Genomic DNA, 56,336 nt, shown 5'->3' on the forward strand with positions numbered 1-56,336 from the left:
GCGTCCACGGGCACCACCGGTAACGCGTCCAACGGCACCACCGGTAACCCCGGCACCTGCACCGTCGACCTCGATGGTGCCGAGTGCGTCGACAACAACCCCGGACCCAACAACGCCGGCTCCCAGCCGGTCGAGCAGGGCAAGGCCAAGGAGGAGCTGGCGGAGACCGGCGCCGCCGAGACCTCGTTCCTGCTCATCGGGGCCGCGACGATGATCGCCGGAGGCATCGGCTTCCGGATGCTGCCGCGCCTCGTCGCCGGTGGCCGTACCGCCGCGTAATCGGGCGGACACAGCGCATGGGAGGGCCCGGGTCGCCGATCGGCGACCCGGGCCCTTGCGTTCGTCCGGATCTACGCGGTCTGGTGGGTCGCCAGCAGTGCCACCGCCGCGACCAGCACCACCAGGAGCATCAGCAGCGCCGCGGGGGACAGGCCGCCCAGCGGGCCCTGCTGCTGAAGGCGCTCACGGTTCGCCCTGCACACACGGCAGCGGCCCTCGGCGACCGGGGCCGCACAGTTGGCGCATACCAGTCGGTCATAGGTCATGCGCTTTCCTCCTCCCGCGTGGCGGTTCCGTCCGCACAACGCTCAGGGCAACGCAACCGTTCCCCCTACCACTGTGCCAGCTCCCACGGTTTTCGGCGCGCCCCGTCGGATTACGCCCGTTCCGTTCCGGGGGGCATAAAGGATAAAGCACGCAAGCGCGGACGGCGACTGCGCGGGTCATCTCCGTTCGCGTATGGTCACGCACACCTACTCCCGGCCGACCGTGGTGCACCCGTGATCCGATTCGACAACGTCTCCAAGTCCTATCCGAAGCAGAACCGCCCCGCGCTCAGGGATGTCTCCCTGGAGATCGAGAAGGGCGAGTTCGTCTTCCTGGTGGGCTCCTCCGGCTCCGGAAAGTCCACCTTTCTCCGGCTGATCCTTCGGGAGGAGCGCGCCAGCCACGGCATGGTGCACGTCCTCGGCAAGGATCTGGCGCGGCTCTCCAACTGGAAGGTGCCGCACATGCGCCGCCAGCTGGGCACCGTCTTCCAGGACTTCCGGCTCCTCCCCAACAAGACCGTCGCGGAGAACGTGGCGTTCGCCCAGGAGGTCATCGGAAAGCCCCGCGGCGAGATCCGCAAGGCCGTACCGCAGGTCCTCGACCTCGTCGGTCTCGGTGGCAAGGAGGACCGCCGGCCGGGCGAGCTGTCCGGTGGTGAGCAGCAGCGCGTCGCCATCGCCCGCGCGTTCGTCAACCGGCCGATGCTGCTGATCGCGGACGAGCCGACCGGCAACCTCGACCCGCAGACGTCCGTCGGCATCATGAAGCTGCTGGACCGGATCAACCGCACCGGCACCACTGTGGTGATGGCGACCCACGACCAGAACATCGTCGACCAGATGCGCAAGCGCGTCATCGAGCTCGAAAAGGGCCGTCTCGTACGCGACCAGGCGCGCGGCGTCTACGGCTACCAGCACTGAGCTGTAGAGGAAAGGCTGAAAGAGTCGCATGCGCGCTCAGTTCGTACTGTCCGAGATCGGCGTCGGTCTCCGCCGCAATCTCACGATGACGTTCGCCGTCATCGTCTCCGTGGCCCTCTCGCTCGCCCTCTTCGGCGGCGCGCTGCTCATGCGCGAGCAGGTCAGCACGATGAAGGACTACTGGTACGACAAGGTCAACGTCTCCATCTTCCTCTGCAACAAGAGTGACGCGGGCACCACGCCCAAGTGCGCCAAGGGCGCGGTCACCGGTCAGCAGAAGGAGCAGATCGAGGCCGACCTGAAGAAGATGACCATCGTCGAGACGGTCACCCACGAGTCCGCCGACGAGGCGTACAAGCACTACCGGGAGCAGTACGGCGACACGCCGATCGCCTCCACCATCACCCCGGACCAGATGCAGGAGTCGTTCCGGGTGAAGTTGAAGGACCCGTCGAAGTACAAGGTGGTCGCCACCGCCTTCGCGGGCCGCGACGGCGTGCAGTCGGTCCAGGACCAGCGCAACATCCTGGAGAACCTCTTCTCCCTGATGAACGGCATGAACGTGGCCGCGCTGGGTGTGATGGCGCTGATGCTGGTGATCGCGCTGATGCTGATCGTCAACACGGTGAGAGTGTCGGCGTTCAGCCGGCGCCGTGAGACCGGCATCATGCGGCTGGTCGGCGCGTCCAGCTTCTACATCCAGATGCCGTTCATCATGGAGGCCGCCTTCGCGGGTCTGCTGGGTGGCGCCGTCGCCTGCGCGATGCTGCTGGTCGGCCGGTACTTCCTGATCGACCACGGTCTGGCGCTCGCCGACAAGATGCAGCTCGTCAACTTCATCGGCTGGGACGCCGTGCTGGCCAAGCTGCCCCTGGTGATCGCGATCGGTCTGCTGATGCCCGCCATGGCCGCGTTCATCGCGTTGCGCAAGTACCTCAAGGTGTGACATGCGCCCCGGGCGCCGTACGGTCAACGACCGTACGGCGCCTTTCGCTTGTCCTACAGTGGGCGACATGCCGGGTCCCGACTCCTGTATGCGGCCCCGCGGTGTCCGCCGCGGGGCTCTTCTCACGCTGGTCTTCGCCGGTGTCCTCGCGACGGCCGCCGTGACCAACTGCCTGCCCCGTCAGGAGCCCGCGGCCGCGCGTCTGGCCCCCGCGCGGGTCACCGGTGCGACGGTCGACCGCGAGGCACTCGCGCGTGCCGCGGCCGACGCCGTCGCGGACGGGAAGTCGGGTACGAAGGCCGCCGAGGAGTTCGTCAGCCGCAGCGGTGACCGCTGGGGCGCGGTGTACGCCCCCAGTGAGTACGAGGAGTTCGAGCAGGCCCTCGGCGGCGCCTACACCGGCGTCGGGCTCTCCGCCCGCAAGGGCGACGGCGGGCGCGTGGAAGTGGCCAGGGTCCAGAGCGGCGGCCCTGCCGCCAGGGCGGGGCTGCGGCCCGGTGACCGCATCCGTACGGTCGACGGCCGCCGTGTGGACGGGCGGCCCGTCTCCGAGGTGGTCGCCCTGCTCCGCGGCGACGCGGGCGGCACGGCCGCCGCGCCGGGCTCGTCCGTGGTCCTCGGCGTCGAGCGCGGCCGGCACGGCTGGACCGAGACGCTGCGCCGGGCCCGGCTCACCACCGAGCCGGTCACCGTCCGGCGCCTCGACGGCGACGCCGTGATGATCAAGGTGGCTGCGTTCACCAAGGGCGCGGGAGAGCGGGTACGGGACGCGGTGCGCGGCGCCCCGCCCGGTGCCGGTGTCCTCCTCGACCTCCGGGGCAACGGCGGCGGACTGGTCGCCGAGGCAGCCCTGGCCGCCTCCGCGTTCCTCGACGGCGGTCTGGTCGCCACGTACGACATCGACGGCGAGCAGCGGGCCCTGTACGCGGACGCGGGCGGGGACACCGGGCGGCCCGTCGTCACGCTCGTCGACGGCGGCACGATGAGCGCAGCCGAGCTGCTCACCGGGGCTCTCCAGGACCGCGGCCGGGCCGTCACGGTCGGGTCCCGCACCTTCGGCAAGGGATCCGTGCAGATGCCGAGCCAGCTTCCCGACGGCTCGGTCGCCGAGCTGACCGTCGGCCACTACCGCACCCCGGCCGGCCACAGCGTCGACGGCCGGGGCATCACCCCCGACCTGGTGGTGAGCGGACGGGCCGAGGCGCGGGCCCGGACAGTATTGAGTGGCCTCGGGGGCCGGTCGTAGTGCGAAAATGACCGCACTATGGCTAAGGAAAAGGACACAGGGCGCAAGATCATCGCGCAGAACAAGAAGGCGCGGCACGACTACCTCATCCTGGACACCTACGAGTGCGGCCTCGTGCTCACGGGTACCGAGGTGAAGTCGCTGCGCCAGGGGCGGGCCTCGCTGGTGGACGGCTTCGTCCAGATCGACGGCAACGAGGCATGGCTGCACAACGTGCACGTGCCGGAGTACGCGCAGGGCACCTGGACCAACCACTCCGCGCGGCGCAAGCGGAAGCTGCTGATGCACCGCGCCGAGATCGACAAGCTGGAGTCGAAGGCGCAGGAGTCGGGTCACACGATCGTGCCCCTGGTGCTGTACTTCAAGGAGGGTCGGGCGAAGATCGAGATCGCGCTCGCCAAGGGCAAGAAGGAGTACGACAAGCGCCAGACGCTGCGCGAGAAGCAGGACCTGCGGGAGACGAACCGGGCGATCGCCGCCGTCAAGCGCAAGCAGCGGAGCGCCTAGCTCGCCGCCCCGGCGGGAATACGCTGGCACCGTCGTCCGTTGGTCACGTACGATGGGTCCTGCACCTCACAGCGGGTGCACTGCTTTGAAAAAACAACATGGGGATGATCGGTTTCGACAGCGGATGTCGATGCAGGGGAAGCGAGCCGAGGAAGCGGCAATGATCTCGTTAACCACGTGTCGCAACCAATAATCGCCAACTCCAAGAGCGATAACTCCCGCTTCGCCCTCGCTGCCTAATTTTAGGTAACGAACAGAAGCCTCTGTGAGGAGCGTCAGCCCGGGCTTGATCCCGTCCCGGTTCCTGGCGTCATTCAGGGATCTAAACCTCTAGCTCCGGTCACGGGGGCTGGAGGGAAATCAAACAGTGACTGAGCCCGTCGGAGACTTGTCCGCGTGATCTCCGGGGCCGAGAAAATCGCAGCGGACTGCGCTCGGAGAAGCCCTGCTTCTGCACCGTTGGACGCGGGTTCGATTCCCGCCATCTCCACTCATCCCATGTTCCAATTGAATAGCGTTGACGAAGGCCCGGCAGCCGTCATGGCAGCCGGGCCTTCGTCGTGTCCGCCGGAGGTCAGACGCTCTGCGGCCGGCCCGTCAGCAGCGTGAGCAGCTCGTCCATCTCGCCGCGCCACTGGCGGTGCACGTTCATCCGGGCCGGCTCCGCCTGCCCGGGCAGCTGGAGACGGAAGGAGCTCCAGACGGCGTTGCGGCGTATGTCGCCGACGGCGCCCGTGACCTCGTCGAAGGTGAGCGCGTAGGCGATCTCCTTGGGGCGGTTGCTCAGCCGGTCCGCCTTGTGGATGACGACGGCCTTCTCGGTCACGGTGATGAAGTAGTACGTGAGGAACGCCTGGCCGATCAGGCCGAGCATGCTCATCAGCCAGACACTGGGGCCGGCGATGGCCTGGATCGTGACGACCGGGCGGTCGGCCGGATTGGCCTGCGCGATCGCGGCGGCGACCTGCTGCTGGATGGTGGCCTTCTTGACGGCCATGGGGCCCTCCAATGAGCGGAGTAAGGGTGGGGACGGGGAAGAGCGGAATGATCGCCCCCGCTTGGGGGCGGTGCAGCGTACCGCCCCCGGGGGGCCCTCATACGCGGCGGGGGAGGGCAAGTGCGGCCAGGGCGAGCGCCAGGGCCGCGGCGGACACCGGGACCAGATAGCCGGGCACCGGGCCGGCGTGCTCGACCGTCCAGCCGCCGGTCGCCGAGCCCACCGCGATGCCGCCGAGGATGGCGGTGACCGCGAGCGTCATGCCCTCGTTCAACTGCCCCTGCGGGGTGAGCCGCTGAACCGTCGTCATGGCCGTGATCATCGTCGGGGCGGTCGCCATCCCGGCGAGCAGCAGACCGCCGGCCACCGCGAGCAGCGAGCCCGTGACGGCGGCGAGCAGCGGCAGGGCCATCAGTACCGTCATCGCGGCGAGGCAGGTCCGCAGCCGCGCGCCGCGCCGGGCCCGGCCGTAGACGAGGCCCGCCGCGCACGAACCGGCCGCCTGCAGGGCCAGCACCGGGCCGGCCGCCGGGCCGTCCGCGAAGGCGATCGTGACGACCTCCATCGATCCGAAGACCGCGCCGGTCGCGAGGAACACCGCGAGCAGCGCGGGCATCCCCGGAACGCGCACCGGTGAGGGCGTGGAGGCCCGGGGTGCGACGGGCGGTTCGGTCGAGCGCTGCGCGGCGAAGACCACGACACCGGTGAGCAGGAGGACCGCGCCGCCCAGCGTGCCCGCCTCAGGGAACAGGGCGGCGCAGAGAAAGGCCGCGAGCACCGGGCCGAGCATGAAGCACAGCTCGTCGACGGCCTGCTCGAAGGCGTTCGCGGTGTGCAGGGCCGCCGGATCGCCCCGATGGAGGTGGGCCCAGCGGGCGCGGGACATGCCGCCGGTGTTCGGAGTCGTCGCGGTCGCGGCGTACGCGGCGAACAGCGTCCACGCGGGTGCTTCGTAGCGCACGCACAGCAGCAGCGCGAGCGATCCGAGGGCCGCGACCGCCGTGGCGGGCACGGCGACGCGGGCCTGCCCGTACCGGTCCACCAGACGCGCGGTCCACGGCGCGACCAGCGCGGTGGCGGCGAGCCCGGTGGCGGTGACCGCCCCGGCCAGCGCGTACGAGCCGTACGCCCCGGCGATCATGATGACGGCGCTGACGCTGAACATTCCCATGGGGATCCGGGCGATGAGATTGCCGAGCGTGAAGGCCCGGGCTCCCGGTACGGAGAACAGCCGACGGTAGGGGCCCGGGAGCCGCGGGGGACGGGCGACGGCCCGCCCGCGGGGCAGGGCGGCCGCCTCGAAGCGGGGGGCGAGGACGAGGGTCCCGCCCGTGATGGTCATGCGTGAGGTGGTCGTCTGCGGCATGGATCAAGAGTCGGCGCTCGGGTACGCGCCGGTCCAACACCTGGTGCCTCGCCATTAACGCACTCGCGTTGTCAAAGCCCACGCTGTTGAATGCGCCAGTGGCCTCCGACACCGATCCGCGTCTTCTGCGCGCCTTCCTGGCCGTCGCCGACGAGTTGCACTTCACCCGCGCCGCCGCGCGCCTCTATGTCGCCCAGCAGGCACTCAGCCGCGACATCCGACGGCTGGAGCGGGAGTTGGGCGCCGAGTTGTTCGTACGGACCACCCGGCAGGTGGCCCTCACGGCGGACGGGGAGCGGCTCGTGCCGTACGCCCGCCGGGTCCTGGACGCGCACGACGAGCTGGGCGCCGCCTTCGCCGACGCCTCGCGGCCGCTGCTCGTCGACCTCAACACCGAGGGCATGATCTCCGGCCGGGTCCTCGCCCGCGCCCGGGAGCTCGCGCCGCAGTGCGAGCTGATGGCCCGCTTCGAAAGCGGGCTCACCGGCGCCGCCGCCGGGATGCTCGCCGGGCGGCTCGACGTCTCCTTCGGATACGCGGGCGGGCTGGCCCCCGCGGTGCGGGCCGGGCTCGGGTGCCGGCTCGTACGGTACGAACCGCTGGCCGTGCTGCTGCCCGAGGACCATCCGCTCGCCGACCGCGCCGAGGTGCCGCTGGACGCGCTCGCCGGGGAGTCGGTCTACGCGGGCGCCGGGAACCCCGGCACGCTGGAATGGACCGGTCTGGCGGCCCGGCTCTTCGAGGGGCGGGGGATCGCCATCGCCCCTCCGGCGCCGGTGGCGATCGGCAAGGAGGAGTTCCGGCGGGTGATGGCCAAGACCCGCAGCCCGGTCCTCGCCACGGTCGACTTCCCCGAGCTCCCCGGGTGCGCACTGCGGCCGCTCACCGACCCCGTACCCCTCTCCCCGGTCTTCCTGGTCTGGCGCAGGGGGCTGCGCCACCCCGGGCTCGACGCCCTGCGCGCGGCGGCCGCGGAGCTCGGGGCCCGCGAGGACTGGCTGCGCCTCCCGCCGGAGGCCTGGCTGCCGGCGGACGACCCCGGTCTCACAGCCACGCCCGGCCCTGCGTGAGAGCAAGGTTGCGCAGGGGTCACTTCCTGCCACCGGGCTGAAACGAGGCATCCCTAGCGTCGGTCCCACGAGGTTCCAGAAGGCCCGGAGCTCTGCACGTTCCGGGCCCGACACCGTGGAGGTACCTGATGGGCGGCCGGTGGATCGAGCGGTGGGAGCCGGAGGACGAGACCTTCTGGCGTGAGAAGGGGGAGCGGATCGCCAAGCGCAATCTGCTGTTCTCCGTGTTGTCCGAGCACATCGGGTTCTCGATCTGGAGCCTGTGGTCCGTGATGGTCCTGTTCATGGGGCCCCAGTACGGCATCGACCCGGCGGGGAAGTTCTTCCTCATCGGCACGGCGACCCTGGTCGGCGCGGTCATCCGGGTCCCGTACACCTTCGCCGTCGCGCGGTTCGGCGGCCGGAACTGGACGATCTTCAGCGCCCTGCTGCTTCTCCTGCCGACCGGTGTCGCGTACGCGGTGATGGAGCCCGGCACGTCGTACACCACCTTCCTCGTGGTGGCCGCGCTCACCGGCGTCGGCGGCGGCAACTTCGCCTCCTCCATGACCAACATCAACGCCTTCTTCCCGCTGCGGAAGAAGGGCTGGGCGCTCGGTCTCAACGCGGGCGGCGGCAACATCGGCGTGCCGGTCGTCCAGCTCGTGGGACTGCTGGTGATCAGCACCGCCGGAGCGACCCACCCCCGGATCGTCCTCGGTGTCTACATCCCGCTGGTCGTCGTCGCCGCGCTCTGCGCCGCGCTCTTCATGGACAACCTCGCGCCGGTGAAGAACGACACCGGCGCCGCCCGGCAGGCCGTCAGGGCCCGGCACACCTGGATCATGGCGTTCCTGTACATCGGCACCTTCGGGTCCTTCATCGGCTACAGCTTCGCCTTCGGGCTCGTGCTGCAGACCCAGTTCGGGCGCACCCCGCTGCAGGCCGCCTCGCTGACCTTCATCGGGCCGCTGCTCGGTTCCTTGATCCGGCCCGTCGGCGGCTCGCTGGCCGACCGGTACGGCGGCGCCCGCATCACCGTCTGGACCTTCGCCGCGATGGCCGCGGCGACCGGTGTGGTGGTCTACGCGTCCGCCATCGAGTCGCTGGGCGTCTTCCTCGTGGGCTTCATCGGACTGTTCGTCCTGAGCGGGCTCGGCAACGGCTCCACGTACAAGATGATCCCGGCCATCTTCCTGGCCCAGGGGCACCGCAAGGGGCTCGCGGGCGAGGAGGCCGAGGCGTACGGCCGCAGGCTCTCGGGGGCCGCCATGGGCCTCATCGGGGCGGTCGGCGCGCTCGGCGGACTGGGGATCAACCTCGCCTTCCGGCAGTCGTTCCAGGCTGCCGGAACGGGAACCTCCGCCTTCGTGGGCTTCCTGGCCTTCTACGCGGCGTGCATCGCCGTCACCTACGCGGTATACCTTCGGCGGCCCGTCGAGGTGCCCGCCACGGCGGCCGCGGCGGAGGAAAAGCCGCAGGTCGGTTACGCCGAGGTGTGATCGGGAGTGGTCCGTAACGGCGGAGAAATACAGACGAACCGAATCTGTCACGTGTCACCGGCAGGCTCAGCTCTCATGTACGAGCAAGAGCAGGGTCCCCTCGCGGGGTTCACCGTCGGAGTCACGGCGGCGCGGCGCGCGGACGAGCTGGGCGCGCTCCTGCGGCGCCGCGGCTCGGCCGTCGTCCACGGTCCGGCGCTGCGGATCGTGCCCCTCGCGGACGACACCGAACTGCTCGCCGCCACGAAGGAACTCATCGACCGGGCCCCCGACGTCGTCGTCGCGACCACCGCGATCGGCTTCCGGGGCTGGGTCGAGGCGGCCGACGGCTGGGGCTACGGCGAGGAGCTCCTCGACTGCCTGCGCGGGGTGGAACTGCTCGCCCGGGGCCCCAAGGTCAAGGGCGCCGTCAGGGCGGCCGGGCTGACGGAGGCGTGGTCGCCGTCCTCGGAGTCCATGGCCGAGGTGCTCGACCGGCTGCTCGGGGAGGGCGTGGCGGGCCGCCGCATCGCCCTCCAGCTGCACGGGGAGCCGCTGCCCGGCTTCGTGGAGGCGCTCCGGGCGGGCGGCGCCGAGGTCGTGGGCGTCCCCGTCTACCGGTGGATGCCTCCCGAGGAGCTCGGCCCGCTGGACCGGCTCCTCGACGCCGCGCTGTCGCGGTCGCTGGACGCGGTCACCTTCACCAGCGCGCCGGCGGCCGCCTCGCTGCTCTCCCGGGCGGAGAGCCGCGGGGTCCTGCCGGAGCTGCTCGACGCGCTGCGCCACGACGTGCTGGCGGTCTGCGTGGGGCCGGTCACGGCCCTGCCGCTCCAGGCCCATGGTGTTGACACGCTCCAGCCGGAGCGCTTCCGGCTGGGGCCCCTGGTGCAGGTGCTGTGCCAGGAACTGCCCGCCAGAGCACGGACCTTTCCCGTGGCGGGGCGGAAGGTGGAGATCCGGGGCCACGCCGTCCTGGTGGACGGGGAGCTGCGACCGGTGCCGCCGGCCGGGATGGCGCTGCTCAACGCGCTGGCCCGGCAGCCCGGTTGGGTGGTCTCCCGGGGGGACCTGCTCAGGGCGCTGCCGGGGGCGGGGCGCGACGAGCACGCGGTGGAGACCGCGATGGCCCGGCTGCGGACGGCGCTGGGGGCGCCGAAGCTGATCCAGACAGTGGTCAAGCGGGGGTACCGACTGGCCCTGGACCAGGCGGCGGAGACGAAGTACGGGGACGTGGACGCCTGAACGGCCCCCAGGGGGAGGGCTGAACGCGGCGGAGGGCCTTCGGCGCCCGGCCCGGCCGGGCCACCCGCCTCCCGGTCGGTCAGGCCCGGCGCGGGGCCGCCCGGCCCGGTCACGCCCGGCGCAGGCCGCCCGCCGCCCGCAGCAGGCACAGCAGGGACGCCGTCGACAGGACGCCCCGAACCGTGTTCCAGGCCGTCCACGGGGCCTCGAAGCGGTCCCGTACGCCCGCCGGGTCGGCGATCGCGCCGGGAGGGCCGGCGGCGGCCAGTGCGTCGTTGAGCGGCACGTTCACGGCCGAGGTGACCACCAGGACCGCGACGGAGAGCAGGAGTGCCGCCAGGGTCCAGCGGGTCACCGGGGTCGCGCGGAGCTGCCAGGCCGCCACCGCCGACAGGACGAGCGCGCCGAAGAAGACGGCGAAGAAGACCGGGTTCTGGATCACGTCGTTGATGTTCTGCATCACCTCGATGAAGACCCGGTCGTCGCTTCGTCCCAGGGCGGGCATCACCGAGCACGCGTAGGCGAACCAAATGCCCGCCGTCAGTCCCGTCGTCACCGTCGCCGCCGTGAGTACCGCGTTCGTGGTCCGTGTCATGGCCGTTTTTGTCATGTGATCATTCAATCGGTGGCGACGGTCCGTGACCATGGGCGAGCGTCGCAGGCGCATACGTCTGCGTCCAGGTCCGCGGGCACGGCTCCGGGCCCATAGCGTGATCGGATGACCGTTCAGATCCGGGGCGCCCGCCCGTCCGACGCACCCGCCCTCGCCGACGCCCTGACCCGCAACCGCGCCCACATGCGCCCCTGGGAGCCGCACCGGCCCGAGGCCTACTTCACCACCGAGGGACAGGCCGGCCGCCTGGCCGACGCCTCCGTGCGCTGGTTCGCCGTCGACGGAGAGGCGATCGTCGGCGCGGCCACCCTCTCCGGCATCGCCCTCGGCCCGTTCCGCAGCGGGAGCCTCGGCTACTGGGTCGACGCCGGGTACACCGGCCGCGGGCTCGCCACCCGGATCGTCGGGGAGGTGTGCCGCGCCGCGCGCGAGGACCTCGGCCTGCACCGCCTGGAAGCCGGGACCGTGCTCCACAACACGGCCTCCCAACGGGTCCTCGCCAAGAGCGGGTTCGAGCGGTACGGAACAGCGCCCCGCTATCTGCACATCGACGGCGAGTGGCGCGATCACCACCTCTTCCAGCGGATCCTGCACGACGACCCGCCGCCGCTCGGGTAGCGGGGGTTCCGGTCGCCGCCCACGGCGGGCACTCTGGTCGGTACACCCGACGGTGACCCCGAGGCGGTGACAGGTACATGGCGCTGACTTTCGATTCCGGGCGGATCTGCCTGGATCTGGCGGCGGAAGAGCTCGACCGTACCGACGCGCTCGACCAGTGGCTCAGGGCGGCCGGACTCGTACCCGCCACCACCCCGCTCCGCGCCCTCGACGCCTGCTGGGTCGCACGCTTCCGGGAACTGCGGGACTGTGTCGGCGAGTTGGTCGGCGCCCAGATCGAGGGCCGGTGCGCCGACGCCGCCCTGGAGCGACTCAACACGCTGGCGGCGGCCGCCGCGCCGCCCGCGCCCCGCGCCGTCCGTACGGAATCGGGCCTGCTCGTGCGGGTGCTGAGCGGCGAACCCGACTGCCTCGCGCTCCTCGCCGCCGTCGCCCGCGACGCCGTCGACCTGCTCACCGATCCCGTCGCGCGGGGGCGTCTGCGGCAGTGCGAAGGGGACAACTGCCGCCGCTGCTACCTCGACATGTCCCGCGGGCTCCGCCGCCGCTGGTGCTCCAGCGAGGTGTGCGGCAACCGCGAGCGCGTCGCCCGCCACCGCCGGCGGCACAGCGCCGTCCCGGCGCGGGCCTGAAGGCCGGCTGCGGCGGCGTCCGCCGGACCCGGCGCCACCCTTCGAAAAAATCCTCGTGCCCGTTGAGTCGATTCCCGTCCGTCTCCGTAGTCATGGGGGACAAGCAGTCAGACAGGGTCTCGACCAGGAGGTTCAGGTGCGCAAGGATGCCGCCGTGGCCGATGACCGTCCGCACAGGGCCCGGCATCGCAGTCAGGCATCACGCTTCGACCCCTCTGTCCCCGACGAGGAGTTGATGCGTGAGCTCTACCGCGAGCACGCCGGCCCTTTGCTCGCCTATGTACTCCGACTCGTCGCCGGCGACCGCCAGCGCGCCGAGGACGTCGTACAGGAGACGCTCATCCGTGCCTGGAAGAACGCCGGTCAGCTCAACCGGGCCACCGGCTCTGTCCGACCTTGGCTGGTGACGGTCGCCCGTCGCATCGTCATCGACGGCCACCGCAGCCGGCAGGCCCGGCCGCAGGAGGTCGATCCGTCGCCGCTCGAGGTCATGCCCGCGGAGGACGAGATCGACAAGGCGTTGTGGCTCATGACGCTCTCAGATGCGCTCGACGATTTGACCCCGGCCCACCGGGAAGTGTTGGTCGAGACGTACTTCAAGGGGCGTACGGTCAATGAGGCAGCCGAGACGCTCGGCATACCCAGCGGGACCGTCCGGTCCCGCGTGTTCTACGCACTGCGTTCCATGAAGCTCGCGCTGGAGGAGAGGGGGGTCTCGGCATGACGACGTACGAACACGAATCGGTCCACGACGCGGCGGGTGCGTATGTACTCGGCATTCTGGACGCCGCCGACGCCGCCGCCTTCGAGGCGCATCTGGCGGGATGCGAGCTCTGCGCGGCACACCTGGACGAATTCGCCGGCATCGAACCGATGCTGGCCATGCTCGCGGACGCCTCCGGTCCGCCGCCCGTCGTACGTCCCGTCGCGCCCGCACCCACCTCGGGTCCGCCGCTCCTCGACCGGCTCGTGGACGAGGTCGCCGTCAAGCGCGCCCAGCGCCGCCGCCGCACCAGGTACCTCGTCGCGGCCGCCGCGGCCCTGATCATCGGCGGCCCCGTCGTCGCCGTGGTCGCCACGTCCGGAGGCGGTACGGAGAACCGGGCCGGCGCCGACCCGCACCCCACCAGCCCCGCCGAGGACGCCTTCTTCAACCACATGGACGAGAAGGTCCGGGCCACGGACGCGACCACCAAGGTCAGTGCCACCGTCGGCATGGAGAAGAAGGGCTGGGGCACCCACGCCGTCCTGGAGCTCAAGAACGTCAAGGGTCCGCTGAAGTGCAATCTCGTCGCCGTCTCCAAGAACGGCGAGGAGGAGATCGTCACCTCCTGGGCGGTCCCGAAGTGGGGCTACGGCATCCCGGGAGCCTCCGAGGAGATGGCCAGGAACCCGCTGTACGTCCACGGCGGCGCGGCGATGGACCGCAACGACATCGACCACTTCGAAGTGCGTACATTCGATGGCAAACGCCTCGTGGAGGTCGACGCCTGAGACGGAGCCTGACAGAGCCGCCCCCTTCGCGTACGCTCGACGGCTGCCCAGTGCACGTCAGAAGGGGGCCTCGGTGGCCACGCAGGAAGCCGACGGTGTGGTCGATACGGTCCGGGACCGCGAGATCGGTGTCGAGCAGGACCATCTCGACCAGGTGTACCGCCGCCTCGAGGAGAAGATCCACGAGGCGGAGTTCCTCATGAACGACGCCGCCAAGCGCGGCCAGGTCGGCACGCCCGGCGCGCTCGCCGAGCGCGACGCGCAGGTGTTCCGGGCCGGTATCCATCTGAACCGGCTCAACAACGAATTCGAGGACTTCCTCTTCGGCAGGATCGATCTGCTGCGCGGCAAGGACGGCAAGAAGGGCCCCGACGGGGCGTACACCTCGATCGAGCCCGCCGAGGACGCCGTGGCCGGGGACAACACCGCCGAGATCGCGGAGACCCTCCACATCGGCCGCATCGGCGTCCTGGACTCCGACTACTCGCCGCTGGTCATCGACTGGCGCGCGCCCGCCGCGGCGCCCTTCTACCGCTCCACCCCGGTCGATCCCGGCCGAGTGGTCCGCCGCCGGGTCATCCGCTCCAAGGGCCGCAAGGTCCTCGGCGTCGAGGACGACCTGATGCGTCCGGAGCTGAAGGCCACCCTCGGCGGCCGGGACCTCCCGGTGATCGGCGACGGCGCCCTGATGGCCGCTCTCGGCCAGGCCCGCGGGCACACCATGCGCGACATCGTGGCCTCCATCCAGGCGGAGCAGGACATGGTCATCCGGGCGCCCGCCGCCTCGGTGACCTACGTCGAGGGCGGGCCCGGCACCGGCAAGACCGCCGTCGCCCTCCACCGGGCCGCCTACCTGCTCTACCAGGACCGGCGGCGGTACGCCGGCGGCATCCTGATCGTCTCGCCGACTCCGCTGCTGGTCTCGTACACCGAGGGCGTCCTGCCGTCCCTCGGCGAGGAGGGGCAGGTCGCGATCCGCGCGGTCGGTTCCCTGGTCGACGGCGTCGAGGCCACCGCGTACGACGATCCGGCCGTCGCCCGCCTCAAGGGCTCCTCCCGAATGCTGAAGGTGCTGCGCAAGGCCGCCCGTGGGGCGCTGGAGACACCGCCCCCCAGACGCACCGGACAGCTCGCCCTCGGCGAGGACGAGGAGCCCCAGGGCGCCCCCGGCACACCCACCCGGCTGCGGGTCGTCGCCTTCGGCCGCCGTCTGGAGCTGGAGAACGACGAACTCCAGCGCATCCGCCACAACGTCCTCGGCGGCTCCGCCCCCGTCAACCTGCTGCGCCCGCGCGCCCGCAGGCTGCTCCTCGACGCGCTGTACGCCAAGTCCGGCGCCGGCACCCGCCACACGGACCCGGAGCTCGCCGCCGAACTCCGCTCCTCCTTCGACGAGGACATCACCTCCGAGGACAGCTTCCTCGCCTTCCTCGACGCCTGGTGGCCCGAGCTCACCCCCCGCCAGGTGCTCGCCGCGATGGCGGACGAGAAGCGGCTCGGCCGCTGGGCCCGCCGGATCCTCAACCCCGGCGAGGTGCGCCGGGTGTCCCGTTCGCTGCGCCGCGACGCCCTGTCGGTCCATGACGTCGCGATCCTGGACGAGCTGGAGCTGCTCCTCGGCGCCCCGGCCCGGCCCCGCAAGCGGCGCGACCTGGACCCGCTGGACCAGCTGACGGGTCTGGAGGAGCTGATGCCCGTACGCGAGGAGACACAGCGCGAGCGGGCCGAGCGGCTGGCGCAGGAGCGCACCGAGTACGCCCATGTCATCGTCGACGAGGCGCAGGACCTGACGCCGATGCAGTGGCGCATGGTCGGCCGGCGCGGCCGGCACGCCACCTGGACCGTGGTCGGCGACGCGGCCCAGTCGTCGTGGTCGACGCCGGACGAGGCCGCCGAGGCCCGTGACGAAGCCCTGGGGACCCGTCCCAGGCGCCGTTTCGAACTCACGGTGAACTACCGCAACCCGGCCGAGATCGCCGAGCTGGCGGCCAAGGTGCTGGCCCTGGCGATGCCCGGCAAGGAGTCGCCGCGCGCGGTCCGCTCCACGGGCGTCGAGCCGCGGTTCGTGGCCACGGGTGGCGGGGACCTCGCCGAGCTGGTCCGCGAGGAGGCACAGCGCCTCCTGGACCGGGTGGACGGCACGGTGGGCGTCGTCGTCGCCATGAACCGCCGCGAGCAGGCGGCGCGCTGGCTCGCCGGTCTGGGCGAACGGGTGGTCGCGCTCGGCAGCCTGGAGGCGAAGGGGCTGGAGTACGACGCCACCGTCGTCGTCTCGCCGGCGGAGATCGCGGACGAGTCACCGGCCGGTCTGCGGGTGCTGTACGTGGCGCTGACCCGCGCCACACAGCAGTTGACGGTGGTCTCGGGGCAGCGCGACGAGCCGGACGCGGCGGGCGTTCCGGACCTGCTCAGGGACTGATCCCGGGGGCCTTCCCGCTGCTCCCGTCCGGGCCTTCGCGTCAGGACGGCGAGTCAACTCGTCAGGAAGGAATCACTTACCGGGGTGGTTTGTTAGCCTGTAGGTGGCACCGGCTCGATCCAAGCCCCCGGGCCCAACCTTCGTCGCTCAGAGCGACCACTTGCCGCGAGGCGAGCATGGCGGGTCGGTGCCACTTGGTACGTACATACAGAAGAGGTCCGCGTCACCGCTCCGGTGGCGCGGACCTCTTCTGTTTCATCATCACTTCTCGTATGGTGGAAAACAGTTTCCGAAAACAAAATGACCGCATTACCTGCTACCCGCAGGTAGGTGCGACCATCGGAGGGCGCCGCCGGGCAACCAGCCGTGGCGGCGTAGCAACGAAGCTAGGGAAAGCAGAGGAACCCGGTCATGGCAACGGCGCCCAGCGTCTCGTACTCGATGACGGTCCGGCTGGAGGTGCCCGCCAGCGGAACGGCGGTCTCCCAGCTCACCACGGCCGTGGAGTCCTCCGGCGGCTCCGTCACCGGCCTCGATGTGACCGCCTCAGGCCACGAGAAGCTGCGGATCGACGTCACCATCGCGGCGACCTCGACCACCCACGCGGACGAAATCGTCGAGAAGCTCAGCGGCATCGAGGGCGTCACCCTCGGCAAGGTCTCCGACCGTACGTTCCTGATGCACCTCGGCGGCAAGATCGAGATGGCGTCGAAGCATCCCATCCGCAACCGTGACGACCTCTCCATGATCTACACCCCGGGTGTCGCCCGGGTCTGCATGGCGATCGCCGAGAACCCCGAGGACGCCCGCCGCCTCACCATCAAGCGCAACTCCGTCGCAGTCGTGACGGACGGCTCCGCCGTCCTCGGTCTCGGCAACATCGGCCCGATGGCCGCGCTGCCCGTGATGGAGGGCAAGGCGGCCCTCTTCAAGCGCTTCGCCGGCATCGACGCCTGGCCGATCTGCCTCGACACCCAGGACACCGACGCGATCGTGGAGATCGTCAAGGCCATCGCCCCCGGCTTCGCCGGCATCAACCTCGAGGACATCTCGGCACCGCGCTGCTTCGAGATCGAGGCGCGTCTGCGCGAGGCCCTGGACATCCCCGTCTTCCACGACGACCAGCACGGCACCGCGATCGTCGTCCTCGCCTCCCTCACCAACGCGCTGCGCGTGGTCGGCAAGGCCATCGGGGACGTACGGGTCGTCATGTCCGGCGCCGGAGCGGCCGGTACGGCCATCCTGAAGCTGCTGATCGCCGCGGGTGTGAAGCACGCCGTCGTCGCCGACATCCACGGCGTCGTCCACGCCGGCCGCGAGGACCTGGTGGACGCCGCGCCCGGGACGCCGCTGCGCTGGATCGCCGACAACACCAACCCCGAGGGCGTCACCGGCACCCTCAAGGAGGCCGTCGTCGACGCCGACGTCTTCATCGGTGTCTCCGCCCCGAACGTCCTGGGCGGCGACGACGTCGCCGCGATGGCGGACGGCGCGATCGTGTTCGCGCTCGCGAACCCGGACCCCGAGGTGGACCCCGCAATCGCCCGCCAGACGGCGGCAGTTGTGGCCACCGGCCGCTCGGATTTCCCCAACCAGATCAACAACGTGCTGGTCTTCCCCGGCGTCTTCCGCGGTCTGCTGGACGCGCAGTCCCGGACCGTCAACACCGAGATGATGCTCGCCGCCGCAGCCGCCCTCGCCGACGTCGTCACCGACGAGGAACTGAACCCGAACTACATCATTCCGTCCGTCTTCAACGACAAGGTCGCGGGCGCGGTCGCGGGCGCCGTCCGCACCGCCGCCAAGGCCGCCGGCCCCGCTGTGACGGGCCCCACGTCCGCCTGACCCTACGGCGCGTCGCGGGCACCGGGGCCGTAAACCCACCTTTAGGGTGGCGATTCGGCTCCATGGAGTCCCCGCGGAGTCGACGGAACGTCACGATGACGAGGCAGTGGCGCTTTTCGTGTGACTCCGGGGGGTGCCGGATTGGCTTTCCCGCCGCTGGTGGGGGCAGGATGCTCCATTGAGGGCCTGCGCCCCAGGGGGAACCCCACCGGCGCGGCGGGTCTGAGGGCAGACCCGGGTCCGGGGACTGTCCGAGGGCCCTGGCAGCATCGGCTTCGATCTCACGCCTCACAGGCAAGAAGAACACGGGAGTAACAACATGAACCGCAGTGAGCTGGTGGCCGCCCTGGCCGACCGCGCCGAGGTGACTCGCAAGGACGCCGACGCCGTGCTGGCCGCTCTCGCCGAGACCGTCGGTGAGATCGTCGCCAAGGGCGACGAGAAGGTCACCATCCCCGGCTTCCTGACCTTCGAGCGCACCCACCGTGCCGCTCGCACCGCTCGTAACCCGCAGACCGGCGACCCGATCAACATCCCGGCCGGTTACAGCGTGAAGGTCTCCGCGGGCTCCAAGCTCAAGGAAGCCGCCAAGGGCAAGTAACACCCCGAGGCAACGGAGGAGGGCGGTCACCCTGTCAGGGGGTGGCCGCCCTTCGCCGTTGCGTACGCCTCTCGGTGGCAGGGGTCCGTGGCGGGCGTTCCCGTCAGGGTTTCCTGTCAGGGAGGCGGCACGAAAACGGCCCCCGCCGAAGCGGGGGCCGTCGTCTTTCGCCGGGTCAGACGAGCGCCCTGCCCGGGAGTTCGACCTTCGCGCCGAGCTCGACGAGCTTCTCCATGAAGTTCTCGTAGCCGCGGTTGATCAGGTCGATGCCGTGGACCCGGGACGTCCCCTGGGCCGCCAGGGCCGCGATCAGGTACGAGAAACCACCCCGGAGGTCCGGGATGACCAGGTCGGCGCCCTGGAGCTTCGTGGGGCCGGACACGACCGCCGAGTGCAGGAAGTTCCGCTGGCCGAAGCGGCAGTCCGAGCCACCCAGGCACTCGCGGTACAGCTGGATGTGGGCACCCATCTGGTTCAGCGCGGACGTGAAGCCCAGCCGCGACTCGTAGACCGTCTCGTGGACGATGGAGAGCCCCGCCGCCTGGGTCAGGGCCACCACCAGCGGCTGCTGCCAGTCGGTCTGGAAACCGGGGTGCACGTCCGTCTCCAGGGCGATCGCGTTGAGCGAGCCGCCCGGGTGCCAGAAGCGGATGCCCTCGTCGTCGATCTCGAAGGCGCCGCCGACCTTCCGGTACGTGTTGAGGAAGGTCATCATCGAGCGCTGCTGGGCGCCGCGCACATAGATGTTGCCCTCGGTCGCCAGCGCCGCCGACGCCCAGGAGGCCGCCTCCAGGCGGTCCGGGAGCGCCCGGTGGGTGTAACCGCCGAGGCTGTCGACGCCGGTGATCCGGATCGTGCGGTCGGTGTCCATCGAGATGATCGCGCCCATTTTCTGCAGGACGCAGATCAGGTCCTCGATCTCCGGCTCCACGGCCGCGTTGGAGAGCTCGGTCACGCCCTCCGCCAGCACGGCCGTCAGCAGCACCTGTTCGGTCGAGCCGACCGAGGGGTACGGCAGCCGGATCTTCGTGCCGCGCAGTCGCTGCGGGGCCTCCAGGTACTGGCCGTCCGCCCGCTTCTCGATGGTCGCGCCGAACTGCCGCAGCACCTCGAAGTGGAAGTCGATCGGCCGGCCGCCGATGTCGCAGCCGCCCAGGCCCGGGATGAAGGCGTGGCCGAGGCGGTGCAGCAGCGGACCGCAGAAGAGGATCGGGATGCGCGACGAGCCGGCGTGGGCATCGATGTCGGCGACGTTGGCCGACTCGACGTGGGACGGGTCGAGGATCAGCTCGCCGGGTTCGTCTCCCGGCCTGACCGTCACACCGTGCAGCTGCAGGAGCCCGCGGACGACGCGGACGTCACGGATGTCGGGCACATTGCGCAGTCGGCTCGGCCCGCTGCCGAGGAGTGCGGCGACCATCGCCTTGGGCACGAGGTTCTTCGCGCCGCGGACGCGGATCTCGCCCTCGAGCGGGGTTCCGCCGTGGACAAGCAGTACATCGTCTGTGCCGGTCATGAATCTCGCGTTCCGGAGAGGTGGGCAGGGGGCCAGGGAAAAGGGTACGGCGCTTCTACCCCCGTTCTGTAAGGCCAAGGCGGCCTCGGGCATGTAATGAATTCGGCACAGCACTATCTGTCCCCCGAGCCTCGCGGAGCGTCACCGTCCGTTTGTTCGAGAGGAGGCGGTGCGGGCGCGTGCGCGGTCCCCTGTGTACTGCGTGGCCATCGCACATCACCGGGGCCCGCCGTACAACCCCCGCGAAGCGCGAAGATGCGGGATCATGTCTCGCATGACCGAGGTGTCCTCGCTCACAGGACGGCTGCTCGTCGCCACCCCCACGCTGGTGGACCCGAATTTCGACCGCGCGGTGGTGCTCCTCCTCGACCACGACGACGAGGGCTCCCTCGGCGTGGTCCTCAACCGTCCGACCCCGGTCGGCGTCGTGGAGATCCTTGAGCAGTGGTCCCCCCTCACGGGTGAGCCGGGCGTGGTCTTCCAGGGCGGTCCCGTCTCCCTGGACGCGGCCCTGGGCCTCGCCGTGATCCCCGGTGACGAGGGCCCCCTGGGCTGGCGGCGGGTCTACGGCGCGATCGGTCTGGTGGACCTGGAGACCCCGCCGGAACTCCTCGCGGAGGCCCTCGGCTCCTTGCGGATCTTCGCCGGCTACGCGGGCTGGGGCCCCGGCCAGCTGGAGGAGGAGCTCACCCAGGGCGCCTGGTACGTCGTCGAGTCGGAACCGGGGGACGTCTCCTCCCCGCGCCCGGAGAGCCTGTGGCGCGCGGTGCTGAGACGCCAGCGCAACGAGCTGGCGATGGTCGCCACGTACCCGGACGACCCGTCGCTGAACTGACCCGCTCGGCTTTCAGTACCCTTGGCATTTATGAGCACTCTCGAGCCCGAGCGCGGGGCAGGTACGGGAACCCTCGTAGAGCCGACGCCGCAGGTGTCCCACGGTGACGGCGACCACGAGCGCTACGCCCATTACGTTCAGAAGGACAAGATCATGGCGAGTGCCCTCGACGGCACTCCCGTGGTGGCACTGTGCGGCAAGGTCTGGGTGCCGGGGCGTGACCCCAAGAAGTACCCGGTCTGTCCGATGTGCAAGGAGATCTACGAGTCCATGGGTCCCGGTGGCGGGGACAAGGACAAGGGCGGCAAGGACAAGAAGTAGGGACCGCCGGCGTCGGGGTTCTTTTCGCAGGGGACGGCCCCCGGCGCGCGTACTCGGGTACGCGCGCCGGGGGCCGTTCGCGTGCGCTCGCGGGCCTGGTGCCGGTGTTCGCGTTGCAGGGCGTGCAACCGCTGGTCACAGAGTGGTAGAGACCACTTGTCGCGCTCTCCGCACGGGCCTAACCTCACGCGTGTTGTGCAGCACGAAACGTTCGTTGCGCATGCTGCAACGCCATCGGAGGGGATCCCGTCATGAAGCTTCCTGCCCGAATCGCCGCCCCGATCGCCGCCCTCGCGCTCGCCGGCCTCGCCGCCACCGCCGGGTGCGCCCCGCAGATCTCCGACACCGGCGCGACGAAGGACGAGGCGAGCGGCACCCTGCGCGTCTGGCTCTTCCGGGAGGTCAACAACAAGCCCAAGGAGCAGGTGGTCGAGGCTGCCGTCGCCGCGTTCGAGAAGCGGCACCAGGGGGTGAGGGCCGAGGTGGAGTACATCCCGGTCGACACCCGCGCCCAGCGCGTCAAGGCTGCCTTCAACGATCCCAAGAGCGCGCCGGACCTGGTCGAGTACGGCAACACCGACACCGCCGGTTACGTGAAGGACGGTGGACTCGCCGACATCAGCGCCGAGTTCGGGGCGTGGCCGGAGGCGAAGGACACCGACCCGACGGCGCGGACCTCGGTCACGGTGGACGGGAAGGTGTACGGCGCGCCGCTGTTCGTGGGGGTGCGCGCGTTGTACTACCGCACCGACGTCTTCCGGGAGATGGGGCTCGCGGCGCCGAAGTCGCAGGCCGAGCTGATCGATACCGCGAAGAGGATCCACAAGGCGAAGCCGGAGCTGTACGGCATCGCCGTCGGCGGCGCGTACACCTATGGCGCGATGCCGTTCATCTGGGCGAACGGCGGTGAACTCGCCGACGGGAGCGGTGGGGCGTACAAGGCCGCGGTCAACAGCGAGGCGGCGCGCAAGGGCATCGCCTCGTACACCTCGCTCTTCGGCGACGACAACTGCCCTGCCGCCAAGTGCGCCTCGATGGGCGGCAACGCGACCGTCACCGCCTTCGCCTCGGGCAAAGCGGCGATGGCGATCGGCGGCGACTTCAGCCACGCGGCGGTCGAAGCGGGCGCGGTGAAGGGGAAGTACGCGGTGGTGCCGCTGCCGGGTGTGGCGGCGGGCTCGATCGCGCCGCCCTTCGCCGGTGGCAACAACATCGGTGTCCTGAAGAGCAGTTCACACCGGACGCTGGCGGTCGACCTGATGAAGTCCCTGGCCGGGAAGGAGACCCAGGGCAAGCTCTTCGACGCGATGGGATTCCTGCCGACGTACACGGACGTGCGGGCGGACGTGGCGAAGAGGGAGCCGTTCGTGAAGCCCTTCGTCGACTCGCTGGGCGCGGGGGCCAAGTTCGTGCCGGCGTCACCGGGCTGGGGCCGGATCGACGCGTCGCTGGTGCTGCCGACGATGTTCCAGGAGATCGTGAGCGGCCGTAAGGACGTGGCGGCCGCGTCGGACGACGCGGCGAAGAAGATGGACGCGGCGTTCGCCGCGGCGGGCCGACTCGGATGATCGAGGGTACGAAGACGCGCGCCGCGGGGCCGGCGGTGGCGCCGGCGGGAAGCGCCGTCGGGGCGGGCCCCCGCACGGCTTCCGGCCGTAAGGCCTCCGGTGGTGGCCCCGGTCGCCGGGGCGGCTGGACGCCCTGGCTCTATCTCGCCCCCGCGCTCGTCGTGCTCGGCGGGCTCCTGGTCTACCCCATCTACCAGCTGGGTCTTATCTCCTTCCTGGAGTACACCCAGGCCCAGGTCAGCGGTGGCGAGCCGACCTCCTTCCAGGGCCTCGGCAACTATTCCGCCCTCTTCTCCGACAGTCAGTTCTGGCAGGTCCTGCTCGCCACCCTGCTCTTCGCCGCCGCCTGTGTCGTCGCCACCCTCGCCGTCGGCTGCGCGCTCGCCGTGCTCCTCACCCGGATCCGCGCCGTTCCCCGCCTCGCGCTCATGCTGGCCGCGCTCGGGGCTTGGGCGACACCCGCCATCACCGGGTCCACCGTCTGGGTGTTCCTCTTCGACCCGGACTTCGGCCCCGTCGACAAGGTCCTGGGGCTCGGCGACTTCTCCTGGACGTACGGGCGCTACAGCGCCTTCGCGCTCGTTCTGTTCGAGGTCGTGTGGTGCTCGTTCCCGTTCGTGATGGTGACCGTGTACGCGGGTATCAAGGCCGTCCCGGGCGAGGTCCTGGAGGCCGCGTCGCTCGACGGCGCCTCGCAGTGGCGCATCTGGCGGTCCGTCACCGCGCCCATGCTGCGGCCGATCCTCGTCGTCGTCACGATCCAGTCGATCATCTGGGACTTCAAGGTGTTCACGCAGATCTATGTGATGACCGGCGGCGGCGGTATCGCCGGTCAGAACCTCGTCCTCAATGTGTACGCCTACCAGAAGGCCTTCGCGTCCTCCCAGTACAGCCTGGGTGCGGCGATCGGCGTCGTGATGCTGCTGATCCTGCTCGCGGTCACTCTGGTCCACCTCCGTCTGCTGCGACGCCAGGGAGAAGAACTGTGAGCCTCCCACGCCCCCTCGCGCGCCCTCGCCCCCTTCCGCGCCCCTTCCCGCGTGTCCGCCGCCCCGGCCGCCTCGCCGCCGAGGCCCTCGCTCTCCTCGTCGCCGCCGTGGTCGCCTTCCCGCTGTACTGGATGGTCCTCTCGGCCCTCAAGCCGGCGGGCGAGATCCAGTCGACCGATGCGCGCCCATGGACCCTGTCCCCGTCCCTGGATTCCTTCCGGCGCGTCTTCGAACAGCAGGATTTCGGCCGTTATTTCGTCAACAGTCTGGTGGTAGCGGGCTCGGTGGTCGTCGCCTCCGCCCTCATCGCCTTTCTGGCGGCGACGGCCGTGACCCGCTTCCGCTTCCGGCTCCGCACGACCCTGCTGATCATGTTCCTGGTCGCGCAGATGGTGCCGATCGAGGCGCTGACGATCCCGCTCTTCTTCCTCATGCGGGACTTCGGCCAGCTCAACACCCTGGGGTCGCTGATCCTGCCGCACATCGCCTTCTCGCTGCCCTTCGCGATATGGATGCTGCGCGGCTTCGTCAAGGCGGTCCCGGAGGCCCTGGAGGAGGCGGCGTACATCGACGGGGCGAGCCGCACCCGCTTCCTCTGGCAGATCCTCTTCCCGCTGGTGTTCCCCGGCCTGGTCGCGACGAGCGTCTTCTCCTTCATCTCGACGTGGAACGACTTCCTCTTCGCCAAGTCCTTCCTCATCAGCGACACCTCGCAGTCCACCCTCCCCATGGCCCTGCTTGTCTTCTTCAAGCCGGACGAGAACGACTGGGGCGGGATCATGGCCGCGTCGACCGTGATGACGATCCCCGTGCTCGTCTTCTTCGTACTCGTACAGCGCCGCCTGGTCTCGGGCCTCGGCGGCGCGGTGAAGGACTGACCCGCCATGTCCCTGACGGACCTGATCCCGGCTCCGCGTGCCGTCGCCCACGGCGGGGCGGGCGGCTGCTTCTCGCTCGACGAACACACCACGCTCGATGCTGGCCCGGGCACCGAGGGCGTGGCGCGGTGGCTGCGTGCCACGCTCGGAGCCGCCACCGGGCTTCCGTTCGCGGAAGGCCCCGGGCCGCGCGATGTCCGCCTGCGGCTCAGTGACGCGGTGGGACGCGAGCTCGGCCCTGAGGGCTACCGGCTGTCCACCGACGGGTCGGTCGAGGACGTCGCCGTCCTCATCGAGGGCGGCAGCGCGGCCGGAGTGTTCTGGGGAGCCCAGACGCTGCGGCAGCTGCTGGGCCCCGACGCGTACCGCAAGGCGCCCATCGGCCCGCCGGGCCGTGGCTGGGACCTCCCCGAGGTCACGATCGACGACGCCCCCCGCTTCTCCTGGCGCGGCCTCATGCTCGACGTCTCACGGCACTTCATGCCCAAGGACGACGTCCTGCGCCATCTCGACCTCCTCGCCGCGCACAAGCTCAACGTCTTCCACTTCCACCTCACCGACGACCAGGGCTGGCGCATCGAGATCAAGCGCCACCCGAGGCTCACCGAGGTCGGCGCCTGGCGTTCGCGTACGAAATGGGGGCACCGCGCCTCACCGCTGTGGAGTGAGGTCCCGCACGGCGGTCACTACACCCAGGACGACATCCGCGAGATCGTCGCCTACGCCGCCGAGCGGCATATCAGCGTGGTCCCCGAGATCGACATTCCCGGCCACTCGCAGGCCGCCATCGCCGCGTATCCGGAACTCGGCAACACCGATGTCATCGACACGACCTCCCTCACCGTCTGGGACACCTGGGGCGTCAACCCGAACGTACTCGCCCCCACTGACAACACCCTCCGCTTCTACGAGGGCGTCCTGGAGGAGGTGCTGGACCTCTTCCCGGCCGAGACATCGCCCTTCGTCCACATCGGCGGCGACGAGTGCCCCAAGGACCAGTGGAAGCGATCGCCGACCGCCCGGGCGCGAATCCGGGAGCTGGGGCTCAAGGACGAGGACGAGCTCCAGTCCTGGTTCATCAGGCACTTCGACAACTGGCTGACCGCGCACGGCCGTCGCCTGATCGGCTGGGACGAGATCCTGGAGGGTGGACTCGCGCCCGGCGCCGCCGTCTCCTCCTGGCGCGGGTACGCGGGCGGCATCGCCGCCGCCGAGGCCGGTCACGACGTCGTCATGTGCCCCGAGCAGCACGTCTACTTGGACCACCGCCAGGCCGCCGGCCACGACGAGCCGATGCCCATCGGATACGTACGCACCCTCCAGGACGTGTACCGCTTCGAGCCCGTTCCACCGGGGCTCTCCGCCGAGGCGGCCGCCCACATCCTCGGTACCCAGGCCAACGTCTGGACCGAGGTCATGGAGAACCGCGCCCGCGTCGACTACCAGGTCTTCCCGCGCCTGGTGGCCTTCGCGGAGGTCGCCTGGTCCGCGCTTCCCGCACCCGCCGAGCGCGACTTCGCTGATTTCGAGAGGCGAATGACCGTCCACTACCGGCGCCTTGACGCCCTCGGCGTCGACTACCGCCCCCCGGCCGGCCCCCTGCCCCGGCACCTGCGCCCCGGCGTCATCGGTCGCCCGATCGAGGGGACGCCCCCGAACGTGTGAGCCCGGCGGACAGGTGGTCGCCCCGCGCCCCGCCGCCCGGGACGGCGGAGGACCACTCGGCGCCCCCGGGGCCGCGTGGGTGCCCCGGCGCCGCCGGACCGGTCGGAACCGTCAAGAACAAGTCGCCCGAGGATCGTCGAAGAACGGCAATCCGCATGTGCCGCCAATGTTGTGGCAAATCGGGCCATCTCTCTGGTCAACGGACGTCCGGGACGGAAGCATCCTTCGCGGACCCTCTCGTCGGTCGGCTCGGAAGATGTGCCAGAGTTGCCACGTCCGGGCTGTGAGGACGTACCGTACGGCCTCACAGGCGGGACAGCCGGGACAGCCGGGACACCGGGAAGGGGCAGCTGGGTTGACCACGCACGCACCGCAGGCGGCGCAGTCCGTGATGCTGCCGACCTCGCTCGACGAGGCCGTGGCGGCGCTCAGCGCCATGCCCGCCGCCGTGCCCGTCGCGGGCGGCACCGATCTGATGGCGGCCGTCAACAGAGGTCAATTGCGCCCGGCCGGACTCGTCGGCCTCGGCCGGATCAACGAGACCCGCGGCTGGCAGTACCAGGACGGCAACGCCCTCCTCGGCGCCGGCCTCACCCACGCCCGCATGGGCCGCCCCGACTTCGCCGCCCTCATCCCCGCGCTCGCCGCGGCCGCACGCGCGGCCGGCCCGCCGCAGATCCGCAACGCCGGAACGCTCGGCGGCAACATCGTGACCGCCGCCCCGACCGGCGACTCCCTGCCCGTCCTGGCCGCTCTGGAGGCGGACCTGCTGATCTCGGGCCCGGCCGGCACGCGCGAGATCCCCGTCTCCCATCTGCTGGCCGGCCGGGAGATGCTCGGCCCGGGCGAACTCATCGGCTTCGTGCGCGTGCCGCTCCTGCACGCCCCGCAGGTCTTCTTCAAGGCGACGGGCCGCACCGGTCCCGGGCGGGCCACGGCCTCCGTCGCCGTCGTCCTGGACCCGGCGCGGCGCGGGGTGCGCTGCGCGGTCGGCGCCATCGCGCCCATGCCGCTGCGTCCGCTGGAGGCGGAGCGGTGGATCGCCTCGCTGATCGACTGGGACGGTGAGCGCGGGCTGGCACCGGAGGCGCTGACGGCCTTCGGCGAGTACGTCGCCGCCGCCTGCATCCCGGACCCGGTGGCCGTCGACGGCGAGGAGCCGCCGGCGCTGCCGCCCGCCGTACTGCATCTGCGGCGCACGGTCGCCGCGCTGGCCCGACGGGCACTGGGGAGGGCGCTGTCGTGAGCACCGACGAGAACGAGAACGAGAACCAGCGGCCGGAGCCGCGGCAGGGCGGCTGGCAGCCCGTCCCGCACGGCGGCGAGTACGACGCCGAGGCCACCGCGTTCGTACAGCTGCCGCCGGACGACCTGCTGGACGGGGCGCCGCTGGCCGCGCCGGGGCACGGTTACGTGCCGCCGCAGTTCACGCCGCCCTCGATCGTCCCGCTGACGCCGGCCGCCGGCACCGACCCGGCCGCGACGGGCACCTGGGTCGTCCAGACGCCCGCGCCCGCCCCGGACCCCGCCGTGGAGTCCTCGGGCGAGCAGGTGACCTGGCCGGAGCCGGGCGCGGCGCACGACCCGCGGGCGACGGGACAGTGGACCTTCCCCGAGGCAGCGGAGGGCGGGCCCGGCGTCCCGGCTCCCTCGGAGCTGACGGGGCAGTGGACGATCCCGGTCGCCCAGGGGGACCTTCCGGACGAGTCGGGCGAGTTCACGACATCGGCCCTGATGTCCCAGTGGGCGGGCGGGACCCCGCCGGCCACGCTGCCCGGCGGAGCGCCCGCGCCCTGGGCCACGCCCGCCGTGCAGCACCCCGAGCCGACGCCGGAGCCCGACGCGGGGGACGCGGAGTCGCCCTACCCGACGGCGGGTGAGCCGGTCACCGGCCCGCCGACCCTGCCCGGGGGCGCACCCGCCCCCTGGGCGACGGAGGCGGCCGGAGCCGCGGCACCGGGTGCCGGAGAGGCAGCCGGCGCGGAGCCCGCGGCCGAAAACCCCGCCGCCCCCGTGGAGCCCCACGAGCCCCTGGAGCCGGTGGAGAGCGCGCACGGGCCCGCACAGCCCGTGGAGCAGCCCCTGGAGCCGTTCGCGGAGCCCGTGGGGCAGCCCGCGGCCGAGGCTGCCGTCGTCATCCCCACCACGAGCAGCAGCGACAGCGACGAACACCCCCACGGCTCCTACGTCCTGCGCGTCAACGGCGCCGACCGCCCCGTCACCGACTCCTGGATCGGCGAGTCGCTCCTCTACGTCCTGCGCGAGCGCCTCGGCCTCGCCGGGGCGAAGGACGGCTGCTCCCAGGGCGAGTGCGGCGCGTGCAACGTCCAGGTGGACGGGCGGCTGGTCGCCTCCTGCCTGGTGCCCGCGGCCACCGCCGCCGGCAGTGAGGTCCGTACGGTCGAGGGCCTGGCCGTCGACGGCGAACCGTCCGACGTCCAGCGCGCCCTCGCCAAGTGCGGAGCCGTCCAGTGCGGCTTCTGCATCCCCGGCATGGCGATGACCGTCCACGACCTCCTGGAGGGCAACCACGCCCCCAGCGAGCTGGAGACCCGCCAGGCGCTCTGCGGCAACCTCTGCCGCTGCTCCGGCTACCGGGGCATCGTCGACGCCGTCCAGGAAGTGGTCGCCGAGCGCGAGGCGAGCGCCGCGGCCTCCGCGAGCGCCGCCGGTTCCGCCCGTGCGGCGCACCCCCCGCAGGCGCCCACCCAGGGCGCCGGCGACGAGCTCCGCATCCCGCACCAGGTTCCCCACCCGCACGACGGAGGCATGGCGTGAGCAACGACGCGGCCACCGCCACCACGGCGGTCGACGGACCCCAGCAGGAACCGCCTGCCCACGGCCTCGGCGCGTCGCTCCCCGCGGCCGACACCCGGGCCAAGACCGAGGGCACGTTCCCGTACGCCTCCGACCTGTGGGCCGAGGGGCTGCTCTGGGCCGCGATCCTGCGCTCGCCGCACGCGCACGCGCGGATCGTGTCGATCGACACCACGGCCGCCGCCGAGATGCCGGGCGTACGGGCCGTGGTGACGCACGCCGACGTCCCGGGTGACCCGGCCTACGGCCGTACCGTCGCCGACCGTCCCGTCTTCGCCACCGACCTCGTGCGCCACCACGGCGAGGCGATCGCCGCCGTCGCCGCCGACCACCCCGACACGGCCCGGCTGGCCGCCGCGGCCATCGCCGTCGAGTACGAGATCCTCGACCCGGTCACCGACCCGGAGAAGGCGTTCGCGGCAGAACCGCTGCACCCCGACGGCAACCTGATCCGCCACATCCCGCTGCGATACGGGGACCCGGACGTCACCGGTGACGTGATCGTCGAGGGCCTCTACCGCATCGGCCGCCAGGACCCGGCCCCCGTCGGCGCGGAGGCCGGCCTCGCCGTGCCGCGCCCCGACGGCGGCGTCGAGATCTACACCGCGTCCACCGACCCGCACACCGACCGCGACCTCGCGGCGGCCTGCTTCGGCCTCGAAGCCGACCGGGTCAAGATCGTCGTCACCGGCGTTCCCGGCGCGACGGGCGACCGTGACGACCCCGGCTTCCAGATCCCGCTCGGCCTGCTGGCCCTGCGTACCGGCTGCCCCGTCAAACTCACGGCCACCCGCGAGGAGTCCTTCCTCGGCCACGCCCACCGCCATCCCACCCTGCTGCGCTACCGCCACCACGCGGACGCCGAGGGCCGACTGCTGAAGGTCGAGGCCCAGATCCTCCTCGACGCGGGCGCCTACGCGGACGCCTCGTCGGAGTCGCTGGCCGCGGCGGTCGCCTTCGCCTGCGGCCCGTACGTCGTGCCGCACGCCTTCATCGAGGGCTGGGCCGTCCGTACGAACAACCCCCCGTCCGGCCATGTGCGGGGCGAGGGCGCGATGCAGGTCTGCGCCGCGTACGAAGCGCAGATGGACAAACTGTCCGCCAAACTCGGCATCGAGCCCACCGAACTGCGGCTGCGCAACGTGCTGGCTACGGGCGACATCCTGCCCACCGGCCAGACCGTCACCTGCCCCGCCCCCGTGGCCGAACTCCTCCAGGCCGTACGCGACTTCCCCCTGCCGGCCCTCCCCGTGGACGCTCCGGAGGACGACTGGCTCCTCCCCGGCGGCCCGGAGGGCGCGGGCGAACCGGGCGCCGTACGCCGAGGAGTCGGCTACGCCCTCGGCATGGTCCACATGCTCGGCGCCGAGGGCACGGACGAGGTGTCGACCGCCACCGTCAAGGTGCACGACGGCGTCGCGACCGTCATCTGCGCGGCCGTCGACACCGGTCAGGGCTTCACCACGCTGGCCCGCCAGATCGTGCAGGAGACCCTGGGCATCGACGAGGTCCACGTGGCCTCCGTCGACACCGACCAGCCCCCGGCGGGGCCGGCCACCCACGGCCGCCACACCTGGGTCTCCGGCGGAGCCGTCGAACGCGCCGCGAAGATGGTGCGCACCCAGCTCCTCCAGCCGCTGGCCCACAAGTTCGGCATGTCCACCGAGCTGCTCCAGATCACCGACGGCAAGATCACGTCGTACGACGGCGTCCTCTCGACGACGGTCACGGAAGCCATGGACGGCAAGGAACTCTGGGCCACCGCCCAGTGCCGACCCCACCCCACCGAGCCCCTCGACGAGGCGGGCCAGGGCGACGCCTTCGTCGGCCTCGCCTTCTGCGCGATCCGCGCGGTTGTGGACGTGGACATCGAACTCGGTTCGGTCCGCGTCGTCGAAATGGCGGTCGCCCAGGACGTGGGCCGGGTCCTCAACCCCGCCCAACTGGCCACCCGTATCGAGGCGGGCGTCACCCAGGGCGTCGGCACCGCCCTCACGGAGAACCTCCGCACTGCCCGCGGTGTCGTCCGCCACCCCGACTTCACCGGCTACGCCCTCCCCACCTCGCTGGACGCCCCGGACATCCGCATCGTCAAGCTCGTCGAGGAACGCGACGTGGTCGCCCCCTTCGGCGCGAAGGCGGCGAGCGCGGTGCCCGTGGTGACCTCCCCGGCGGCGGTGGCCTCGGCGGTCCGCGCGGCGACGGGGCGGCCCGTCAACCGCCTCCCGATAAGACCCCAGGCGGCGGTGGCGGCGCCCGTCCAGTGACGGCCTGAACCGACCCCTTCCGTACGCTCGGGATGCACTCTGTCACTGTCAGTGACTACAGTGTGTCCCGACGTTATTTCGCGACGCGTACGGGTGGGACCGGGGGAGGGGCGGCGGCATGGTGGCTGCGGGCGGTGGGGCGGGCCGGGAGCGGCTGTCTCAGGCCGAGACGGACGAGCTCTGGAGGGATGCTCCTCAGCGGGCCATGCTCGTCGAGGCCGACACCCTCCGGAAGTTCCGCCACCGGACCGACGAGGCCCTCACCAAACTCCTCGGCTCCCCGGCCGCACCCGGCCGGCTCGCCGACGAGCGCATCGCGCGCGGCCAACTGGGCGGAGGCGCCGGGCACTTCGCCGAAGCGGAGGATCTCTTCGGGGCGTACGAGACCGTCGTGACCCAGCTCAAACAGCTCTCCACGATGCTGTCCGACTCGATCGAGGGACTGAGCATCGCCGTCCACGCCTCCCAGGCGGGCTACGACGCGATCGACGAGGACGTACGCCGGCGCCTGGCGGCCCTCGACCGGAACACCCGTCGCTGGGCCCAGGACCATCCCCCGGCGGGCACTCCGAAGAGCAGCCCCTCCCGGGGTACGGAATTCTGACGACGCGGGCGACCGGGAGACGCGACATGGGTACGAACACGGGCGGGCGCGGGGTCTCGACACCCTTCGAGACCATGAGCCACGACCAACTCCGCGCCTGGCTGCACCCGGCCAGCAGCGAAGCGGTGACCGCCATCGCCGACCGCCTGGCCACGGCCGCGCGGACCATGCACGCGATCTCCGCCGACCTCAAGGCCCACATGAGCCGCGTCGGCTGGCAGGGTGAGGCGGGCGACGCCTTCCGCACCTGGGGCACGGACACCGCCAACGCGACGGCCCGCCTGGCGAACTACAGCGCGGGCGCGGCGAAGTGGCTGTCGATCGCCTCCGAAACGATCGCCGACGTCAAAAGCGCGATGCCCTACGACAAGGGCTCCCCCAAGGCCAACCTCGCCTCCACCCTGTCCCACCCGAACAGCCAGGACCCGGCGATGGCGGCCTGGGCGGCCCGCACAACCCTGGTGGCGGACGAGGGCATCCGCCAGGCGGCGATCCGCCAGATGCGGAAGCTGGCGGGGGCGTACGCGTGGGCGGCGAGCGGCCTGAACGCGCTGGAGGTGCCTCGGTTTCCGGCGCCGCCGGGGGAGTTTGTGCCGGCGGAGCGGGAGAACGTAGGCGAGCGCCAGGACTACGGCCCCGCAGAGGTTGGCGCCAGGCGTGGAGCGACGGGCGTCAGCGGCTCTTCAGAGGCTTCGCAAGGCGGTCGTGCTCCGCTGCATGATGCCCCCGACGTTCAATCGCTTTCAGCCATCAAGCCGGAGCGTCCCGCGCAGACGCAAATCGACAGCATTACCACTCTTCCGCAGCCGTCGAGTGGGACGCATACCCATATGGAAGAGGCGCGTCAAACCACACGTGTAGATGGCTACGTGCAGCCAGGCGTTCCCCTACCCTCGCCCTTTCCCAGTGGTCACGGAAGTGCGTTACCCCCGGGCTCTGCGGCCCTGGCTGGAAGGCCGCTGGGTTCGGTACTTCCTTCGGAGCCGATTGCTAGTAGGGGACCTAGTTTGGTCAGGCTTCCCACGCGCGGCGCAGGAATCATCGGGGGGCGCCCTGTTATTCCTGAATCTGGTCGATCACCGGGAGGGATTCCGAACGGGACAGTGATCGGGGAAGAGGGTGTGCACGGACCGGCGCCGCTAGCCCAACGGGGTGCCGTGGGAAATCAGGGTTACGGTGACTCCGGACGCGGCATCGTTGGGCCCGTCGGCGCGGTAGCGCCGGGCGGACATGCGGCCGGGTCGCGCGGGTCGGCGAGGGCAAGGCCGGATTACCTCACTGAAGACAAAGAGACCTGGCAATCGGGGGCCCGTAAGTTCGTGCCGCCGGTTATTGAGTGATCGCCATTGGCAAGGATCGGAGTGAAGCGACAGGTGGGTGCGAGTCGGGTATGTAGGCGCTCCCGTAAACTGGTTGTCGCGGCCTGGCTCGTATCGGCGCTGTCGACAGCAGTAACCCAACCGGCATACGGAGATCCCGTTCGCTCCGAACAATGGCATCTCGACGCGATGCGCGCCGAAGAAGTGTGGAAGGCGAGCACCGGGCAGGGGGTTACGGTGGCCGTGGTTGACAGCGGGGTGAACGCGTCACAACCCCGCCTGCGGGGGCAGGTCTTGGCGGGCAAGGATTTCGCCACCGGGGAACATGGTGATGCCCGAACAGATTACGATGGTCATGGAACCGGGATGGCTGGAGTCATCGCCGCCATCGGACAGCAGGGCGCCCCAACCGGGCCTATGGGCCTGGCGCCTGGGGTCGCGATCCTGCCGGTCCGAATGCCGAGAATCGTGGATTCAAAGAACCAAGCTGAGGCAAACCGCAAGTACAACGAGACCATTGACGATGCCATTCGCTACGCAGCTGATTCCGGCGCGCAGGTCATCAACATCTCCCAGGCCGTCCCCCAGGGGTCGAGGCAACTCTCTGATGCAGTCCGGTATGCCCTGGGCAAGGGATCGTTGATCTTTGCCGGAGTCGGCAATGGCGGTGACGCGGGCAACGCCCTCATGTACCCCGCCGCCACCCCCGGTGTCGTCGGCGTGGGCGCGGTAGGGCGGGACGGCAACCGGACCCCCGAGGCCCAGCATGGCCCCCAGGTAGACCTCGTCGCCCCCGGCGAAGACATTGTGGCGGCTTGCAACGGCGCGACGGGCGTATGCAAGAGCCACGGCACCAGCGACGCCACCGCCCTCGTTTCCGCCTCCGCCGCTCTTCTGTGGGCCGCTCATCCCGACTGGACCAACAATCAGGTCCTCCGCGTCCTTCTCCGGACGGCCGGTGGCACGAAGAGCGCCGCCAAGCGGGACGATCACGTCGGGTACGGCGCCGTGCGGCCGCGGGTTGCTCTGGTGGAGCCCGGGGATCCCGGGCCCGCCGACGTGTATCCGCTTCCGGATCTCGCCGCCGCGGAGCGGACTTCGCCCTCCCCCCGCCGCACGGCCTCCACCGCCGCCCCGGCCGCGCGCCGAGTCGGCCCGGGGGTGGCGGTCGGCATCGCCGTACTCGTCCTCGGCGCCGCCGTGCCTCTCGTCCGGTCCCGTCGGCGCCGCACCTGAGGGCTCAGTCCGTGGCGGGCTCCGGGTCGCCGCCGGCTGGGAGGAGCAGGGACGCGGTGAGGATCGCCGCGCGGGTGATCAGCGCCGCGAGGAGGATCGTGCCGAAGCCGTCGACCTGGAGGTACGCGATCTCGTCGCCCAGCCAGGAAAGCAGCCACCAGATGAGGGCGTCCTGCACGAACCCGGCCGCCGCGAAGGCCAGCAGCGCCGGGGCGGGGACGCGCGCGGACGGGCCTATGAAGACGAGCTGGGTGAGCAGGGCGACCACGATGAACGTGACGGCGAGGGAGAACGCCGCGTCCTCACCGGACGGACCCAGGGTGATGCCGGGCAACAGCGTTCCGGCGAGGCACACTCCGACGAGCGCGCCGAGCTTACGTCTGCCTTGTACGGTCATGCCGCGGACTCTGGCACACCCCTGCCGCGGGTGTGAAGATCCTATGGAGGCCGTGATCGGAATCGAACCGACGTAACTCGCTTTGCAGGCGAGTCCCTGAGCCACTCGGGCACACGGCCATGTGCTTTTCGATGTCATGACCGTAGGCCCGCGCCATCAGGGTTCTCAAGAGCCCCGGCTGCCCTGCAACATGACTGCCATGGTGCGTTCACGCTGGTCGTACGCCCAAAGACGCAGAGCGCGCCCGCCTCGGGACAGGGCCCAACCGGAGGGACGCCTCTTACTCTGGTGGTCATGGCCCCCCTGGAACCACGTGACAAGGACGTCACTCGCGCCACCTCGCCCGCCCAAGAGCAGCGGCCCGGGGGCGCTGCCCGTGTTCTGGACCGGGCCCATCGGGCGCTCAGCATCGGCATGGTCTCCGTCGTCCTGCTGATCGCCTTCGAGGCGACCGCGGTCGGCACGGCCATGCCCGTCGCCGCCCGGGAACTGAACGGCGTCCCCCTCTACGCCTTCGCCTTCTCGGCGTACTTCACCACCAGCCTCTTCGCGATGGTGCTCTCCGGGCAGTGGTCCGACCGCAGCGGTCCCCTCGGGCCGCTCACCACCGGCATCTCCGCCTTCGCCATCGGTCTGCTGCTGTCCGGTACGGCCGGCAGCATGTGGCTCTTCATCGCCGGCCGGGCGGTCCAGGGACTCGGCGGCGGACTGTTGATCGTGGCGCTGTACGTCGTCATCAGCCGGGCCTACTCGGAAGAGCTGCGGCCGGCCATCATGGCGGCCTTCGCCGCCAGTTGGATCGTCCCGTCCATCGTCGGGCCCCTCGCCTCCGGAGCCGTCACCGAACACCTCGGATGGCGCTGGGTCTTCGTCGGTATCCCCGTCCTCGTCGTGCTGCCACTGGTGCTCGCTCTGCCCGCGATCCGGCGCACCGCGTCCGGCCCCGCCGACCCCGACACGCCGGTGACGCCCTTCGACGCGCGACGGATCCGGCTGGCGCTCGGCATCTCGTCCGGGGCGGGTCTCCTTCAGTACGCCGGGCAGGAGCTCCGCTGGCTGTCCCTGGTCCCGGCCGTGGCCGGCGCGGCGCTGCTTGTGCCGTCGGCGCTGGGCCTGCTGCCGCGCGGAACGTTCCGGGCGGCCCGCGGGCTGCCCTCGGTCGTCCTGTTGCGCGGTATCGCGGCCGGGTCGTTCATAGCGGCGGAGTCCTTCGTGCCGCTGATGCTGGTCACCGAGCGGGGGTTGAGTCCCACGCTGGCCGGGATGTCGCTCTCGGTCGGCGGCGCGACCTGGACGCTCGGGTCGTACCTCCAGTCGCGGCCGAGGGCGGAGCCGTACCGGGAGCGGCTGGTCGTCTTCGGCATGGTGCTCGTCGCGGCGGCGATCGTGGCCGCGCCGAGCGTGCTGATCCACGCGGTGCCGGTGTGGGTGGTGGCGGTGGCATGGGGGTTCGGCTGCCTCGGCATGGGGCTGGTGATCGCCTCGACCAGCGTCCTGCTGCTGACCCTTTCCGCGCCGGAGGAGGCGGGCGCGAACTCGGCCGCGCTCCAGATCTCGGACGCCCTCTGCAACGTGCTGCTGCTCGCGGGCGGAGGGGCCGCGTTCGCGGCGCTGGGCGGGGGAGCGGTGGCCGCCCACGGGGTGACGGCGACGGCCGGCTCCCATCCGGCGGCCTTCGCGGCGGTGTTCCTGCCAATGTCGGGCGTGGCCCTGGTGGGCGCGTGGGTGGCGACGCGCCTGCGTACTCGCCCGGTCCACCGGTGATCGGGCGAGCCGCGCGACGGGCGGCCCCGGCCGGGGTGCGGGGGAGGACGGGGGGCGGGGCAGGCAGGCGCCCGGGTCGGGGCGGCGGCGCGGGGCAAGGCCGAAAAAGCCGGCGTGTCCACCCGCGCGCACCCCGCCGACCCGACCAGGCCGCGGCATACGACCTGGTCACCTCCGTCGCCTCCGGCGAGCCCCCGGGAGCCACGCCGTCGGGGACGTACGGCCGCGGCTGTGAGCCAGGTCTCAACGGCCGCCGTCCCGGCCCCGTTCCGGCGGGAGGCGGGAGTCCCACCGGTAGGGTGGCCCGGTTGTCGTACGTAAGCAGTGCCCACGAGAGCCGAATCGGAGACCGTGACTACTACCGCCTCCCATCACCTCTCACCCGCCTTCCCCGGCCGTGCCCCCTGGGGCACCGCCGGCAAGCTGCGCGCCTGGCAGCAGGGCGCCATGGAGAAGTACATCCAGGAGCAGCCGCGCGACTTCCTCGCGGTCGCGACCCCCGGCGCCGGCAAGACCACCTTCGCGCTGACCCTCGCGTCCTGGCTGCTGCACCACCACGTCGTGCAGCAGATCACCGTCGTCGCGCCCACGGAGCACCTCAAGAAGCAGTGGGCCGCGGCCGCCGCGCGCATAGGGATCAAGCTGGACCCGGACTACAGCGCCGGGCCGCTGAGCAAGGAGTACCACGGCGTCGCCCTGACCTACGCCGGCGTCGGCGTGCGCCCCATGCTGCACCGCAACCGCTGCGAGCAGCGCAAGACGCTCGTCATCCTCGACGAGATCCACCACGCCGGTGACTCCAAGTCCTGGGGTGAGGCGTGCCTGGAGGCCTTCGATCCGGCGACCCGCCGCCTCGCGCTCACCGGTACGCCCTTCCGGTCGGACACGAACCCGATTCCCTTCGTGACCTACGAGGAGGGGAACGACGGGATCCGGCGCTCCTCCGCCGACTACACCTATGGCTACGGGAACGCGCTGGGCGACGGCGTCGTCCGGCCCGTGATCTTCCTGAGCTACAGCGGCAACATGCGCTGGCGCACCAAGGCCGGTGATGAGATCGCCGCCCGCCTGGGCGAGCCGATGACCAAGGACGCCATCTCGCAGGCCTGGCGGACGGCGCTCGACCCGCGCGGCGACTGGATGCCGAACGTGCTGCGCGCCGCCGACCAGCGGCTGACGGAGGTACGCAAGTCCATCCCGGACGCCGGTGGCCTGGTCATCGCCTCCGACCAGGACTCGGCCCGCGCGTACGCCAAGCTGATCCGCGAGATCACCGGCACGGGGGCGACGCTCGTGCTGTCGGACGAGGCGGAGGCGTCCAAGCGGATCGACGAGTTCAGCGAGAACGAGGACCGCTGGATGGTCGCGGTCCGCATGGTCTCCGAGGGCGTCGACGTGCCCCGCCTCGCCGTCGGCGTCTACGCGACCACGATCTCCACGCCCCTCTTCTTCGCCCAGGCCGTCGGCCGCTTCGTGCGATCCCGCAGGCGTGGCGAGACCGCGTCCGTGTTCCTTCCTACGATTCCCAATCTTCTCGGCTTCGCCAACGAGATGGAGGTCGAGCGCGACCACGTCCTCGACAAGCCGAAGAAGGAGGGGGACGAGGACCCCTACGCCGAGTCCGAGAAGGAGATGGACGAGGCGAACAAGGAGCAGGACGAGGACACCGGCGAACAGGACATGCTGCCCTTCGAGGCGCTGGAGTCCGACGCGGTCTTCGACCGGGTGCTCTACGACGGCGCCGAGTTCGGCATGCAGGCCCACCCGGGCAGCGAGGAGGAGCAGGACTACCTCGGCATCCCCGGGCTCCTCGAACCCGACCAGGTGCAGCTCCTGCTCCAGAAGCGGCAGGCCCGGCAGATCGCGCACAGCCGCAAGAAGCCGGACGAGGAGGCCGACCTGCTGGAGCTGCCGGCCGAGCGGCGCCCGGTCGTCTCCCACAAGGAGCTCCTGGAACTGCGCAAGCAGCTGAACACCATGGTCGGCGCCTATGTCCACCAGAGCGGCAAGCCGCACGGCGTGATCCACACCGAGCTCCGCCGGGTGTGCGGCGGCCCGCCGAGCGCGGAGGCGACGGCCGGACAGATCCGGGAGCGGATCAAAAAGGTGCAGGAGTGGGCCACCCGGATGCGGTGAGTCCGGCCGCCGGACGTGACGGGTCGCCGGCGCTTGGGCGGACCGGGCGCCGTCGCGGGGTGTGACAGGTCGCGGAGTCGGGGCGGGACCGGCCGCGGCGCCTGGGCTGCCACTGCCGCCCAGGGTGGCGGGTCGCCGTGGAGACCTGTCGCCGTTCATCAAGGGGTCCGGCCGCCCGCTCACCGTCGCCGTTCCCCGTCAAGCGTCCGGCCACCCGCTCACTGGTGGTCGAAACGCCAAAAGGCCTTGACTCCGCACCCCGCGGGCTCACGGAACAAAGTTCGTCCTGACCTCCAAAGCCCCCGTCCTCGCGGATTGGTTACCGAACGGGCAGTAAGTACCCGCCGACGCCCGGATTCTGGACGAGGGCTTCCGCTGAGCGGAGCCGGTCGCTACTGTCCCCGCAATGCATACGCCCCGTGGCAGCGCCGCCGCGGAGCGCAGCCGGTGTGCCATGGCCTGCCGGCGGCCTCTCCGTGCGTCGCCGCTGGGACCGGTGTCGTAGCCCCGTGAGAGTGTCCGCCGTTACTCACTCCGAAGGAGAGGGCGTCGTGACAGCGGAGACTTCCCAGACGCTCGACCGGGGACTGCGTGTCCTCAAACTGCTCGCCGACACCGACCACGGCCTGACGGTCACCGAGTTGTCCAACAAGCTCGGTGTCAACCGGACCGTCGTCTACCGTCTGCTCGCCACGCTCGAACAGCACGCCCTCGTCCGCCGTGACCTGGGCGGCCGCGCCCGGGTCGGGCTCGGCGTGCTCAGACTCGGCCGCCAGGTCCATCCGCTCGTACGCGAAGCGGCGCTGCCCGCGCTCCGCTCGCTCGCCGAGGACATAGGCGCCACCGCTCACCTCACCCTGGTCGACGGGGCCGAGGCGCTCGCCGTCGCGGTCGTCGAACCGACCTGGACCGACTACCACGTGGCGTACCGGGCCGGCTTCCGCCATCCCCTCGACCGGGGTGCCGCCGGCCGGGCGATACTCGCGGCCCGTCAGGCCGGCGGGCAGACCGACCCGGGCTTCACCCTCACCCACGGCGAACTGGAAGCGGGCGCCAGTGGCGCGGCCGCGCCGCTCGTCGGCGTGACCGGGATCGAGGGAAGCGTGGGCGTCGTGATGCTGGCGGACGCGGTTCCGGAACGGGTCGGCCCTCGTGTCCTGGACGCGGCCCGCGAGGTCGCGGACGCGCTGAGGTAGCGGTCGGCGGACGGCGCCGGGCGGGAGACGGCACACGGGACGGCACGGAGGCGACGGCGCGCGGGAGACGGAGCACCGGAGGCGCGAGGGACGGCGGGTGCCGCGAGGGCCCCGGGAACGGGCCGATAGATTGGCCGGGTGTTCTCCAGCCTCTCGCGCGGCCGCGCGCTCGCCCTGTGCGCCCTGCCCGTCGCCGCGCTCTTCGCCGTCGTCGGGTTCGCGCCGCTGCCGTACTCCGTCGCGCAGCCCGGTCCGACCGCCGATGTCCTCGGGGCCGACGAGGGCACGCCGGTGATCACGATCTCCGGGGCGCGGACCCGGCCGACCACCGGTCAGCTGCGGATGACGACCATCGTGGCGACCGGACCCTCCGTGGACATCGATCTCGGCGATGTGGTCGACGGCTGGTTCAAGACCGATCGCGCGGTGCTGCCGCGCGACTCCGTCTACCCCTCGGGGGAGTCGGAGGAGGAGATCTCCCGGCACAACCTGGACCAGATGACGCAGTCGCAGGACGCCGCCGTCGACGCCGCGCTGGGCTATCTGGACATGGACCCGAAGAAGGTGAAGGTCACCCTTCACCTCGCCGACATCGGCGGTCCGAGCGCCGGGTTCCTCTTCTCTCTCGGGATCGTCGACAAGCTGGACGGGGACGGCGCGGGCCGGGATCTGACCGGTGGGAAGACCATCGCCGGTACGGGGACGATCGAGGCGAACGGGACCGTCGGAGCCGTCGGCGGGGTGTCCCTGAAGACCCAGGCGGCCGGACGGGACGGGGCGACCGTCTTCCTCGTACCGAAGGCGGAGTGCGCGGACGCGCAGTCCGAGCTGCCCAAGGGGATGCGGCTGATCCCCGTGACCACCCTCAAGGACGCCATCGCGTCCCTGCGCGCCCTCGACAAGGGCGGCCCGGTCCCCAGCTGCTGACGGCCCGGTCGCCTCTCCGCGCCCCCACCGCCCCGCGCCCACCGCCCCGCCCCGCCCGCACCTCTCGCCCCGCGCGCCCGGCTCATCGCAGCGGCTGGTCCTCCGCCGCCTGTTCGACCAGCGGGATGATCCGCAGGGGGACGGGGTTCTCCATGACGATCGCCGTGGAGGCCCGCACGATGCCCTCGAAGCCGACCACCCGGTCGATCACCCGCTGGAGGTCGGCGTTGGAGCGGGCCACCAGGCGGCAGAGCATGTCACCGTGGCCCGTGGTGGTGTGGAGCTCCAGTACCTCGGGGACGCCCGCCAGGTGCGCGCGGACGTCGGCTCCCTGGCCCTGCTTGATCTCCAGCGTGGCGAAGGCGGTGACCGGGTACCCGAGGGCCGCCGGGTCGACCTGGGGGCCGAAGCCGCGGATGACGCCGTTCGACTGAAGCCGGTCGAGCCGCGCCTGGACCGTGCCGCGGGCCACCCCGAGACGGCGCGAGGCCTCCAGTACGCCGATGCGGGGCTCACGGGCGAGGAGCACGATGAGCCGGCCGTCCAGATGATCGATCGCCATCAAGGCCTCCCGATGGTCATCCTGTACAGATAGCCCGCCCATCCTCCCCCTCCACTGGTCAGATTGACCAGTGGAACGACGAACTATTGCGCAGCTTGCCGATCGGAGAGAGTCTGCCGCCATGACTGAGACCCTCCACACCACCCCCGAAACCGCCCGGCAGGCAGACCCCTTCCCGGTGAAGGGAATGGACGCGGTCGTCTTCGCCGTCGGCAATGCCAAGCAGGCCGCGCACTACTACTCCACGGCCTTCGGCATGAAGCTCGTCGCCTACTCCGGACCGGAGAACGGCAGCCGCGAGACCGCGAGTTACGTCCTGACCAACGGCGCCGCGCGCTTTGTGTTCACCTCCGTCATCAAGGTGTCCACGGAGTGGGGCCGGTTCCTCGCCGACCACGTCGCCGAGCACGGTGACGGCGTCGTGGACCTCGCCATCGAGGTGCCGGACGCGCGTGCCGCCTACGCGTACGCCGTCGAGCACGGCGCCCGAGGGATCACCGAGCCCTACGAGGTGAAGGACGAGAACGGCACGGTCGTGCTGGCCGCGATCGCCACGTACGGCAAGACCCGCCACACGCTCGTCGAGCGCTCCGGCTACGACGGTCCGTACCTGCCCGGGTTCGACGCCGCCTCGCCGATCGTGGAGCCGCCGGCCAAGCGCACCTTCCAGGCCATCGACCACTGCGTGGGCAACGTCGAGCTCGGAAAGATGAACGAGTGGGTGGCCTTCTACAACAAGGTCATGGGCTTCACGAACATGAAGGAGTTCGTGGGCGACGACATCGCCACCGAGTACTCGGCGCTGATGTCGAAGGTGGTCGCGGACGGCACCCTGAAGGTGAAGTTCCCGATCAACGAGCCGGCGATCGCGAAGAAGAAGTCGCAGATCGACGAGTACCTGGAGTTCTACGGCGGCGCGGGCGTCCAGCACATCGCGCTGGCCACGAACGACATCGTCGCGACGGTCCGTTCGATGCGGGCGGCGGGCGTGCAGTTCCTGGACACCCCCGACTCGTACTACGACACGCTCGGCGAGTGGGCGGGCGAGACGCGCGTCCCCGTGGAGACGCTGCGGGAGCTGAAGATCCTCGTCGACCGTGACGAGGACGGTTACCTGCTGCAGATCTTCACCAAGCCGGTGCAGGACCGCCCGACCGTCTTCTTCGAGATGATCGAGCGCCACGGCTCGATGGGCTTCGGCAAGGGCAACTTCAAGGCCCTGTTCGAGGCGATCGAGCGCGAGCAGGAGAAGCGCGGCAACCTCTGACGCGCACGGGGCCGGGTGCCTGGGCCCGTACGGGGGGCCCGGGGCCCCGGCCCCGGTTCCACCCGCACGGCCCGGCTCGCCCGCCTCAGCCCTGATGCGTCGTGCCGCTTGCCCCGCCGCCCCTGGCGCTCGCCGCGCCCGGGGTCGCCGGGTTCTCCCGCGTCCATGGGCGACGGGACGGAAGGGGCGGCGTCGAGGGAGCCGGTTTCCAGGTGGCCGCGGGCTTCCACGGGGAGGATGACGGCTGCCTCTGGGGTGTCTGCGGCCGGCCGCCTCCTGCGGGGGTCCAGGCTCCCTCCTCCCGGGAGGCCTTCTGGCGTCCCGACTTCGACCGCCGCGGCTGCATCCAGCGCGGACCGCCCTCCGGCGGCTCGCCGATGGCGTCCAGCGACTCCTGGGCCTTCGGCGCCAGCAGCGGCGAGAACTTCGGGTTGATCCGCAGCGCCTCCATCAGATGGCGGCGCGCCGCCCCTTCCTCGCCCAGGGCCCGCTCGATCTCGCCCTGGTGGTACGTGAACAGCGCACTGCGCACCCCCGTCTCCAGCGCCCTCTTCACGTAGTCCAGCGCCTCCCTGGGCTCGCCCGCCCGGTAGAGCGCCCACGCCAGCGCGTCCGCCACCTCCGCCGACCGGTGCGCCCGTGACCACTCGGCGCGCAGCCGTACCACCGCCGCCTCCGGGTCCCCGTGGTCCGCCTCGAAGCGGCCGAGGACCACGGCCTCGTTCACCCCGTTGGTGGACGCCTCCGCCGCCCGTGCGCGCATCGCGGCGTACTGCGTCCTCGCGTCCCCGTCGAGGCCCAGCGACTCGTACAACTCGCCCGCCTCCAGGGCGTACTCCGGCAGCGGCAGTCTCGACAGCGCCTCCTGGTAGTCCCGGAGCGCCTCGCCCGTCCGCTCCAGGGCGGCCAGTGCCCGCGCCCGCCCGGCCAGCGACGGCGCGTGATCCGGCGCGACCTGCAGCGCCGCGTCGTACTGGGCGATCGCCTCCTCCGGCTCGCCCCGCTCCCACGCCAGCTCACCGAGCCGGTGCAGACACGTCGCCTTCTCCTGCGGCGTGCGGGCCCGCGCCACCGCCTCGGCCGTCGTCGCCGCCGCGTCCTCGCGCCAGCCGCGGGCCCAGTACATCCCGGCCGTACGGATCAGCACCGGCGTCCCGGAGTGCAGCTTCTGGAGACGGTCTAGCGCCTTCTGGGCCGACTTGAGATCCCCCATGCCGGTGTACGCGTCGATCAGCACGGGGTACGCGGACCACCGCCTCGGCCGCTGCTTGCGCACTTCCTCGCCCCAGTTCCGCGCCGTCACGTAGTCACCCCGCGCCGCGGCGAGCGCCCCGAGCCCGACCTGCGCGTCGACGTTGCCCCGGTTCGCCGGCAGCACCGCGACCGACCGCCGCAGCGCCTGTTCCGCCCGCCGGTAGGCCACTACCTCGCCGGCACGGGTGGCCCGTTCCGTGTACGCGGTCCCCAGCACGGCCCATGACTCGTCGTCACCCGGGTGCAGGCGCAGCCACTTCCGGCGGTCGCCGATGAGCGCGGAGAGTTCCGGCAGCGACGCCTGCGACCCGGCGGCGACCGCCGTCAGGGCCCGTGCGGCCGGACCGGGAGCCGGCGGCGGCTCCTTCTCCACCGTCCTGGGCAGGCACAGCAGAGCCGCCCCCACCAGCACGGCGCCCGCCCCCGAGGCCAGCACCATCCCTGTGACCGTTTCCGTCTTCATGGCGCTCACTGTGCGCCAGTACGACGAGCCCACAAGGCCCCACTCCGCCCGGCGAAGCGGATCGGCGGACGGGTTCACACCGATGGCCCCGAGTGCCACGCTGGGTCCATGGACGATCTTCTGGCTCAGCTCCATGAACGGCTCCGCGCGGGCCTCCCGGCCGAGGCCCTGATCACCGACCCGGACGTCACCGCTTCCTACGCCAACGACATGGCGAGCTTCTGCCCGGCGGGCACCCCCGCCGTCGTGGTCCTGCCCCGGACCGTCGAGCAGGTCCAGCACGTGATGCGCACCGCCACCGCGCTGCGCGTCCCGGTCGTCCCGCAGGGCGCCCGCACCGGCCTGTCCGGCGCCGCCAACGCGTCCGACGGCTGCATCGTCCTGTCCCTGGTCAGGATGGACCGCATCCTGGAGATCAGCCCGGTCGACCGGATCGCCGTCGTCGAACCCGGAGTCATCAACGCCGTCCTCTCCCGTGCCGTCGGCGAACAGGGCCTCTACTACCCGCCGGACCCCTCCAGCTGGGAGATGTGCACGATCGGCGGGAACATCGGCACCGCCTCGGGCGGCCTGTGCTGCGTCAAGTACGGCGTCACCGCCGAGTACGTCCTCGGTCTGGACGTCGTCCTGGCCGACGGCCGGCTGATGTCCACCGGCCGCCGCACCGCCAAGGGCGTCGCCGGCTACGACCTGACCAGGCTCTTCGTCGGATCGGAAGGCAGTCTCGGCATCATTGTCAGAGCGGTCCTGGCGCTGCGGCCGCAGCCACCGCGGCAGTTGGTCCTGGCCGCGGAGTTCCCGTCCGCGGCCGCCGCCTGCGACGCCGTCTGCGCGATCATGGAGCGCGGCCACACGCCCTCGCTCCTGGAGATCATGGACCGCACCACCGTCCGTGCCGTCAACCAGCTCGCCCACATGGGCCTTCCGGACGCGACGGAGGCCCTTCTGCTCGCCGCCTTCGACACTCCGGACCCGACCGCCGACCTGACGGCCGTCGGCGAGCTGTGCACGGCGTACGGAGCCACGCAGGTCGTCCCGGCCGAGGACGCGGCCGAGTCCGAACTGCTGCTTCAGGCCCGGCGGTTGTCGCTGACCGCGCTGGAGTCCCTGAGGCCCGCGACGATGATCGACGACGTGTGCGTACCGCGCTCCCGGCTCGCCGCGATGATCGACGGCACCGCCGCCATCGCGGAGAAGTACGACCTCACCATCGGCGTCTGCGCCCACGCGGGCGACGGCAACACCCATCCCGTCGTCTGCTTCGACCACGCCGACCCCGACGAATCGCGCCGGGCCCGTGAGTCGTTCGACGAGATCATGGCGCTGGGCCTGGAACTCGGTGGCACGATCACCGGCGAACACGGCGTCGGCACCCTGAAGAAGGAGTGGCTCGCGCGCGAGCTGGGACCGGTGGGACTGGAGTTGCAGCGAGGCATCAAGCGGACCTTCGACCCGCTGGGCATCCTCAACCCGGGAAAGCTGTTCTGAGGCTCAAGACACAGGAAGTTGTTTCCAGTGCGCGGGAAGGCTGTTCCGGCACCGCGAAAGCCGGCGCCCGCGCCTCACCCCTCACCGTCCTGCGACTCGTCCGACGGCCACGGGTCGCTCAGCCACAGGTCGTCGGCGGCCATCGGCGCCAGCAGCCGGGCCAGGCCGTCGTCGATCCCGAGCCGGTCCGACTCGGTGCCCGGCGGCACCGCGCGCAGCGTCCGCTCCAGCCACGCCGAGACCTGCGCGGCCGACGCCTGCAGGAGCGCGTCCCCGTCGGGGGAGGAGAGCGCCATCAGGACGACCCCGGCTCCGTCGACCTTGGTGGGCCAGATCCGTACGTCCCCGTGCCCGCACGCTCTGAAGACCCCTTCGGCGAGCAGCTCGCGGGCGAAGGTCCAGTTCACGGGGTGCTGGGAGCCGACGTGGAACGTGATGTGCACGGCGTAGGGGTCGGCCGTCCGGTAGGAGAGCAGGGCCGGAACGGGGATGCTGCGCTCCGGTGAGAGCACGAGCTTCAGTTCCAGTTCGCGCTCCACCACGGTGTGCTCCATGCGAGCCTTCCTCTCCAGTACGGGGCCCCGGAGCGGGCCCACACTCAGGAAGAGCGGGCTGCACGCCGGTTATGACGCGACTTGCGCAAAGTTTTTCGCCCGTTTTCCCCGGCATCGCCCGCCCACACCACCGAACTGTCGCGCGGGTGCCGCACCTCCGTCCGGACCTCGGTGTCAGGCCTTCGCGCGGGCGCCAACCTCACCCCCGACCTTCACGCTTCGCTTTCGCGCCCCCGGTTCTGTCGCTCATACGCGGTCTTTCTGCGGCTCTCCTTGTTGCCTGGCCCGGGTTCTTCGTTACTGTCCTCCTTGGCCCGGCGGAGACGCATCGCGTGAGTGAACGGAGTTGGGGCAGTGGCTACGCCTCCTGGTGACGGCGGGAACGTACCCCGGGAGGGGTATTACCCAGATCCGTCCATCCCCGGATATGTCCGGTACTGGAACGGAGCCGCCTGGGTCCCCGGGACGAGCCGGCCCGAACCGAAGAGCGGCGAGGCGATGCCCCTGCCGCCGACCTCCTCGTTCTCCACGCCCGCCGGGGGCCCGGCGCTCGCCCCGGTGCCCGTCCCGCCGCCCGCCGCCGTCGAGGAGACGGGGCCGGTGTTCCTGGACGAGGACCCGGTCACCGAGGCGCGTCAGGAGCCGGCGTCCGCCTGGCAGGCCGACGCTTCGCGCCAGACCGGCTTCGGCGGCGACCGCGACCGCAAGGTGTCGTGGGGGAGCGCGTCCGACGGGCAGGGGCCCGCGGACCCCCGCCTGGACCCGCGCCGACCCGCCCAGACCCCGGCCCGGAGCGCCCCGGCGGCCGACCCGCAGCCGGCCGACCCGACGGGCGGCGCGCTGCCCGGCGTACGGCACGTGGAGCCGCGCCCCACGAGCGAACCGCCCAAGGACCGAACGGTCACCATCCGCGCGACCTCTCCGCAGCAGCCCCTGCCGCAACAGGCCGACGGCACGATGACGATCCGCGCGCTCGGCGCCCAGGCGCCTCATGCCCCGGCGCAGGCGGCTCAGGCTCCCGCGTCCCAGCCCCCGGCGTCCCAGGCATCCGTGGCGCCCCGGGTCGCCGAGCCGCCCCAGGCGGCCCAGCCGCCGCGCGGCCCGCAGTCGGCGCAGGCCCCGCAGAGTCCTCAGGTCCCCGCGCAGCCCCAGTCGGCGGAGTCGCGGACGCCCCTCGCGCAGGGCCCCGGCGGCGGTGCGGCGTCCTGGGCGCAGCAGGTCCACCAGCTCGCCCAGCCGGAGCCGGCCCCGCTTCCCCACCAGCAGCAGTCGCAGCAACCGCAGCAGCCGGTCGTCCCGTGGAAGCCGCCCGTCGAGGACCCCTTCCTCAAGGCCGCCCGGGCACAGGCCGCCGCCCGTCCCGCCTCACTCGGCAAGCGCCTGCTGGCCCGGCTCATCGACACCGTCGTCCTCGGCGCGGTCGGCGGAGCCGTCTCCCTGCCGTTCGTCACCAAGGCCCTCGACCACATCGACGGGAAGATCGAGGAGGCCAAGCAATCGGGTGAGACCGTCACCGTCTGGCTGCTCGACTCCACCACCGCCGTCAACTTCGGCATCGCCCTCGGCGCCCTGCTCGTCCTCGGCGTGCTGTACGAAGCGCTGCCCACCGCCAAGTGGGGCCGCACCCTGGGCAAGAAGCTCTGCGGACTCGACGTGCGGGACATCGAGGCGCTCGAGCCACCGTCCTTCGGCGCGGCGCTGCGCCGCTGGCTCGTCTACAGCGTGCTGGGACTTCTGTTGCTCGGTGTCGTCAATGTCCTGTGGTGTCTCGTCGACCGGCCGTGGCGGCAGTGCTGGCACGACAAGGCCGCCCGCACCTTCGTGGCGGGGTAGCGCTCCGGGCCGCGCCCTCTTCCGCACCCCCGCTCGCAGGGGTCCCCCGAACGGCATATGAGCCGTTGCGGGGCCCTCCCCGCCGGGGTGCACTGCCCCCATGAGCAACGACCAGCCGACGTCAGGCCAGCCGCCCGAGGACGATCCGTTCCTCAAGAAGCCGCAGGAACCCCCGCCGCCGTCGGCGGGTCCGCCGCAGGGCCCCCCGGGAGGGCCGCCCCCGGGAGGGCCTCCCCCCGAAGGGCCCCCTCCGGGAGGCCCCCCGCCCCCGGGCTCCCCATACGGCTCTCCGTACGACAACGCGCCGCCGCCTCCGTCCGGCGGCTATGGCGCAGGCGGCTACGGTGGGACCGATCCGCTCTCCGGGATGCCACCGCTCGCCGACACCGGCCGGCGCGTCCTGGCCCGCATCATCGACTGGCTGATCATCGCCATCCCGCTGGCGCTCATCGGTATCCCGTTCGACATCTACGGCCGGGCGACGGACAACACCGACGACTTCGGTGACGCCATCAGCCAGTACAACGGCGGCACTCAGCTGGTGTTCCAGCTCATCACGATCGTGGCGTACGTCGCCTACGACACCGTGATGACCGCGCGGAACGGCCAGACCGTGGGCAAGAAGCTGATGAAGCTGCGCGTCGCGATGCTCAATGACGGTTCCACCCCACCGATGAACGCCTCGCTGGTCCGCGCGCTCGTCCTGTGGCTGCCGGCACTGATCTGCTGTGCCTGTCTGTGGCCCCTGCTCATCCTGATCCTCATCCTCGTGGACAAGCCCTACAAACAGGGTCTGCACGACAAGGCGGCCAAGACGGTGGTGGTGTCAACGACGCAGTGAGTGCTCGCTCATCCGGGTGTCGGCACCCGCGGCCGCGTGGGCGCGGGCGGCCGGCACCCGGCTTTCCGGCCCCTCAGCGGAGGCGGAGGCGGCGGACGAGGCGGCGTGGGCCGGTGCGGTACGGGCCGGGTGCGCCGCCTTCCTGCTGCCGGGAACCGGCACGGTCATCGCGACCAGAAGTCCGAGGAGAAGAGCGGCGACGCCGATGACCGCGATCCCCACACCCGTCGTGGTGCGGGAGAGCAGAAGCATGGCGACGGTCGAGAAGACGACGGTGGCCGAACCGTAGGCGAGCTGTGCGGCAGTCGGACGCGGCATGACGGTTTCCGTCCTCGAAGCATCGAATGGGGGTAACTCGCACCTGGGTCGCACTGTCAAGCGACTCTACGACGGTGAATGCCCGAGAGGAACCGCTAGTAAGCGTGACCTAACCCACGGTGCCGGAGCAAGGGGGGCGCATGGAGTCACTGAACCCGTCAACCCGACCGGCGGGTGCGCCCGTTGGGCGGTCGCACGGATTCGGGCGACCGTCCGGATATCGGAAGCGCGCTACTGCATAGTGCAGTTGGCCTGTTCAAGTCAAGGTCTGTCTTTTCTGTTGAAACTCCGGTCGAATGTCGTCACTTGTGACGCGCGACACCGCACGCGGACACCACCCCACCCTCGGTCCGTGGTCGCGGGCGCCGGGGAGGACAACATCAAGTGAGCAACAGACGACGGGCGATCAGAGCGTCCGCGGTCGTCGTGGCCCTTGCGGCCACCGCCGCGACGGCCTCGGCCTTCACCACCGCTCAGGCCGGAAATCGCACTTCGGGGGCGGCCGCCATTGAGCGCCACGCTCCGGCGCCGGGCGTGAACCAGGACAAAACGGCGGTCGACCACGACCTCGAAGGTCCCTTCAGCAAGCAGCAGGAAGCGCAGCGCAAGGCGGCCCTGGAGCAGGTGCTGGCCGGCGACGCGAAGGTCGAGCGCAGGGGCGGCTCCCAGGTCGTCAAGCTCGACGCCAAGAAGTACGTCGAGCTGGGCCGGGAGAAGACCGACAAGATCTTCACGATCCTGGTCGAGTTCGGCGACAAGGTCGACAACACGACGCTGGTCGACCGCGCCGACGACGACACCACGGACCCGAAGCCCAAGTTCGGTGGTACGCCCGGCCCGCTGCACAACAAGATAGCCAAGCCGGACCGCGCGGTGGACAACTCCACCGCCTGGCAGGCGGACTACAACCAGCAGCACTTCCAGGACCTGTACTTCGGCACCGGCAAGGACAAGAAGGGCAAGCCGAAGCAGTCCCTGAAGACCTACTACGAGCGCACCTCGTCCGGCCGCTACTCGGTCGACGGCAACGTCGCCGACTGGGTCAAGGTCGACTACAACGAGGCCCGCTACGGCTCCAACTACTGCGGCAGCACCAACTGCGCCAACGTGTGGGACGCGGTCCGCGACGGTGTCACCGCCTGGGCCGCCGACCAGAAGGCCAAGGGCCGCACGGACGCGCAGATCAAGGCCGACATGGCCCAGTACGACCTGTGGGACCGCTACGACTTCGACGGCGACGGCAACTTCAACGAGCCCGACGGGTACATCGACCACTTCCAGCTCGTCCACGCGGGCGAGGACGAGTCGGCGGGCGGCGGCGACCAGGGCGGCGACGCGCTGTGGGCCCACCGCTGGTACGCGTACGGCACCGACGCGGGCAAGACCGGCCCGGCGAACAACCAGGCCGGCGGCACCCAGATCGGCAACACCGGCATTTGGGTCGGCGACTACACGATGCAGCCCGAGAACGGCGGCCTCGGTGTCTTCGCCCACGAGTACGGCCACGACCTGGGCCTCCCGGACCTCTACGACACCTCGGGCAAGAAGGGCGCCGAGAACTCGGTCGGCTTCTGGTCCCTGATGTCGGCCGGCTCCTGGCTCGGCACCGGCAAGGACTCGATCGGTGACCTGCCCGGCGACATGACTGCCTGGGACAAGCTGCAGCTCGGCTGGCTGAACTACACCAAGGTCGCCGACGGCCAGCGCTCGAAGAAGTCCACCCACAAGCTGGGTGTGGCCGAGTACAACACCAAGAACGCGCAGGCGCTCGTCGTCGAGCTGCCGAAGAAGGGCGTCACCACCGACGTCGTCGCCCCCGCCGAGGGTGCCACCCAGTGGTGGAGCGACATGGGTGACGACCTCAAGAACACCCTCACCCGCTCCGTCGACCTCACCGGCAAGTCCAAGGCCGAACTCGCGCTGAGCGGCTGGTGGGACATCGAGCTGGACTACGACTACCTCTACGCCGAGGTGTCGACGGACGGCGGCGCCAAGTGGACCGCGCTGGACGGCACCGCCGACGGCAAGGCCATCCCGAAGGACGCGAGCGGCACTCCTGCGCTGACGGACGTCTCGGGCGCCTACAAGAAGCTCGTCTATTCGCTGGACGCCTACGCGGGCAAGAAGTTCGACCTCCGCTTCCGCTACCAGACGGACGGCGGCGCGGGCGGCAAGGGCTTCGCGGCCGACGCCATCAGCATCACCGCCGACGGCGCCACCGTCTTCTCGGACAACGTCGAGGGCGGGGACAACGGCTGGACCGCGAAGGGCTTCTCGCGGATCGGCAAGGGCTTCACGAAGGAGTACGACCAGTACTACCTCGCGGAGAACCGTCAGTACGTGTCGTACGACGCGACCCTCAAGGTCGGCCCGTACAACTTCGGCTTCACCGGTGACAAGGCCAGCTGGGTCGAGCACTACCCGTACCAGAACGGTCTGCTCGTCTGGCTGTGGGACACCAGCCAGAAGGACAACAACACCGCCGTCCACCAGGGCAAGGGTCTGATCCTTCCGATCGACGCCCACGCCAAGCCCATGAAGTGGACGAACGGGACGCTGCTGCGCAACAAGATCCAGCCGTTCGACGCGCCGTTCAGCCGGTACGCCACGGACGGGTTCACGCTGCACAACGCGGGCGCCCCGCTGCGGATCAAGCCGCAGGCCGGCAACCCGGTCTTCGACGACCACAAGGGTGTCTACTGGTACGCCGAGAACCCGCAGGGGAGTGTTCAGGTAACTGACACCAACACCAAGATCGCGATCGTCAAGGAGCCGCGCGACGGCCAGACGATCACGGTTCAGGTCGGCCCCTCGACCAAGTAATTCGCATAACTGCAGGTCAAAGCATGATCGGCCGTCGCCCTCTAGCGGGCGACGGCCGATCGTGTTTAGGTGCGTCTGACGAGAGTCTTATTGACACACCAACTCACGGGGGAGTGGTTCAGCATGCCCGGCGGAGGGTTTTGCAAGTTGCCGAACGGCAGTGTGGTGGTCGCGCTGAGCCTGCCCAGCCCGGCGCAGGACGGCGGCACGGCCCGCTATCTGGTCCATGCCGTCAACCGGGCCCGCGCCCTGACCAGGCTGCGGAACCTCGGACTGCGGGCGGTCTATCTGCGGGGCAACGCCGAGCCCCCGACACCGGACGAGATCACCGCCGTACTCCACCACCCGGACGGCCTGCTCTGGCGCACGGCCCCCGTCCGCGACGCCGAGCTCTGGCACCCCATACGCGCCCTGGGCAGACCCTGACGGGGCCGGCGGCCGGAGACGCCCGAGGGCGCCAGGCGCTCGCGGACACGCCCCCGGGCCCCTGACGCCGTCGCCCCGGCCGCCGCGCCGCCGCTAGACCACCGGCTTGCCGCTCAGCTCCACGCCGGCCTCGCGCAGCTGCTCCAGCGCCCGGTCGGTCGTCTCCTTCGCGACGCCCGCCGTCAGATCGAGCAGCACATGCGTGGTGAAGCCCTCCCGGGCCGCGTCCAGGGCCGTCGCGCGGACACAGTGGTCGGTGGCGATCCCCACCACGTCCACCTCGGTCACGTCCCGCTCCCGCAGCCACTGCGCGAGGGTCGCGCCGTTCTCGTCGGTGCCCTCGAAGCCGCTGTAGGCCGCCTCGTACGCGCCCTTGTCGAAGACGGCGTCGATCGCACCGCAGGCGACCACCGGGGCGAAGTTCGGGTGGAAGCCGACGCCCTCCGTACCGGCGACGCAGTGGACCGGCCAGGAGGACACGTAGTCGGGACGCTCGGAGAAGTGCTCGCCCGGGTCTATGTGGTGGTCGCGGGTGGCGACCACATGCCGGTAGACGGCCCCGGCGGCCTCGCCCACCAGGTCCGTGATGGCGGCGGCGACGTCCGCGCCCCCCGCCACCGCGAGGCTGCCGCCCTCGCAGAAGTCGTTCTGAACGTCCACGACGATCAATGCGCGGTGCATGACGGGTGTCCTTCGGTGGGGGTGAGCGGTGGTCGGAGGATGAGAACGAGCCTAGAGACTTCACGGTCGGTGCGGGAGGGGGCATGAGCCTGCTCCCCACACTCATCCGCGCGTTCCCGTGTGTTCCGCGCGTGCCCGTGCGTTCCGGAGCGGCCGCGGCTGCCCTCGGCCGTCCGCCTCAGATGTACTCGGTCGGGATCACGGGCTCGCCGCGCGACAGCTGGATCGCCGACAGCGGCAGCCCGGCCCGTACGGCGATGTGCCGCTCCCGCGCCGCGTCCAGCGGTTCGCGGGCCACTATCTCGCCGCCCTTGACCAGCTCCACCAGCAGCTGCCGGTCCGCGAGCTCGGTCGGGACCGGTCCGGTTCCGATGACCTCCGCCTCGGCCACGCCCTCCGCGTCCACCCGGCGGGCGGCCCACTTGCGGCCGCCGACGGACGCCTTGCCGCCCAGCGACTTCTTGGCCACCGGGTGAAGCGGGGCCTTGGGGTCGGCGGACTGGGCGCGGGCGACCAGCTTGTAGACCATCGAGCACGTGGGGTGGCCGCTGCCGGTGACGAGCTGGGTGCCCACTCCGTAGGCGTCCACCGGGGCGGCGGCCAGCGAGGCGATGGCGTACTCGTCCAGGTCCGAGGTCACCACGATCCTGGTCCCGGTGGCGCCGAGCTCGTCGAGCTGCTGGCGCACCCGGTGCGCGACGAGCAGCAGGTCACCCGAGTCGATGCGGACGGCTCCGAGGCCGGGCCCGGCGATCTCCACCGCGGTCCGCACGGCCTCGGCCACGTCGTAGGTGTCGACGAGCAGGGTCGTACCGCTGCCGAGGGAGTCGATCTGGGCCTGGAACGCGTCGCGCTCGCTGTCGTGCAGCAGGGTGAAGGCGTGGGCGGAGGTTCCGACGGTCGGAATGGAGTAGCGGAAGCCGGCGGCCAGGTCGGAGGTGGAGTCGAAGCCGCCGACGTACGCGGCGCGGGCGGAGGCCACCGCGGCCAGCTCGTGGGTGCGCCGGGCGCCCATCTCGATGAGCCGCCGACCGCCCGCCGCGGCGGACATCCGGGACGCGGCCGCGGCGATCGCCGAGTCGTGGTTGAGGATCGAGAGGACCACGGTCTCCAGGAGCACGCACTCGGCGAAGGAGCCCTCGACCCGCAGGAGGGGCGAGCCGGGGAAGTACACCTCGCCCTCGGGGTAGCCCCAGATGTCCCCGGTGAACCGGTAGGACGCGAGCCATTGGAGTGTCGGTTCGTCGACGATCCCGCGCTCGCGCAGGAAGCCCAGGACGCCCGCGTCGAAGCGGAAGTTCTCCACGGCGTCCAGCACCCGGCCGATGCCGGCCACGACGCCGTAGCGCCGCCCCTCGGGCAGCCGCCGGGTGAAGACCTCGAAGACGGAACGGCGGTCGGCCGTGCCGCCGCGCAAGGCCGCCTGGAGCATCGTCAGCTCGTACTGGTCGGTGAAGAGCGCTGTCGATGGCACGTCCACCGGCAGCCCGAGGTCCGCAGTGTTCATAGGCCGGATGCTACCCCGAATACTCGTCAGAGTGACGATTTCTAGGGGCCCGTTTGTGCGGGGGCCCTCCCTGGGTGGCAGCATGGGGTAAGTGAGTGTCGCACCGGTTGAGATCGAACGTCCGGAATCGGCGGAGGAGAGCCTCCCCGTCGTGGAACCCGACGTGCCCTGGGTGACGATCGTGCACAACGATCCGGTCAATCTGATGAGCTATGTGACCTACGTCTTCCAGGCGTACTTCGGCTACTCCAAGGACAAGGCACACAAACTGATGCTCGACGTGCACCACAAGGGCCGCGCGGCGGTCTCCAGCGGCAGCCGCGAGGAGATGGAGCGGGACGTGCAGGCGATGCACGGGTACGGGCTGTGGGCGACGATGTCGCAGGACCGCGGCTGATGGCCGGGCACTTCGAGGCGCTGCCGGGCGGCGGCGCAGCCGTCGCGCTCGACGAGGTCGAGATCTCCATCCTCCGTTCGCTGGCCGTCCAGCTCATGGAGCTGATCGGGCCCGGCGACGAGCCGGCCAAGGGGGAGGACCCGCTGGCCGCGCTGTTCGCCGAAGGGCCCAGCGAGCCCCCCTCCGACCCGGCACTGGCCAGGCTGTTTCCCGACGCCTACGCGGACGACGACGAGGAACTGCGCGCGGCCGCCGCCGAGTTCCGGCGCTTCACGGAGAACGATCTGCGCGCCCGCAAGCGCGAGGACGCCCTCGCCGTCGTACGGAGCCTGGACGGGCTCTCCGCCGTCGGGGAGGGCGGGGCGATCCTCAAGCTGACCTCCGACGAGTCCCGTCAGTGGCTGGGCGCCCTCAACGACCTCCGGCTGACCATCGGAACCCGCCTGGAGGTCACGGACGAGGACGAGACCGGCGACCTCTACCGGCTGCCCGACTCCGATCCCCGCAAGCCGATGGTGATGGCCTACCTCTGGCTGGGCGCACTGCAGGAGACGCTCGTCGAAACGCTGATGCCCTGACGCCGGACCCGGTGCGTGACCCGACGCCGGCCCGGCTCGCGCTCCGACGCCGGCCCGGCGCCGCGCCCCGACCGGACCTGGCGAAGTCCCGACATGTGATCATCCGCCGGTGTTCGCTCAACGGACACTCAAATCCGGATAACGATCGCGTCACCCAAGCGCCCTAGTTGACCCGCCGATATTCCTTTTGTCCGGTTCTGATTGTGGTGTGCGCCACAATCGCCCGCGTCGATCACTGTTTCCGTCGTGATAAATCTTCACGACCGCCCGGGGACGCCACCCCTGTTCCCGGGGGCGCTTTGACCGGCTGACCGCCGGTAGCACTCCATCCGTATCCGGGGGGATCAGGACCTGATCCGCAGCCGCAGCAGTCGGCGCGGGTCA

At 71.1% G+C, this 56,336-nt stretch carries 51 protein-coding genes, 1 tRNA gene and 1 other RNA gene (1 of these 53 only partly in view); 40 read left to right on the forward strand and 13 right to left on the reverse strand.

The annotated features are described in order from the left end of the window. Window positions 1-279: the final stretch of a hypothetical protein gene (locus tag ACZ7J0_RS24020; protein ID WP_470890528.1), read on the forward strand. The gene continues 780 nt to the left of window position 1, outside the view; only the last 279 of its 1,059 coding nucleotides appear in the window; its start codon lies off the left edge, out of view; the stop codon is at window positions 277-279. A gap of 71 nt (window positions 280-350) precedes the next feature. On the opposite strand, the gene ACZ7J0_RS24025 is transcribed toward ACZ7J0_RS24020, so the two are convergent. Then, the gene (locus tag ACZ7J0_RS24025) at window positions 351-545 is read right to left on the reverse strand and encodes a hypothetical protein (RefSeq protein ID WP_470890530.1); all 195 of its coding nucleotides are present in this window, start codon (window positions 543-545) and stop codon (window positions 351-353) included. 234 nt (window positions 546-779) lie between these two features. Here ACZ7J0_RS24025 and ftsE point away from each other — a divergent pair, with 234 nt between their 5' ends. The 5 genes from ftsE to ssrA all read left to right on the forward strand — a co-directional run bounded on the left by ftsE (window position 780) and on the right by ssrA (window position 4,661). Beyond that, a complete protein-coding gene (gene ftsE, locus ACZ7J0_RS24030; protein ID WP_468710897.1) occupies window positions 780-1,469 on the forward strand; it encodes a cell division ATP-binding protein FtsE in 690 nt (229 codons plus the stop codon). Window positions 1,470-1,497: 28 nt separating this feature from the next. Then, window positions 1,498-2,415, forward strand: coding sequence for a permease-like cell division protein FtsX (gene ftsX, locus ACZ7J0_RS24035; protein WP_468710895.1), 918 nt, complete (start codon window positions 1,498-1,500; stop codon window positions 2,413-2,415). Between the two features lie 67 nt (window positions 2,416-2,482). Next, the gene (locus ACZ7J0_RS24040) at window positions 2,483-3,661 is read left to right on the forward strand and encodes a S41 family peptidase (protein WP_470890533.1); all 1,179 of its coding nucleotides are present in this window, start codon (window positions 2,483-2,485) and stop codon (window positions 3,659-3,661) included. A gap of 18 nt (window positions 3,662-3,679) precedes the next feature. After that, a complete protein-coding gene (gene smpB / locus ACZ7J0_RS24045) occupies window positions 3,680-4,168 on the forward strand; it encodes an SsrA-binding protein SmpB (protein ID WP_468710892.1) in 489 nt (162 codons plus the stop codon). 100 nt (window positions 4,169-4,268) lie between these two features. Further along, window positions 4,269-4,661: a transfer-messenger RNA gene (gene ssrA, locus ACZ7J0_RS24050) on the forward strand. A gap of 81 nt (window positions 4,662-4,742) precedes the next feature. Here the strand turns inward: ssrA and ACZ7J0_RS24055 are convergent. Next, complete coding sequence (locus tag ACZ7J0_RS24055) at window positions 4,743-5,165, reverse strand: hypothetical protein (RefSeq protein WP_470890535.1); 423 nt, start codon at window positions 5,163-5,165, stop codon at window positions 4,743-4,745. A 97-nt stretch (window positions 5,166-5,262) separates the two neighbouring features. Then, a complete protein-coding gene (locus ACZ7J0_RS24060) occupies window positions 5,263-6,507 on the reverse strand; it encodes an MFS transporter (protein WP_470890766.1) in 1,245 nt (414 codons plus the stop codon). A gap of 122 nt (window positions 6,508-6,629) precedes the next feature. On the opposite strand from ACZ7J0_RS24060, the gene ACZ7J0_RS24065 reads away from it, so the two are divergent. The 3 genes from ACZ7J0_RS24065 (at window position 6,630) to ACZ7J0_RS24075 (ending at window position 10,303) form a co-directional block, all read left to right on the forward strand. Beyond that, complete coding sequence (locus ACZ7J0_RS24065; RefSeq protein WP_470890536.1) at window positions 6,630-7,601, forward strand: LysR family transcriptional regulator; 972 nt, start codon at window positions 6,630-6,632, stop codon at window positions 7,599-7,601. Between the two features lie 128 nt (window positions 7,602-7,729). Further along, complete coding sequence (locus tag ACZ7J0_RS24070) at window positions 7,730-9,082, forward strand: nitrate/nitrite transporter (RefSeq protein ID WP_470890538.1); 1,353 nt, start codon at window positions 7,730-7,732, stop codon at window positions 9,080-9,082. Window positions 9,083-9,157: 75 nt separating this feature from the next. Beyond that, entirely contained in the window at window positions 9,158-10,303 is a 1,146-nt protein-coding gene (locus tag ACZ7J0_RS24075; protein WP_470890547.1) for a uroporphyrinogen-III synthase, read from the forward strand. Window positions 10,304-10,412: 109 nt separating this feature from the next. Here the strand turns inward: ACZ7J0_RS24075 and ACZ7J0_RS24080 are convergent, their stop codons facing one another. After that, the gene (locus ACZ7J0_RS24080) at window positions 10,413-10,898 is read right to left on the reverse strand and encodes an anthrone oxygenase family protein (RefSeq protein ID WP_470890549.1); all 486 of its coding nucleotides are present in this window, start codon (window positions 10,896-10,898) and stop codon (window positions 10,413-10,415) included. A gap of 123 nt (window positions 10,899-11,021) precedes the next feature. Between ACZ7J0_RS24080 and ACZ7J0_RS24085 the strand changes: the two genes are divergently transcribed. The 7 genes from ACZ7J0_RS24085 (at window position 11,022) to ACZ7J0_RS24115 (ending at window position 18,525) form a co-directional block, all read left to right on the forward strand. Then, window positions 11,022-11,534: a GNAT family N-acetyltransferase gene (locus ACZ7J0_RS24085; protein WP_470890551.1), complete on the forward strand. Its 513-nt coding sequence runs from the start codon at window positions 11,022-11,024 to the stop codon at window positions 11,532-11,534. 77 nt (window positions 11,535-11,611) lie between these two features. After that, window positions 11,612-12,166, forward strand: coding sequence for a CGNR zinc finger domain-containing protein (locus ACZ7J0_RS24090; protein ID WP_470890553.1), 555 nt, complete (start codon window positions 11,612-11,614; stop codon window positions 12,164-12,166). A 136-nt stretch (window positions 12,167-12,302) separates the two neighbouring features. Continuing rightward, the gene (locus tag ACZ7J0_RS24095; protein WP_468710880.1) at window positions 12,303-12,890 is read left to right on the forward strand and encodes a sigma-70 family RNA polymerase sigma factor; all 588 of its coding nucleotides are present in this window, start codon (window positions 12,303-12,305) and stop codon (window positions 12,888-12,890) included. Further along, window positions 12,887-13,660: a zf-HC2 domain-containing protein gene (locus ACZ7J0_RS24100; RefSeq protein ID WP_470890555.1), complete on the forward strand. Its 774-nt coding sequence runs from the start codon at window positions 12,887-12,889 to the stop codon at window positions 13,658-13,660. Before ACZ7J0_RS24095 ends, ACZ7J0_RS24100 begins: the two co-directional genes overlap by 4 nt. Before the next feature lie 73 nt (window positions 13,661-13,733). Further along, a complete protein-coding gene (locus tag ACZ7J0_RS24105; protein ID WP_470890557.1) occupies window positions 13,734-16,079 on the forward strand; it encodes a HelD family protein in 2,346 nt (781 codons plus the stop codon). A 411-nt stretch (window positions 16,080-16,490) separates the two neighbouring features. Beyond that, window positions 16,491-17,924, forward strand: coding sequence for an NAD-dependent malic enzyme (locus ACZ7J0_RS24110; RefSeq protein WP_470890559.1), 1,434 nt, complete (start codon window positions 16,491-16,493; stop codon window positions 17,922-17,924). Window positions 17,925-18,243: 319 nt separating this feature from the next. Then, window positions 18,244-18,525, forward strand: coding sequence for an HU family DNA-binding protein (locus ACZ7J0_RS24115; protein ID WP_003968811.1), 282 nt, complete (start codon window positions 18,244-18,246; stop codon window positions 18,523-18,525). 175 nt (window positions 18,526-18,700) lie between these two features. Here ACZ7J0_RS24115 and murA read toward each other — a convergent pair whose 3' ends face one another. Beyond that, a complete protein-coding gene (murA, locus tag ACZ7J0_RS24120) occupies window positions 18,701-20,041 on the reverse strand; it encodes a UDP-N-acetylglucosamine 1-carboxyvinyltransferase (RefSeq protein ID WP_468710874.1) in 1,341 nt (446 codons plus the stop codon). A gap of 274 nt (window positions 20,042-20,315) precedes the next feature. Between murA and ACZ7J0_RS24125 the strand changes: the two genes are divergently transcribed. The 12 genes from ACZ7J0_RS24125 to mycP all read left to right on the forward strand — a co-directional run bounded on the left by ACZ7J0_RS24125 (window position 20,316) and on the right by mycP (window position 34,540). Continuing rightward, on the forward strand, window positions 20,316-20,876 hold the full coding sequence (locus ACZ7J0_RS24125) for a YqgE/AlgH family protein (RefSeq protein ID WP_470890768.1): 561 nt from the start codon (window positions 20,316-20,318) through the stop codon (window positions 20,874-20,876). Window positions 20,877-20,906: 30 nt separating this feature from the next. After that, window positions 20,907-21,197, forward strand: a complete 291-nt coding sequence (locus ACZ7J0_RS24130; protein WP_468710871.1) for a DUF3039 domain-containing protein — start codon at window positions 20,907-20,909, stop codon at window positions 21,195-21,197. A 251-nt stretch (window positions 21,198-21,448) separates the two neighbouring features. Then, window positions 21,449-22,765, forward strand: coding sequence for an extracellular solute-binding protein (locus ACZ7J0_RS24135; RefSeq protein ID WP_470890562.1), 1,317 nt, complete (start codon window positions 21,449-21,451; stop codon window positions 22,763-22,765). Then, complete coding sequence (locus ACZ7J0_RS24140) at window positions 22,762-23,754, forward strand: carbohydrate ABC transporter permease (RefSeq protein WP_470890564.1); 993 nt, start codon at window positions 22,762-22,764, stop codon at window positions 23,752-23,754. Before ACZ7J0_RS24135 ends, ACZ7J0_RS24140 begins: the two co-directional genes overlap by 4 nt. Continuing rightward, a complete protein-coding gene (locus ACZ7J0_RS24145) occupies window positions 23,751-24,632 on the forward strand; it encodes a carbohydrate ABC transporter permease (protein WP_470890565.1) in 882 nt (293 codons plus the stop codon). The genes ACZ7J0_RS24140 and ACZ7J0_RS24145 overlap by 4 nt, the downstream gene beginning before the upstream one ends. A 6-nt stretch (window positions 24,633-24,638) precedes the next feature. Further along, entirely contained in the window at window positions 24,639-26,297 is a 1,659-nt protein-coding gene (locus tag ACZ7J0_RS24150; RefSeq protein WP_470890567.1) for a beta-N-acetylhexosaminidase, read from the forward strand. 355 nt (window positions 26,298-26,652) lie between these two features. After that, on the forward strand, window positions 26,653-27,543 hold the full coding sequence (locus ACZ7J0_RS24155) for an FAD binding domain-containing protein (protein WP_468710863.1): 891 nt from the start codon (window positions 26,653-26,655) through the stop codon (window positions 27,541-27,543). Continuing rightward, a complete protein-coding gene (locus ACZ7J0_RS24160; protein WP_470890568.1) occupies window positions 27,540-29,075 on the forward strand; it encodes a (2Fe-2S)-binding protein in 1,536 nt (511 codons plus the stop codon). The genes ACZ7J0_RS24155 and ACZ7J0_RS24160 overlap by 4 nt, the downstream gene beginning before the upstream one ends. Beyond that, a complete protein-coding gene (locus ACZ7J0_RS24165; RefSeq protein WP_470890570.1) occupies window positions 29,072-31,381 on the forward strand; it encodes a xanthine dehydrogenase family protein molybdopterin-binding subunit in 2,310 nt (769 codons plus the stop codon). The genes ACZ7J0_RS24160 and ACZ7J0_RS24165 overlap by 4 nt, the downstream gene beginning before the upstream one ends. 118 nt (window positions 31,382-31,499) lie before the next feature. Next, on the forward strand, window positions 31,500-31,985 hold the full coding sequence (locus ACZ7J0_RS24170) for a hypothetical protein (protein ID WP_470890572.1): 486 nt from the start codon (window positions 31,500-31,502) through the stop codon (window positions 31,983-31,985). 26 nt (window positions 31,986-32,011) lie between these two features. Continuing rightward, on the forward strand, window positions 32,012-33,325 hold the full coding sequence (locus ACZ7J0_RS24175; protein WP_470890574.1) for a WXG100 family type VII secretion target: 1,314 nt from the start codon (window positions 32,012-32,014) through the stop codon (window positions 33,323-33,325). Window positions 33,326-33,493: 168 nt separating this feature from the next. After that, on the forward strand, window positions 33,494-34,540 hold the full coding sequence (gene mycP / locus ACZ7J0_RS24180; RefSeq protein WP_470890576.1) for a type VII secretion-associated serine protease mycosin: 1,047 nt from the start codon (window positions 33,494-33,496) through the stop codon (window positions 34,538-34,540). A gap of 4 nt (window positions 34,541-34,544) precedes the next feature. Here the strand turns inward: mycP and ACZ7J0_RS24185 are convergent, their stop codons facing one another. Continuing rightward, a complete protein-coding gene (locus ACZ7J0_RS24185) occupies window positions 34,545-34,937 on the reverse strand; it encodes a hypothetical protein (RefSeq protein ID WP_470890578.1) in 393 nt (130 codons plus the stop codon). Between the two features lie 44 nt (window positions 34,938-34,981). Next, window positions 34,982-35,056, reverse strand: a tRNA-Cys gene (locus ACZ7J0_RS24190). 175 nt (window positions 35,057-35,231) lie between these two features. On the opposite strand from ACZ7J0_RS24190, the gene ACZ7J0_RS24195 reads away from it, so the two are divergent. The 4 genes from ACZ7J0_RS24195 to ACZ7J0_RS24210 all read left to right on the forward strand — a co-directional run bounded on the left by ACZ7J0_RS24195 (window position 35,232) and on the right by ACZ7J0_RS24210 (window position 40,960). After that, on the forward strand, window positions 35,232-36,701 hold the full coding sequence (locus ACZ7J0_RS24195) for an MFS transporter (RefSeq protein WP_470890580.1): 1,470 nt from the start codon (window positions 35,232-35,234) through the stop codon (window positions 36,699-36,701). A gap of 351 nt (window positions 36,702-37,052) precedes the next feature. Further along, on the forward strand, window positions 37,053-38,837 hold the full coding sequence (locus tag ACZ7J0_RS24200) for a DEAD/DEAH box helicase (protein ID WP_470890582.1): 1,785 nt from the start codon (window positions 37,053-37,055) through the stop codon (window positions 38,835-38,837). A gap of 551 nt (window positions 38,838-39,388) precedes the next feature. Beyond that, entirely contained in the window at window positions 39,389-40,033 is a 645-nt protein-coding gene (locus ACZ7J0_RS24205; RefSeq protein WP_468710854.1) for an IclR family transcriptional regulator, read from the forward strand. 138 nt (window positions 40,034-40,171) lie between these two features. Beyond that, the gene (locus ACZ7J0_RS24210; RefSeq protein ID WP_470890584.1) at window positions 40,172-40,960 is read left to right on the forward strand and encodes a S16 family serine protease; all 789 of its coding nucleotides are present in this window, start codon (window positions 40,172-40,174) and stop codon (window positions 40,958-40,960) included. A gap of 82 nt (window positions 40,961-41,042) precedes the next feature. Here ACZ7J0_RS24210 and ACZ7J0_RS24215 read toward each other — a convergent pair whose 3' ends face one another. Then, on the reverse strand, window positions 41,043-41,522 hold the full coding sequence (locus ACZ7J0_RS24215; protein WP_468710852.1) for an Lrp/AsnC family transcriptional regulator: 480 nt from the start codon (window positions 41,520-41,522) through the stop codon (window positions 41,043-41,045). Window positions 41,523-41,643: 121 nt separating this feature from the next. Between ACZ7J0_RS24215 and hppD the strand changes: the two genes are divergently transcribed. Further along, window positions 41,644-42,789: a 4-hydroxyphenylpyruvate dioxygenase gene (gene hppD, locus ACZ7J0_RS24220; protein ID WP_470890586.1), complete on the forward strand. Its 1,146-nt coding sequence runs from the start codon at window positions 41,644-41,646 to the stop codon at window positions 42,787-42,789. Window positions 42,790-42,874: 85 nt separating this feature from the next. Here the strand turns inward: hppD and ACZ7J0_RS24225 are convergent, their stop codons facing one another. Next, entirely contained in the window at window positions 42,875-44,641 is a 1,767-nt protein-coding gene (locus tag ACZ7J0_RS24225) for a tetratricopeptide repeat protein (protein ID WP_470890588.1), read from the reverse strand. On the opposite strand from ACZ7J0_RS24225, the gene ACZ7J0_RS24230 reads away from it, so the two are divergent. Continuing rightward, on the forward strand, window positions 44,615-45,994 hold the full coding sequence (locus tag ACZ7J0_RS24230) for an FAD-binding oxidoreductase (RefSeq protein ID WP_470890590.1): 1,380 nt from the start codon (window positions 44,615-44,617) through the stop codon (window positions 45,992-45,994). The two genes, ACZ7J0_RS24225 and ACZ7J0_RS24230, sit on opposite strands and share 27 nt — an antisense overlap. Before the next feature lie 74 nt (window positions 45,995-46,068). Here the strand turns inward: ACZ7J0_RS24230 and ACZ7J0_RS24235 are convergent, their stop codons facing one another. Next, complete coding sequence (locus tag ACZ7J0_RS24235) at window positions 46,069-46,548, reverse strand: SsgA family sporulation/cell division regulator (protein WP_470890592.1); 480 nt, start codon at window positions 46,546-46,548, stop codon at window positions 46,069-46,071. A 336-nt stretch (window positions 46,549-46,884) separates the two neighbouring features. On the opposite strand from ACZ7J0_RS24235, the gene ACZ7J0_RS24240 reads away from it, so the two are divergent. Together ACZ7J0_RS24240 and ACZ7J0_RS24245 are read left to right on the forward strand one after the other, a co-directional pair. Further along, complete coding sequence (locus ACZ7J0_RS24240) at window positions 46,885-48,381, forward strand: RDD family protein (protein WP_470890594.1); 1,497 nt, start codon at window positions 46,885-46,887, stop codon at window positions 48,379-48,381. A 100-nt stretch (window positions 48,382-48,481) separates the two neighbouring features. Then, window positions 48,482-49,222 (forward strand): RDD family protein, encoded by a 741-nt coding sequence (locus ACZ7J0_RS24245; RefSeq protein WP_470890596.1) that lies wholly within the window; start codon window positions 48,482-48,484, stop codon window positions 49,220-49,222. Here ACZ7J0_RS24245 and ACZ7J0_RS24250 read toward each other — a convergent pair. Then, window positions 49,208-49,540, reverse strand: a complete 333-nt coding sequence (locus ACZ7J0_RS24250; protein ID WP_470890598.1) for a hypothetical protein — start codon at window positions 49,538-49,540, stop codon at window positions 49,208-49,210. The genes ACZ7J0_RS24245 and ACZ7J0_RS24250 overlap by 15 nt on opposite strands. A 384-nt stretch (window positions 49,541-49,924) precedes the next feature. Here ACZ7J0_RS24250 and ACZ7J0_RS24255 point away from each other — a divergent pair, with 384 nt between their 5' ends. Further along, a complete protein-coding gene (locus tag ACZ7J0_RS24255; RefSeq protein WP_470890600.1) occupies window positions 49,925-52,363 on the forward strand; it encodes an immune inhibitor A domain-containing protein in 2,439 nt (812 codons plus the stop codon). Between the two features lie 123 nt (window positions 52,364-52,486). Beyond that, entirely contained in the window at window positions 52,487-52,789 is a 303-nt protein-coding gene (locus ACZ7J0_RS24260; protein WP_468710839.1) for a hypothetical protein, read from the forward strand. A 93-nt stretch (window positions 52,790-52,882) separates the two neighbouring features. Here the strand turns inward: ACZ7J0_RS24260 and ACZ7J0_RS24265 are convergent, their stop codons facing one another. Together ACZ7J0_RS24265 and ACZ7J0_RS24270 are read right to left on the reverse strand one after the other, a co-directional pair. Next, window positions 52,883-53,470: an isochorismatase family protein gene (locus ACZ7J0_RS24265; protein WP_470890603.1), complete on the reverse strand. Its 588-nt coding sequence runs from the start codon at window positions 53,468-53,470 to the stop codon at window positions 52,883-52,885. Window positions 53,471-53,648: 178 nt separating this feature from the next. Further along, window positions 53,649-54,977 carry a nicotinate phosphoribosyltransferase gene (locus ACZ7J0_RS24270; RefSeq protein WP_470890605.1) on the reverse strand — a complete coding sequence of 443 codons (1,329 nt, stop codon included), beginning with the start codon at window positions 54,975-54,977 and terminating at the stop codon, window positions 53,649-53,651. Between the two features lie 91 nt (window positions 54,978-55,068). On the opposite strand from ACZ7J0_RS24270, the gene clpS reads away from it, so the two are divergent. Both clpS and ACZ7J0_RS24280 read left to right on the forward strand, forming a co-directional pair. Then, window positions 55,069-55,374 carry an ATP-dependent Clp protease adapter ClpS gene (gene clpS, locus ACZ7J0_RS24275; RefSeq protein ID WP_470890607.1) on the forward strand — a complete coding sequence of 102 codons (306 nt, stop codon included), beginning with the start codon at window positions 55,069-55,071 and terminating at the stop codon, window positions 55,372-55,374. Then, entirely contained in the window at window positions 55,374-55,952 is a 579-nt protein-coding gene (locus tag ACZ7J0_RS24280; protein WP_470890609.1) for a DUF2017 domain-containing protein, read from the forward strand. Before clpS ends, ACZ7J0_RS24280 begins: the two co-directional genes overlap by 1 nt. Window positions 55,953-56,336: the final 384 nt, after the last annotated feature.

It is taken from the genome of Streptomyces sp. NPDC038280, from assembly GCF_055600045.1.

What these genes read in the sequence shown, in the direction of transcription:
- ACZ7J0_RS24025 (WP_470890530.1), bottom strand. Translation starts at nt 545, where the DNA reads ATGACCTATGACCGACTGGTATGCGCCAACTGTGCGGCCCCGGTCGCC.
- ftsX (WP_468710895.1), top strand. Translation starts at nt 1,498, where the DNA reads ATGCGCGCTCAGTTCGTACTGTCCGAGATCGGCGTCGGTCTCCGCCGC.
- ACZ7J0_RS24040 (WP_470890533.1), top strand. Translation starts at nt 2,483, where the DNA reads ATGCCGGGTCCCGACTCCTGTATGCGGCCCCGCGGTGTCCGCCGCGGG.
- smpB (WP_468710892.1), top strand. Translation starts at nt 3,680, where the DNA reads ATGGCTAAGGAAAAGGACACAGGGCGCAAGATCATCGCGCAGAACAAG.
- ACZ7J0_RS24055 (WP_470890535.1), bottom strand. Translation starts at nt 5,165, where the DNA reads ATGGCCGTCAAGAAGGCCACCATCCAGCAGCAGGTCGCCGCCGCGATC.
- ACZ7J0_RS24060 (WP_470890766.1), bottom strand. Translation starts at nt 6,507, where the DNA reads ATGACCATCACGGGCGGGACCCTCGTCCTCGCCCCCCGCTTCGAGGCG.
- ACZ7J0_RS24070 (WP_470890538.1), top strand. Translation starts at nt 7,730, where the DNA reads ATGGGCGGCCGGTGGATCGAGCGGTGGGAGCCGGAGGACGAGACCTTC.
- ACZ7J0_RS24075 (WP_470890547.1), top strand. Translation starts at nt 9,158, where the DNA reads ATGTACGAGCAAGAGCAGGGTCCCCTCGCGGGGTTCACCGTCGGAGTC.
- ACZ7J0_RS24080 (WP_470890549.1), bottom strand. Translation starts at nt 10,898, where the DNA reads ATGACACGGACCACGAACGCGGTACTCACGGCGGCGACGGTGACGACG.
- ACZ7J0_RS24085 (WP_470890551.1), top strand. Translation starts at nt 11,022, where the DNA reads ATGACCGTTCAGATCCGGGGCGCCCGCCCGTCCGACGCACCCGCCCTC.
- ACZ7J0_RS24090 (WP_470890553.1), top strand. Translation starts at nt 11,612, where the DNA reads ATGGCGCTGACTTTCGATTCCGGGCGGATCTGCCTGGATCTGGCGGCG.
- ACZ7J0_RS24100 (WP_470890555.1), top strand. Translation starts at nt 12,887, where the DNA reads ATGACGACGTACGAACACGAATCGGTCCACGACGCGGCGGGTGCGTAT.
- ACZ7J0_RS24110 (WP_470890559.1), top strand. Translation starts at nt 16,491, where the DNA reads ATGGCAACGGCGCCCAGCGTCTCGTACTCGATGACGGTCCGGCTGGAG.
- ACZ7J0_RS24115 (WP_003968811.1), top strand. Translation starts at nt 18,244, where the DNA reads ATGAACCGCAGTGAGCTGGTGGCCGCCCTGGCCGACCGCGCCGAGGTG.
- murA (WP_468710874.1), bottom strand. Translation starts at nt 20,041, where the DNA reads ATGACCGGCACAGACGATGTACTGCTTGTCCACGGCGGAACCCCGCTC.
- ACZ7J0_RS24125 (WP_470890768.1), top strand. Translation starts at nt 20,316, where the DNA reads ATGACCGAGGTGTCCTCGCTCACAGGACGGCTGCTCGTCGCCACCCCC.
- ACZ7J0_RS24130 (WP_468710871.1), top strand. Translation starts at nt 20,907, where the DNA reads ATGAGCACTCTCGAGCCCGAGCGCGGGGCAGGTACGGGAACCCTCGTA.
- ACZ7J0_RS24135 (WP_470890562.1), top strand. Translation starts at nt 21,449, where the DNA reads ATGAAGCTTCCTGCCCGAATCGCCGCCCCGATCGCCGCCCTCGCGCTC.
- ACZ7J0_RS24140 (WP_470890564.1), top strand. Translation starts at nt 22,762, where the DNA reads ATGATCGAGGGTACGAAGACGCGCGCCGCGGGGCCGGCGGTGGCGCCG.
- ACZ7J0_RS24150 (WP_470890567.1), top strand. Translation starts at nt 24,639, where the DNA reads ATGTCCCTGACGGACCTGATCCCGGCTCCGCGTGCCGTCGCCCACGGC.
- ACZ7J0_RS24170 (WP_470890572.1), top strand. Translation starts at nt 31,500, where the DNA reads ATGGTGGCTGCGGGCGGTGGGGCGGGCCGGGAGCGGCTGTCTCAGGCC.
- ACZ7J0_RS24175 (WP_470890574.1), top strand. Translation starts at nt 32,012, where the DNA reads ATGGGTACGAACACGGGCGGGCGCGGGGTCTCGACACCCTTCGAGACC.
- mycP (WP_470890576.1), top strand. Translation starts at nt 33,494, where the DNA reads ATGCGCGCCGAAGAAGTGTGGAAGGCGAGCACCGGGCAGGGGGTTACG.
- ACZ7J0_RS24185 (WP_470890578.1), bottom strand. Translation starts at nt 34,937, where the DNA reads ATGACCGTACAAGGCAGACGTAAGCTCGGCGCGCTCGTCGGAGTGTGC.
- ACZ7J0_RS24195 (WP_470890580.1), top strand. Translation starts at nt 35,232, where the DNA reads ATGGCCCCCCTGGAACCACGTGACAAGGACGTCACTCGCGCCACCTCG.
- ACZ7J0_RS24215 (WP_468710852.1), bottom strand. Translation starts at nt 41,522, where the DNA reads ATGGCGATCGATCATCTGGACGGCCGGCTCATCGTGCTCCTCGCCCGT.
- hppD (WP_470890586.1), top strand. Translation starts at nt 41,644, where the DNA reads ATGACTGAGACCCTCCACACCACCCCCGAAACCGCCCGGCAGGCAGAC.
- ACZ7J0_RS24230 (WP_470890590.1), top strand. Translation starts at nt 44,615, where the DNA reads ATGGACGATCTTCTGGCTCAGCTCCATGAACGGCTCCGCGCGGGCCTC.
- ACZ7J0_RS24225 (WP_470890588.1), bottom strand. Translation starts at nt 44,641, where the DNA reads ATGGAGCTGAGCCAGAAGATCGTCCATGGACCCAGCGTGGCACTCGGG.
- ACZ7J0_RS24235 (WP_470890592.1), bottom strand. Translation starts at nt 46,548, where the DNA reads ATGGAGCACACCGTGGTGGAGCGCGAACTGGAACTGAAGCTCGTGCTC.
- ACZ7J0_RS24245 (WP_470890596.1), top strand. Translation starts at nt 48,482, where the DNA reads ATGAGCAACGACCAGCCGACGTCAGGCCAGCCGCCCGAGGACGATCCG.
- ACZ7J0_RS24250 (WP_470890598.1), bottom strand. Translation starts at nt 49,540, where the DNA reads ATGCCGCGTCCGACTGCCGCACAGCTCGCCTACGGTTCGGCCACCGTC.
- ACZ7J0_RS24260 (WP_468710839.1), top strand. Translation starts at nt 52,487, where the DNA reads ATGCCCGGCGGAGGGTTTTGCAAGTTGCCGAACGGCAGTGTGGTGGTC.
- ACZ7J0_RS24265 (WP_470890603.1), bottom strand. Translation starts at nt 53,470, where the DNA reads ATGCACCGCGCATTGATCGTCGTGGACGTTCAGAACGACTTCTGCGAG.
- ACZ7J0_RS24270 (WP_470890605.1), bottom strand. Translation starts at nt 54,977, where the DNA reads ATGAACACTGCGGACCTCGGGCTGCCGGTGGACGTGCCATCGACAGCG.
- ACZ7J0_RS24280 (WP_470890609.1), top strand. Translation starts at nt 55,374, where the DNA reads ATGGCCGGGCACTTCGAGGCGCTGCCGGGCGGCGGCGCAGCCGTCGCG.